This is a genomic window from Streptomyces chilikensis, from assembly GCF_001642695.1.
GTDB lineage: Bacteria > Actinomycetota > Actinomycetes > Streptomycetales > Streptomycetaceae > Streptomyces > Streptomyces chilikensis.
Genome location: NZ_LWCC02000005.1, coordinates 198,793 through 253,713 on the forward strand (window position 1 = coordinate 198,793; position 54,921 = coordinate 253,713).

At 73.3% G+C, this 54,921-nt stretch carries 54 protein-coding genes, 2 pseudogenes and 1 riboswitch (1 of these 57 only partly in view); of the genes and pseudogenes, 23 read left to right on the forward strand and 33 right to left on the reverse strand.

Annotation, left to right across the window (positions count from 1 at the left end):
• Positions 1–35 precede the first annotated feature (35 nt).
• Positions 36–2,147: a glycogen debranching protein GlgX gene (gene glgX / locus A2U95_RS01045; RefSeq protein WP_166020366.1), complete on the reverse strand. Its 2,112-nt coding sequence runs from the start codon at positions 2,145–2,147 to the stop codon at positions 36–38.
• A gap of 32 nt (positions 2,148–2,179) precedes the next feature.
• A complete protein-coding gene (locus tag A2U95_RS01050) occupies positions 2,180–2,704 on the reverse strand; it encodes a pep a2 (RefSeq protein WP_166020367.1) in 525 nt (174 codons plus the stop codon).
• Between the two features lie 251 nt (positions 2,705–2,955).
• Here A2U95_RS01050 and A2U95_RS01055 point away from each other — a divergent pair, with 251 nt between their 5' ends.
• From A2U95_RS01055 to A2U95_RS01065, 3 genes and pseudogenes are all read left to right on the forward strand, one after another.
• Positions 2,956–3,276 (forward strand): DUF5133 domain-containing protein, encoded by a 321-nt coding sequence (locus A2U95_RS01055; RefSeq protein ID WP_166020368.1) that lies wholly within the window; start codon positions 2,956–2,958, stop codon positions 3,274–3,276.
• 60 nt (positions 3,277–3,336) lie between these two features.
• Positions 3,337–5,343 (forward strand): alpha-1,4-glucan--maltose-1-phosphate maltosyltransferase, encoded by a 2,007-nt coding sequence (locus A2U95_RS01060; protein ID WP_166020369.1) that lies wholly within the window; start codon positions 3,337–3,339, stop codon positions 5,341–5,343.
• A pseudogene (locus tag A2U95_RS01065) lies at positions 5,340–6,089 on the forward strand (alpha-amylase family glycosyl hydrolase); the annotation flags it as partial. The gene A2U95_RS01060 and the pseudogene A2U95_RS01065, both read left to right, overlap by 4 nt.
• 102 nt (positions 6,090–6,191) lie before the next feature.
• Here A2U95_RS01065 and A2U95_RS01070 read toward each other — a convergent pair.
• Positions 6,192–6,323, reverse strand: a pseudogene (locus tag A2U95_RS01070) (DUF5133 domain-containing protein); the annotation flags it as partial.
• Positions 6,324–6,328: 5 nt separating this feature from the next.
• The gene (locus A2U95_RS01075) at positions 6,329–7,183 is read right to left on the reverse strand and encodes a SigB/SigF/SigG family RNA polymerase sigma factor (RefSeq protein ID WP_166020370.1); all 855 of its coding nucleotides are present in this window, start codon (positions 7,181–7,183) and stop codon (positions 6,329–6,331) included.
• A 466-nt stretch (positions 7,184–7,649) separates the two neighbouring features.
• On the opposite strand from A2U95_RS01075, the gene A2U95_RS01080 reads away from it, so the two are divergent.
• Both A2U95_RS01080 and A2U95_RS01085 read left to right on the forward strand, forming a co-directional pair.
• Positions 7,650–8,534 (forward strand): RNA polymerase sigma factor SigF, encoded by an 885-nt coding sequence (locus A2U95_RS01080; RefSeq protein WP_166024641.1) that lies wholly within the window; start codon positions 7,650–7,652, stop codon positions 8,532–8,534.
• Positions 8,535–8,776: 242 nt separating this feature from the next.
• Positions 8,777–9,991, forward strand: a complete 1,215-nt coding sequence (locus A2U95_RS01085) for an MFS transporter (RefSeq protein ID WP_166020371.1) — start codon at positions 8,777–8,779, stop codon at positions 9,989–9,991.
• Between the two features lie 38 nt (positions 9,992–10,029).
• Here the strand turns inward: A2U95_RS01085 and A2U95_RS01090 are convergent, their stop codons facing one another.
• Positions 10,030–10,476, reverse strand: coding sequence for a cyclic nucleotide-binding domain-containing protein (locus A2U95_RS01090; RefSeq protein ID WP_166020372.1), 447 nt, complete (start codon positions 10,474–10,476; stop codon positions 10,030–10,032).
• Positions 10,477–10,792: 316 nt separating this feature from the next.
• Here A2U95_RS01090 and A2U95_RS01095 point away from each other — a divergent pair, with 316 nt between their 5' ends.
• Positions 10,793–11,224, forward strand: coding sequence for a hypothetical protein (locus A2U95_RS01095; RefSeq protein ID WP_166020373.1), 432 nt, complete (start codon positions 10,793–10,795; stop codon positions 11,222–11,224).
• Positions 11,225–11,297: 73 nt separating this feature from the next.
• On the opposite strand, the gene A2U95_RS01100 is transcribed toward A2U95_RS01095, so the two are convergent.
• From A2U95_RS01100 to A2U95_RS01125, 6 genes are all read right to left on the reverse strand, one after another.
• Entirely contained in the window at positions 11,298–13,577 is a 2,280-nt protein-coding gene (locus tag A2U95_RS01100; protein WP_166020374.1) for an FUSC family protein, read from the reverse strand.
• Positions 13,574–14,950, reverse strand: coding sequence for an NAD(P)/FAD-dependent oxidoreductase (locus A2U95_RS01105; protein ID WP_166020375.1), 1,377 nt, complete (start codon positions 14,948–14,950; stop codon positions 13,574–13,576). Before A2U95_RS01105 ends, A2U95_RS01100 begins: the two co-directional genes overlap by 4 nt.
• Positions 14,951–15,103: 153 nt before the next feature.
• Positions 15,104–15,532, reverse strand: coding sequence for a DUF6098 family protein (locus A2U95_RS01110; RefSeq protein WP_166024643.1), 429 nt, complete (start codon positions 15,530–15,532; stop codon positions 15,104–15,106).
• A 93-nt stretch (positions 15,533–15,625) separates the two neighbouring features.
• Positions 15,626–17,299 carry an FAD-binding dehydrogenase gene (locus A2U95_RS01115; RefSeq protein WP_166020376.1) on the reverse strand — a complete coding sequence of 558 codons (1,674 nt, stop codon included), beginning with the start codon at positions 17,297–17,299 and terminating at the stop codon, positions 15,626–15,628.
• A gap of 126 nt (positions 17,300–17,425) precedes the next feature.
• Entirely contained in the window at positions 17,426–18,310 is an 885-nt protein-coding gene (locus tag A2U95_RS01120) for a universal stress protein (RefSeq protein ID WP_166020377.1), read from the reverse strand.
• A 226-nt stretch (positions 18,311–18,536) separates the two neighbouring features.
• A complete protein-coding gene (locus tag A2U95_RS01125) occupies positions 18,537–19,910 on the reverse strand; it encodes an alkaline phosphatase PhoX (RefSeq protein WP_166020378.1) in 1,374 nt (457 codons plus the stop codon).
• 276 nt (positions 19,911–20,186) lie between these two features.
• Positions 20,187–20,250: riboswitch (guanidine-III (ykkC-III) riboswitch) on the forward strand.
• 32 nt (positions 20,251–20,282) lie between these two features.
• Between A2U95_RS01125 and A2U95_RS01130 the strand changes: the two genes are divergently transcribed.
• Positions 20,283–20,600: a DMT family transporter gene (locus A2U95_RS01130; protein ID WP_166020379.1), complete on the forward strand. Its 318-nt coding sequence runs from the start codon at positions 20,283–20,285 to the stop codon at positions 20,598–20,600.
• Positions 20,601–20,631: 31 nt separating this feature from the next.
• Here A2U95_RS01130 and A2U95_RS01135 read toward each other — a convergent pair whose 3' ends face one another.
• Positions 20,632–21,366 (reverse strand): ABC transporter permease, encoded by a 735-nt coding sequence (locus A2U95_RS01135; protein ID WP_166020380.1) that lies wholly within the window; start codon positions 21,364–21,366, stop codon positions 20,632–20,634.
• Between the two features lie 2 nt (positions 21,367–21,368).
• Positions 21,369–22,310, reverse strand: coding sequence for an ATP-binding cassette domain-containing protein (locus A2U95_RS01140; protein WP_166020381.1), 942 nt, complete (start codon positions 22,308–22,310; stop codon positions 21,369–21,371).
• Positions 22,311–22,416: 106 nt separating this feature from the next.
• On the opposite strand from A2U95_RS01140, the gene A2U95_RS01145 reads away from it, so the two are divergent.
• On the forward strand, positions 22,417–23,643 hold the full coding sequence (locus A2U95_RS01145) for a sensor histidine kinase (RefSeq protein ID WP_206282790.1): 1,227 nt from the start codon (positions 22,417–22,419) through the stop codon (positions 23,641–23,643).
• 121 nt (positions 23,644–23,764) lie between these two features.
• Positions 23,765–24,427 carry a response regulator gene (locus A2U95_RS01150; protein ID WP_166020382.1) on the forward strand — a complete coding sequence of 221 codons (663 nt, stop codon included), beginning with the start codon at positions 23,765–23,767 and terminating at the stop codon, positions 24,425–24,427.
• Positions 24,428–24,450: 23 nt separating this feature from the next.
• On the opposite strand, the gene A2U95_RS01155 is transcribed toward A2U95_RS01150, so the two are convergent.
• Entirely contained in the window at positions 24,451–24,654 is a 204-nt protein-coding gene (locus A2U95_RS01155) for a type II toxin-antitoxin system VapB family antitoxin (protein ID WP_166020383.1), read from the reverse strand.
• Between the two features lie 49 nt (positions 24,655–24,703).
• Positions 24,704–25,411, reverse strand: a complete 708-nt coding sequence (locus A2U95_RS01160) for a carbon-nitrogen hydrolase family protein (protein ID WP_166020384.1) — start codon at positions 25,409–25,411, stop codon at positions 24,704–24,706.
• Positions 25,412–25,517: 106 nt separating this feature from the next.
• Here A2U95_RS01160 and A2U95_RS01165 point away from each other — a divergent pair, with 106 nt between their 5' ends.
• Positions 25,518–26,267: a hypothetical protein gene (locus A2U95_RS01165; protein ID WP_166020385.1), complete on the forward strand. Its 750-nt coding sequence runs from the start codon at positions 25,518–25,520 to the stop codon at positions 26,265–26,267.
• 100 nt (positions 26,268–26,367) lie between these two features.
• Here the strand turns inward: A2U95_RS01165 and A2U95_RS01170 are convergent, their stop codons facing one another.
• The 6 genes from A2U95_RS01170 to A2U95_RS01195 form a co-directional block, all read right to left on the reverse strand.
• Positions 26,368–27,054, reverse strand: a complete 687-nt coding sequence (locus A2U95_RS01170; protein ID WP_166020386.1) for a ribonuclease FAU-1 family protein — start codon at positions 27,052–27,054, stop codon at positions 26,368–26,370.
• A 179-nt stretch (positions 27,055–27,233) separates the two neighbouring features.
• Positions 27,234–28,031, reverse strand: coding sequence for a class I SAM-dependent methyltransferase (locus A2U95_RS01175; protein WP_166020387.1), 798 nt, complete (start codon positions 28,029–28,031; stop codon positions 27,234–27,236).
• A 226-nt stretch (positions 28,032–28,257) separates the two neighbouring features.
• Entirely contained in the window at positions 28,258–29,232 is a 975-nt protein-coding gene (pip, locus tag A2U95_RS01180; RefSeq protein WP_166020388.1) for a prolyl aminopeptidase, read from the reverse strand.
• Positions 29,225–29,908, reverse strand: coding sequence for a DUF998 domain-containing protein (locus tag A2U95_RS01185; RefSeq protein ID WP_166020389.1), 684 nt, complete (start codon positions 29,906–29,908; stop codon positions 29,225–29,227). Before A2U95_RS01185 ends, pip begins: the two co-directional genes overlap by 8 nt.
• Positions 29,909–30,088: 180 nt before the next feature.
• The gene (locus A2U95_RS01190; protein ID WP_166020390.1) at positions 30,089–30,505 is read right to left on the reverse strand and encodes a VOC family protein; all 417 of its coding nucleotides are present in this window, start codon (positions 30,503–30,505) and stop codon (positions 30,089–30,091) included.
• Between the two features lie 10 nt (positions 30,506–30,515).
• Complete coding sequence (locus tag A2U95_RS01195; protein ID WP_420856940.1) at positions 30,516–30,935, reverse strand: helix-turn-helix domain-containing protein; 420 nt, start codon at positions 30,933–30,935, stop codon at positions 30,516–30,518.
• A 271-nt stretch (positions 30,936–31,206) separates the two neighbouring features.
• On the opposite strand from A2U95_RS01195, the gene A2U95_RS01200 reads away from it, so the two are divergent.
• On the forward strand, positions 31,207–32,178 hold the full coding sequence (locus A2U95_RS01200) for an LLM class F420-dependent oxidoreductase (RefSeq protein WP_166020391.1): 972 nt from the start codon (positions 31,207–31,209) through the stop codon (positions 32,176–32,178).
• A gap of 95 nt (positions 32,179–32,273) precedes the next feature.
• Positions 32,274–32,717: an SsgA family sporulation/cell division regulator gene (locus A2U95_RS01205; RefSeq protein ID WP_166020392.1), complete on the forward strand. Its 444-nt coding sequence runs from the start codon at positions 32,274–32,276 to the stop codon at positions 32,715–32,717.
• 148 nt (positions 32,718–32,865) lie between these two features.
• On the opposite strand, the gene A2U95_RS01210 is transcribed toward A2U95_RS01205, so the two are convergent.
• A complete protein-coding gene (locus tag A2U95_RS01210; RefSeq protein ID WP_420856941.1) occupies positions 32,866–33,393 on the reverse strand; it encodes a DUF6328 family protein in 528 nt (175 codons plus the stop codon).
• Positions 33,394–33,576: 183 nt separating this feature from the next.
• Between A2U95_RS01210 and A2U95_RS01215 the strand changes: the two genes are divergently transcribed.
• A complete protein-coding gene (locus A2U95_RS01215; protein WP_166020393.1) occupies positions 33,577–33,924 on the forward strand; it encodes a hypothetical protein in 348 nt (115 codons plus the stop codon).
• Positions 33,925–34,000: 76 nt separating this feature from the next.
• On the opposite strand, the gene A2U95_RS01220 is transcribed toward A2U95_RS01215, so the two are convergent.
• Positions 34,001–34,984: an aldo/keto reductase gene (locus tag A2U95_RS01220; protein ID WP_166020394.1), complete on the reverse strand. Its 984-nt coding sequence runs from the start codon at positions 34,982–34,984 to the stop codon at positions 34,001–34,003.
• Positions 34,985–35,131: 147 nt separating this feature from the next.
• Here A2U95_RS01220 and A2U95_RS01225 point away from each other — a divergent pair, with 147 nt between their 5' ends.
• Complete coding sequence (locus tag A2U95_RS01225) at positions 35,132–35,584, forward strand: SRPBCC family protein (protein WP_166020395.1); 453 nt, start codon at positions 35,132–35,134, stop codon at positions 35,582–35,584.
• Between the two features lie 26 nt (positions 35,585–35,610).
• On the opposite strand, the gene A2U95_RS01230 is transcribed toward A2U95_RS01225, so the two are convergent.
• The 3 genes from A2U95_RS01230 to A2U95_RS01240 all read right to left on the reverse strand — a co-directional run bounded on the left by A2U95_RS01230 (position 35,611) and on the right by A2U95_RS01240 (position 37,751).
• Positions 35,611–36,330, reverse strand: a complete 720-nt coding sequence (locus A2U95_RS01230) for a ribonuclease H family protein (protein WP_166020396.1) — start codon at positions 36,328–36,330, stop codon at positions 35,611–35,613.
• 63 nt (positions 36,331–36,393) lie between these two features.
• Positions 36,394–37,191 carry a VOC family protein gene (locus tag A2U95_RS01235; RefSeq protein ID WP_166020397.1) on the reverse strand — a complete coding sequence of 266 codons (798 nt, stop codon included), beginning with the start codon at positions 37,189–37,191 and terminating at the stop codon, positions 36,394–36,396.
• Positions 37,192–37,253: 62 nt separating this feature from the next.
• The gene (locus tag A2U95_RS01240; protein ID WP_166020398.1) at positions 37,254–37,751 is read right to left on the reverse strand and encodes a VOC family protein; all 498 of its coding nucleotides are present in this window, start codon (positions 37,749–37,751) and stop codon (positions 37,254–37,256) included.
• A 196-nt stretch (positions 37,752–37,947) separates the two neighbouring features.
• Here A2U95_RS01240 and A2U95_RS01245 point away from each other — a divergent pair, with 196 nt between their 5' ends.
• Together A2U95_RS01245 and A2U95_RS01250 are read left to right on the forward strand one after the other, a co-directional pair.
• Positions 37,948–38,583, forward strand: a complete 636-nt coding sequence (locus tag A2U95_RS01245; RefSeq protein ID WP_166020399.1) for an ATP-dependent Clp protease proteolytic subunit — start codon at positions 37,948–37,950, stop codon at positions 38,581–38,583.
• 2 nt (positions 38,584–38,585) lie between these two features.
• The gene (locus A2U95_RS01250; protein WP_166020400.1) at positions 38,586–39,179 is read left to right on the forward strand and encodes a ClpP family protease; all 594 of its coding nucleotides are present in this window, start codon (positions 38,586–38,588) and stop codon (positions 39,177–39,179) included.
• Positions 39,180–39,298: 119 nt separating this feature from the next.
• Here the strand turns inward: A2U95_RS01250 and A2U95_RS01255 are convergent, their stop codons facing one another.
• From A2U95_RS01255 to mgrA, 3 genes are all read right to left on the reverse strand, one after another.
• Positions 39,299–39,658 (reverse strand): helix-turn-helix domain-containing protein, encoded by a 360-nt coding sequence (locus tag A2U95_RS01255; RefSeq protein ID WP_166020401.1) that lies wholly within the window; start codon positions 39,656–39,658, stop codon positions 39,299–39,301.
• Between the two features lie 125 nt (positions 39,659–39,783).
• Positions 39,784–40,236, reverse strand: a complete 453-nt coding sequence (locus A2U95_RS01260) for an ATP-binding protein (protein WP_166020402.1) — start codon at positions 40,234–40,236, stop codon at positions 39,784–39,786.
• Positions 40,237–40,411: 175 nt separating this feature from the next.
• Positions 40,412–41,410, reverse strand: a complete 999-nt coding sequence (mgrA, locus tag A2U95_RS01265; RefSeq protein ID WP_166020403.1) for an L-glyceraldehyde 3-phosphate reductase — start codon at positions 41,408–41,410, stop codon at positions 40,412–40,414.
• A gap of 112 nt (positions 41,411–41,522) precedes the next feature.
• Between mgrA and A2U95_RS01270 the strand changes: the two genes are divergently transcribed.
• From A2U95_RS01270 to A2U95_RS01290, 5 genes are all read left to right on the forward strand, one after another.
• A complete protein-coding gene (locus A2U95_RS01270) occupies positions 41,523–42,035 on the forward strand; it encodes a mycothiol transferase (RefSeq protein WP_166020404.1) in 513 nt (170 codons plus the stop codon).
• Positions 42,036–42,177: 142 nt separating this feature from the next.
• Positions 42,178–42,633 carry an SPW repeat protein gene (locus A2U95_RS01275; protein WP_166020405.1) on the forward strand — a complete coding sequence of 152 codons (456 nt, stop codon included), beginning with the start codon at positions 42,178–42,180 and terminating at the stop codon, positions 42,631–42,633.
• A gap of 263 nt (positions 42,634–42,896) precedes the next feature.
• Positions 42,897–43,160, forward strand: coding sequence for a GlsB/YeaQ/YmgE family stress response membrane protein (locus A2U95_RS01280; protein ID WP_166020406.1), 264 nt, complete (start codon positions 42,897–42,899; stop codon positions 43,158–43,160).
• Positions 43,161–43,356: 196 nt separating this feature from the next.
• On the forward strand, positions 43,357–44,979 hold the full coding sequence (locus tag A2U95_RS01285) for an alpha/beta hydrolase (RefSeq protein WP_166020407.1): 1,623 nt from the start codon (positions 43,357–43,359) through the stop codon (positions 44,977–44,979).
• A gap of 226 nt (positions 44,980–45,205) precedes the next feature.
• The gene (locus A2U95_RS01290) at positions 45,206–46,603 is read left to right on the forward strand and encodes a PP2C family protein-serine/threonine phosphatase (protein ID WP_166020408.1); all 1,398 of its coding nucleotides are present in this window, start codon (positions 45,206–45,208) and stop codon (positions 46,601–46,603) included.
• A gap of 219 nt (positions 46,604–46,822) precedes the next feature.
• Here A2U95_RS01290 and A2U95_RS01295 read toward each other — a convergent pair whose 3' ends face one another.
• Positions 46,823–48,307 carry a DNA-binding protein NsdB gene (locus A2U95_RS01295; RefSeq protein ID WP_166020409.1) on the reverse strand — a complete coding sequence of 495 codons (1,485 nt, stop codon included), beginning with the start codon at positions 48,305–48,307 and terminating at the stop codon, positions 46,823–46,825.
• A 232-nt stretch (positions 48,308–48,539) separates the two neighbouring features.
• On the opposite strand from A2U95_RS01295, the gene A2U95_RS01300 reads away from it, so the two are divergent.
• Together A2U95_RS01300 and A2U95_RS01305 are read left to right on the forward strand one after the other, a co-directional pair.
• Complete coding sequence (locus A2U95_RS01300; protein WP_166020410.1) at positions 48,540–49,667, forward strand: aminoglycoside phosphotransferase family protein; 1,128 nt, start codon at positions 48,540–48,542, stop codon at positions 49,665–49,667.
• 172 nt (positions 49,668–49,839) lie between these two features.
• The gene (locus A2U95_RS01305) at positions 49,840–51,831 is read left to right on the forward strand and encodes an N-acetylmuramoyl-L-alanine amidase (RefSeq protein ID WP_166020411.1); all 1,992 of its coding nucleotides are present in this window, start codon (positions 49,840–49,842) and stop codon (positions 51,829–51,831) included.
• An 85-nt stretch (positions 51,832–51,916) separates the two neighbouring features.
• Here A2U95_RS01305 and A2U95_RS01310 read toward each other — a convergent pair whose 3' ends face one another.
• From A2U95_RS01310 to A2U95_RS01320, 3 genes are all read right to left on the reverse strand, one after another.
• Entirely contained in the window at positions 51,917–52,414 is a 498-nt protein-coding gene (locus tag A2U95_RS01310) for a hypothetical protein (RefSeq protein WP_166020412.1), read from the reverse strand.
• Positions 52,415–52,459: 45 nt separating this feature from the next.
• Positions 52,460–53,392 carry a universal stress protein gene (locus tag A2U95_RS01315; protein ID WP_166020413.1) on the reverse strand — a complete coding sequence of 311 codons (933 nt, stop codon included), beginning with the start codon at positions 53,390–53,392 and terminating at the stop codon, positions 52,460–52,462.
• A gap of 181 nt (positions 53,393–53,573) precedes the next feature.
• The coding region annotated (locus A2U95_RS01320) for an acyl-CoA synthetase (protein ID WP_166020414.1) crosses the window boundary (this coding region is incomplete at its 5' end): on the reverse strand, positions 53,574–54,921 show 1,348 of its 1,503 nt. 155 nt of the annotated region lie beyond the right edge of the window.

The following is a 54,921-nucleotide window of genomic DNA, read 5'->3' on the forward strand; positions in this document are numbered from 1 at the left end:
CCGCTCCTCCGCGGTCCGCCGTCCGCCGTCGTCCGTCAGCCCGTCGGTGAGGGCCGCGACAGCACCACCAGGCTGCGCGACTCGACGATCAGTTCGGTGCCGGCCTTGTGCTCGGCCTCGTCCGGCATCCCCTGCGGGTCCGCCGTGTCGACCAGCGCCGTCCACCGCTCGCCGTAGGCGGCCGGGGGCAGCCGGAAGACCGTCGGCTCCCAGTGGCTGTTGAGGAGCAGCAGGAAGGAGTCGTCCACCACCCGCTGCCCGTAGGAGTCGCGTTCGGCGATGGCGTCGCCGTTGAGGAAGACGCCGAGCGCGTGGGCGCCGGAACGGTGCCAGTCCTCGTCGGCCATCTCGGTGGCGTCCGGCAGCAGCCACACCAGGTCGGGGAGCGGCTGCCCCTCGTGGACCGGGGTCTCACCGCGGAAGAAGCGGCGGCGCCGCAGCACGGGGTGTTCGCGGCGCAGCGTGATCAGGCGGCTGGTGTAGTCGATCAGCTCGCGCTGCTCCGCGCCGAGACCGCGCCAGTCGATCCAGGAGACCTCGTTGTCCTGGCAGTAGGCGTTGTTGTTGCCCCGCTGGGTGCGGCCCAGCTCGTCGCCGTGACAGATCATCGGGATGCCCTGGGAGAGCATCAGGGTGGCCAGGAGGTTGCGCTGCTGCCGGGCGCGGAGTTCGAGCACGCCCTCGTCACGGGTCTCGCCCTCGACTCCGCAGTTCCAGGACCGGTTGTGGTTCTCGCCGTCGCGGTTGTCCTCGCCGTTGGCCGCGTTGTGCTTGTCGTTGTACGACACGAGGTCGCGCAGCGTGAAGCCGTCGTGGGCGGTGACGAAGTTGATGCTGGCGCGCGGCCGGCGGCGGTCGCGCTCGTAGAGATCGGAGGAACCGGTCAGCCGGGAGGCGAACTCGGCCAGGCTGTCGTCCTCGGCCCGCCAGAAGTCCCGCACCGCGTCGCGGTAGAGGCCGTTCCACTCCGACCACAGCGGCGGGAAGTTGCCCACCTGGTAGCCGCCGTCGCCGAGGTCCCAGGGCTCGGCGATCAGTTTGACGCGGCTGATGACCGGGTCCTGCTGGATGAGGTCGAAGAACGCCGACAGGCGGTCCACCTCGTGGAACTGCCGGGCCAGGGTCGCCGCCAGGTCGAAGCGGAAGCCGTCGACGTGCATCTCGGTCACCCAGTACCGCAGCGAGTCCATGATGAGCTGCAGCACGTAGGGGTGGCGCATCAGCAGGCTGTTGCCGGTGCCGGTGGTGTCGTAGTAGTGCGCCCAGTCGCCGTCGACCAGGCGGTAGTAGGAGGAGTTGTCGATGCCGCGGAAGGAGAGGGTGGGGCCCTTCTCGTTGCCTTCCGCCGTGTGGTTGTAGACCACGTCGAGGATGACCTCGAGCCCGGCCTCGTGGAGCGCCTTCACCATCGCCTTGAACTCGTTCACCTGTTCCCCGCGGGTGCCGCGGGCGGCGTACTCGTTGTGCGGGGCGAAGAAGCCGATGGTGTTGTAGCCCCAGTAGTTGGTGAGCCCCCTGCCCTGCAGGACGCCGTCATGGACGAACTGGTGCACCGGCATCAGTTCGATCGCCGTCACCCCCAGGGAGGTGAGGTGTTCGATCACCGCGGGGTGGGCGAGACCGGCGTAGGTGCCGCGCAGGCGGGCCGGCACCTTGGGGTGGGTGCGGGTGAGGCCGCGGACGTGGGCCTCGTAGATCACGGAGTCCGCGTACGGCCGTCCGGGTGAACGGTCGTCGCCCCAGTCGAAGTAGGGATCGGTGACCACGCCGAGCATGGTGTGACCGGCGCTGTCGGACGAGGACCGGCCGCGCGGGGCCCGCTCGTAGAGCGAGGGGTGGTTGTCGGGCATGCCGTCGACGGCCCGCGCGTAGGGGTCCAGCAGCAGCTTCCGCGGATTGCAGCGGTGTCCCAGCGAGGGGTCCCAGGGGCCGTGGACCCGGTACCCGTAGCGCTGGCCGGGGCCCACGCCCGGCAGGTAGCAGTGCCAGACGAAGCCGTCGACCTCGTGGAGCGTCACCGTGCGGTGCGAGCCGTCGTCGTCGGCCAGGACGAGGTCCACGCGCTCGGCGACCTCGCTGAAGAGCGCGAAGTTGGTCCCCTGGCCGTCGTAGGTCGCGCCCAGCGGACTGGGGCGCCCGCTCCACACGGACGCCCCAGCGCTCCCGGTCCTTCGCCCCGTCACCGCGTCACCACGCTCTCGTACGCGGCGGCGGCCACGTCGGGCGGCGCGAACCCCACCAGGGCCGGGACCGGCTCCTTCTCGCGCGGCAGGTCGAGCGCCTCGGTGACCAGCGGATCGGGGCCGACCGGCACCAGTGGGACCCGTTCCCCGGAGCGGGCGCGCCGGGTGAACCAGATGATCCGGCCGGCGCCCGTGTCGCAGCAGCCCCAGCCGTCGCTGTGCGCGGCGATGTGGGTCAGGCAGGGCCGCAGTTCGAGGTCGGGCCGGAGGTTGCGGTCGTTCTGGCCGACCGCGGTGATCAGGTGCTGACCGTTCCACCACATCTCGATGGAGGTCTTCTTGTCGACGGCGTGCTCGTCGATGGCGCGCAGCAGCACCTCGGCGCCGCGGCGTACGGGATCGACGAGGTTGTCCAGGCTCCAGAACCGGAGATGGGCGGCCAGGATCCGGCCGACCTGGTCGACCCTTTGCGGACCGACCTCCACGTCGAGGTGGTAGTAGCAGGGCACTGCTGTCTTCATCGTCGTTTGCTCCTCACCGGCGAAGCTCCCCGCCTCCTCGTGCCACTTGGCGGACACGAGCCCCGAACACGAAGCGTGAGCGTTGTTCGCTTCTGAGTCACCTTCAGGGTGAGAGTCTTACGCCGTTCGTGCAACCCGGGACGACTCCTGCGGTCGTTGAACCACCAACAAGACGCTGCGTGGTCCCATGTGCACCATGGGTGACAAGCTTGCCCGGCAACCGTCCGAAGCACCGAGAGGGGGCCCGCCCCATGCTGCTCCCCGCCAAGGCCGAAGTGGCCCGGCACCTGAGCCGGTACCGGGCCTGGGAACGGGTGATGCTCGCGTCCCCCGCCGACCCGGCCGTGCGCGACCGCTTCGAGGACTCGGGCTACAGCCTGTGCGCCCTGATGGGCAAGCGCTGTGCGCGCGAGGCGGCCGACGCCGCCGACCGGTACCTGCGCTCCGATCTCGTCTCCTACCTGCGGGAGGAACGGCGCGAGGCGCCGCCTGTGCACCGCGGGCGGCGGTCCTCCGGCCGGTCGGGCCGGCGCGGCCCGCCGGGCGGGCGCCGCTCGCCCGCGGGCCGGTAGGCACCACCGGTCACCGCCCCGATTCCCTCCCGGCATTCCGATCACGTCGAAGGCAGAACCATGAAGCGACCCCAGGCCATCGGCCGCATTCCCGTCCGCGACGTCCGTCCGGCGGTCGAGTGCGGCAGACGTCCGGCGAAGGCAGTGGCCGGCGAGACCTTCGAGGTCACGGCGACGGTATTCCGTGAGGGCCATGACGCGGTCGGGGCCAACGTGGTGCTGCGCGACCCCGACGGGCGGCCGGGCCCGTGGACGCCGATGCGGGAGCTGGCCCCGGGAACCGACCGGTGGGGCGCCCTGGTGACGCCGGACCGGACGGGCCTGTGGACCTACGCCGTGGAGGCCTGGAGCGATCCGGTCGCCACCTGGCGGCGGAACGCCCGCATCAAGGTCCCGGCCCGCATCGACGTGGGACTGGTGCTGGAGGAGGGCGCGGAACTGTTCGCGCGCGCCGCGCGCCGGGTGCCCAAGGGACCGGCGCGGGACGCGGTCCGCGCGGCGGCCCGGGCGCTGGGCGACGACCGGCTGCCGGTGGACGAGCGGTTCGCGGCCGCCTTCGACCCCGCGGCCGAGCAGGCGCTGGACCGTCATCCGCTGCGTGAGCTGGTGTCGGCCTCACGGCCGCTGCCGCTGCTGGTGGAGCGCGAGCGGGCCCTGTACGGCGCCTGGTACGAGTTCTTCCCGCGCTCCGAGGGCGCGGTCGTGCGCGAGGACGGCCCGCCGGTCAGCGGGACCTTCGCGACGGCCGCCGAACGCCTCCCGGCGATCGCCGCCATGGGATTCGACGTCGTCTACCTCCCGCCCGTTCATCCGATCGGGCGAACTCATCGCAAGGGCCCGAACAACACGCTGACGGCGGGCGAGTGGGACGTCGGCGTGCCGTGGGCGATCGGTTCGCCCGAGGGCGGCCACGACGCGGTCCACCCCGACCTCGGGACGATCGAGGACTTCGACGCGTTCGTGGCGAAGGCCTCGGAGCACGGCCTGGAGATCGCGCTGGACTTCGCCCTGCAGTGCTCGCCGGACCACCCGTGGGTGGAGAAGCACCCGGAGTGGTTCCACCACCGGCCCGACGGGTCGATCGCGTACGCGGAGAACCCGCCGAAGAAGTACCAGGACATCTACCCGATCGCCTTCGACCAGGACATGCCGGGCCTGGTCGAGGAGACGGTCCGCGTCCTCAGGTTCTGGATGGCCCACGGCGTGCGCATCTTCCGCGTGGACAACCCGCACACCAAGCCCGTGGTGTTCTGGGAGAAGGTGATCGGCGAGATCAACGCGGCCGACCCGGACGTGATCTTCCTGGCGGAGGCCTTCACCCGCCCCGCGATGATGGAGGCGCTCGCCCAGATCGGCTTCCAGCAGTCGTACACCTATTTCACCTGGCGCAACACCAAGCAGGAACTTACCGATTACCTGAGCGAGTTGTCCGGCGGGTCGGCGGCCTTCCTGCGGCCCAACCTGTTCGTGAACACCCCGGACATCCTGCACGGCTACCTCCAGCACGGCGGCCGTCCCGCCTTCGAGGTCCGCGCGGTGCTGGCGGCCACCCTCTCCCCCGCCTGGGGCGTCTACGCCGGTTACGAACTGTGCGAGAACACGCCCGTGCGCGAGGGCAGCGAGGAGTACCTGGACTCGGAGAAGTACCAGCTCCGCCCCCGCGACTGGGAGGCCGCCGAGCGCGAGGGCCGCACCATCGCCCCGCTGATCTCCGAGCTCAACCGCATCCGGCGCCGGCATCCCGCGCTGCACCGGCTGCGGAACCTCCATTTCCATCCGACCGACAACGACGCCGTCATCGCCTACAGCAAACGCGAGGGCGACGACACGGTCCTGGTGGTCGCCAACCTCGACCCCCACCGCACGCAGGAGGCGACGGTCCGTCCGGACCTGCCGCGACTCGGGCTGGAGTGGCACGACAGCGTGTCCGTGCGGGACGAACTGACGGGTGAGACGTTCCGGTGGGGCGGCGCCAACTACGTCCGCCTGGAGCCCGGCGTCCGGCCGGCCCACGTCTTCCACGTAGAGGGTTTCCGCTCCCAGGCCGGAGGGACCGCAGCGCCATGACCGTCAACGACCCCGTACCGGACACGTTCGAGGACACCCCCGCCCGCGACCGGGACCCGGACTGGTTCAAACGCGCCGTCTTCTACGAGGTGCTGGTCCGGTCCTTCCAGGACTCCAACGGCGACGGCGTCGGCGATCTCAAGGGCCTGACCGCCAAGCTGGACTACCTCCAGTGGCTCGGCGTGGACTGCCTCTGGATTCCGCCGTTCTTCAAGTCGCCGCTGAGGGACGGCGGCTACGACGTGTCGGACTACACCTCCGTGCTGCCGGAGTTCGGCGACCTCGCCGACTTCGTGGAGTTCGTCGACGCCGCCCACCAGCGGGGCATGCGCGTGATCATCGACTTCGTCATGAACCACACCAGCGACCAGCACCCGTGGTTCCAGGAGTCACGCAAGGACCCCGACGGCCCCTACGGCGACTACTACGTCTGGGCCGACGACGACGCCGGGTACGCCGACGCGCGCATCATCTTCGTCGACACCGAGACCTCCAACTGGACCTACGACCCGGTCCGCGGCCAGTACTACTGGCACCGGTTCTTCTCCCACCAGCCGGACCTCAACTACGAGAACCCCGCGGTCCAGGAGGAGATCCTGGCGGCCCTGCGCTTCTGGCTGGACCTCGGCGTGGACGGCTACCGCCTGGACGCCGTCCCCTACCTCTACGCGGAGGAGGGGACCAACTGCGAGAACCTGCCGGCCACCCACCAGTTCCTCAAGCGGGTCCGCAAGGAGATCGACGCGGGCCGGGGGCAGCGCGGCGCCCGCGGCCGGACCCGGGCCGCCGCCGGCGAGCATCCGGCGCGCGGCGGCCAGCGCCGCGCGGACGTCCCGGGTGCCGGTGGAGACACAGAGGGTGTAGGCCAGATCCTCGGACCGCCTGCCGGTGCGCGGACCGCCCCGCTCGGCCTCCTCGGCGAGCAGCGCGTGGTACTCGTCGACGAGCTTGCGCAGGGTCGCGGGGTGCGGCGTCAGCATGGGACCTACTCCTTCACGAAGGCGGTTCGCATGCCCTGGCCGAGGGCTTCCTCCCGTACCCGCGCACAGCTGCGGCTGATCAGCCGCGAGACGTGCATCTGGGAGATGCCCAGCCGGTCAGCGATCCGGTTCTGTGTCATGTCTTCGAAGAACCGCATGTAGAGGATGGCCCGCTCGCGCTCCGGCAGCCGGCGCAGTCCTTCCTTCGCCGCCTCCCGGTCGACCACCACGTCGTACGCGGAGTCGGAGGATCCGAGCGTGTCGGCGAGGCTGTAGCCGTCGTCGTCGGAGGAGAGTTCGGCGTCCAGCGAGAGGGTGCTGAAGCTCTCCAGCGCCTCCATGCCGGTGGCGACCTCGTCCTCGGTGAGCCCCGCGTACTCGGCGATCCGGGCCGTGCTCGGTTCCGGGCTGCCGGGGCTCTGGGTGAGCTCGCGCCGCGCCACGCGCACCTTGTTGCGGAGTTCCTGCACCCGGCGCGGTACCCGCAGGGCCCACATCCGGTCGCGGAAGTGCCGCTTGATCTCGCCGGTGATGGTGGGGACGGCGTAGCTCTCGAACGCGCCGCGGGAAGGGTCGAACCGGTCGATGGCCTTGACCAGCCCGAGAGCCGCGACCTGCCTCAGGTCCTCGACGGATTCCCCGCGGTCGCGGAAGCGGCTGGCGATGCGGTGGGCCATCGGCAGCCACGCCTCGGTCAGCTCCTCCCGCACGGCGTCCCGCTCCGGCCCGTCCTGGAGGGCGGCGAGCCGGGCGAAGGCGGCCGCGGTGTCGGGCGCGTCGTCGTGCGCCCTGCGACCGGAGGCCCGTTGTGCGGTGTTGTGCGAAGTTTCGGAGCGACTTGTCGACATATCGATGACCATGCGATTGAGCTCCTGAGCAGTGGGGGGTCAGGGAACTGCCGCGGAAACGCTGCCCACGGTCGCCGGGAGGTTTCGGGTGCCGGGCGGTGGCGCCGCCGGGCGGCGCGTTTCTCCGGTCCGAAGCACGAAACCCCACCTGCCCCAGGGGTCGGACGGCAAACGCCTCGATCTCCAATATTGTGACTGCCGTCACCCCACCGCGCACGCGGGCGGCTCCCGCGCGGCGTCGGCGCCGCGCCGACTTGCGGTCATTTCGAGCGAAAGCGCTGGTCAGGCCTTGATGAGATCCGCTTCACAGAAAAGTTTTCCTTCGGGTGGAGTAGGAAGCGAAGCTCGGGGCAGGCGAGCGTTGTCACCGTGCATCGGGGTGGCACGCAGCTACGAGGACGAATACGGCGTGTACGAGAATCTCTTCGATGATCTGTACGACGTGTTCGAAGACTGCAGACGATCAGAGAGGAACAGCATGGCAGCCGTGACCGCGGGAGAGACAACGACCACGGCGCAGTGGGAGGTCCGGACCGGGGAGACGACCGCGGGGCTCCCGTACATCGAGGACCCGTCGGCCGTGGCCCCCCGGGACGCCAGGGAACTGTCGCGCGAGTTCCTGAACCGGCTCGCCGTGCTGGAGGAGGGCACGCCGGAGTACCAGTACGCCAGGAACACGCTCATCGAGATGAACCTGTCGCTCGTCCGGTACGCCGCGTCCCGCTTCCGCGGCCGCGACGACTCGATGGAGGACATCGTCCAGGTCGGCACCATCGGCCTGATCAAGGCGATCGACCGCTTCGAGCTGACCCGTGAGGTCGAGTTCACCTCCTTCGCGGTGCCGTACATCGTGGGCGAGATCAAGCGCTTCTTCCGCGACACCAGCTGGGCCGTCCACGTCCCGCGCCGTCTGCAGGAGGCGCGCGTGGAGCTGGCCCGGGCGACCGAGGAACTGCGCAGCCGGCTGGGCCGCACCCCGACCACGCGGGAGCTCTCCGAGCTGATGTCGCTCCCGGAGTCCGAGGTCGTGGAGGCCCAGAAGGCGTCCAACTGCTACACCTCCTCCTCCCTGGACGCCGCGCTCACCCGCGACGGCGGCAACGACGGCGAGGCGGTGCTGGCCGACTTCATCGGCACCGAGGACGCCTCGCTCGAGCTGGTGGAGGACTTCCACTCGCTCGCCCCGCTCATCGCCGAGCTGGACGAGCGCGACCGCCAGATCATCCACATGCGTTTCGTCGAGGAGCGCACCCAGGCGCAGATCGGCGAGGAGCTCGGCATCTCGCAGATGCACGTCTCCCGGCTGCTGAGCCGCATCATCAAGAAGCTCCGCAAGGGCCTGCTCGACCCCTCGGTGGCCTGAGCCCCCACCGCTCGGCTCTCCCCCCCTGCCTCATGCGCGGACCGGCGTACCCACCGGTCCGCGCATGAGGCAGTATTGCGTCGCACCAATAGTTGTACGCACCATCGAGAGAGCGCGCGGTAGTACGTGGACACGAGCAGTCGAAGCGGCGTCGAGGATCACGGCGACGCCGGCAACACCTCCGCGGACGACGCCTCCGCGGCCGGGGGGCCGCCCCGCCGCGCGGCTGGCGCCGGTTCGCCATGGACACCCGCCCGCTGCGACGGCCGGCCTACCGGAGGCTGTGGTCCTCCACGATCGTGACCGCGGTGGGCAGCCAGCTCACCGCGGTGGCGGTCCCCAAGCAGATCTACGACATCACCGGCTCGTCCGCCTGGGTCGGCTACGCCAGCCTGGCCGGACTGGTGCCGATGGTGGTCTTCGCGCTGTGGGGCGGCGCGGTGGCCGACAGCGTCGACCGGCGCAAGCTGCTGCTGGTCACCAACACCGGCATCGCGGTCACCTCCGTGCTGTTCTGGGTCCAGGCGGCGGCCGGGCTGGACTCCGTCGCGGTGCTGATGGTGCTGCTCGCGCTGCAGCAGGCCTTCTTCGGGCTGAACTCGCCCGCGCGGACCGCTTCGGTCGCCCGGCTGGTGCCCGAGGAGGAGTTGCCGGCCGCCAACGCGCTGGGGTCCACCGTCATGCAGACCGGTCTGGTGGCCGGGCCGCTGCTCGCGGGGGCGCTGATACCCGTCGTCGGCCTGCCCGAGCTGTACCTGATCGACGCGCTGGCGCTGTGCGCGACGGTGTGGGCGGTGTGGCGGCTCCCGGCGCTGCCGCCGCTGGACGGCGGGCGGGCCCCGCGGCGGGCCGGCGTGCGGGAGATCGTGGACGGCTTCCGGTACATCGGCATGCAGCAGGTGCTGCTGCTCTCCTTCGTCGCGGACATCATCGCCATGGTCTTCGGCATGCCGCGGGCGCTCTTCCCGCAGATGGCGGAGGAGACCTTCGGGTCCTACGGCCCGGAGTTCGCGCTGGGGCTGCTGTTCGCGGCGATCCCGGTGGGGGCGGTGATCGGCGGGCTCCTCTCCGGCACGTTCTCCCGGGCGCGGCGCCACGGGTGGATGGTGATCGGCTCGGTCGTGGGCTGGGGCCTCGCCCTGGTCGGGTTCGGGCTCACCTCCAACCTCTGGGTGGCCGTGGCCTGCCTGGCGGCGGGCGGGGTGGCCGACATGGTGTCCATGGTGTTCCGCGGGGCCATCCTGCTGTCGGCCGCGACGGACGAGATGCGGGGACGGATGCAGGGGGTCTTCACGGTGGTCGTGGCCGGCGGCCCCCGGCTCGCGGACGTCCTCCACGGCACGGCCGCCGCCGGAGCGGGAACCCGGTGGGCCGTCGTGGGGGGCGGGGCGCTGGTGGTGCTCCTGACGCTGGGGCTGGCCGTGGTCTCGCCGGCGTTGCGCCGCTACCGCGTCTGACGGAGCCGCGCCGCCCGGGGCCGCCGGGAGCCCCCGGGTCAGTGGCGGGCGTGCTGGAAGGACTCGAGGAGCTGGCCCCGGGTGGATTCGAGGCGGAAGGCGAGGATCTCGGCGACGATCCGCATCAGGGAGAGTCCGAGTCCCGCGTCCTCCTCGGACAGCTCCAGGACCGGTGCCGCCTCGAACTCGTAGGCGCGGACCGGGCTGAAGGCGACCGCTCCGAAGTCCCATTCGTGGGGCGGGAACAACCAGGACCAGCCCAGCAGGTCCCCCGCCCCGAGACTCGCCACCGTCACCCGTCGCAACTGCGTGACCTGCTGGTACAGGTCGACACGTCCCGAACGCACCACCCAGAAGCGGTCGGCCACCCCGCCCTGGTCGAAGATCGGGGCGTCCTCCGGGAACGAGACCTCGCGCGCCAGGGCCATCAGCCGTTCCCTGCGTTCCGGAGTCAGCGCGGTCAGCAATTTGATCGGCTTGGTCATCACGGCGCTCCTGCCGGCCGGGCGGACAACGGACACCCCTCCCCCACCCCTCCATTGTCAGCGGGTCCCCCGGAGGAGAGCACTTCGAACGGGTGAAGGATCGGCAAAGCCGGTGGGGGCCGGGAGGAACCGGGCAAGGGCGGCGCCGGGCCCGCGGGACACGAAGAAGACCCCGACCGGACGGGGGAGACCGGTCGGGGCCGCACAGGGTACGACGATCACACGTCGTATGCATGAAGCTTAAACCATCCTCACCCCTTGGGACGAACCGGTCCCCACGATGTGATCGGCGTCCCACTCGGGGAACCCGGGGCCGATGAGCGAACCGCACCTGCCGGACGGCGAACCGGTCGAGCTCTACCTCGACCTGCTGCGTCTCCGTCTGAACCCCGAGGAGTACGACCTCCTGCTCCGCCTGGTCCGGCCCGCCCTGCGGGCGCTCGGCGAGGACGTCGACCTGGCCGATCTCGGCCCGGACGGCGACCGCCCCGACGAGGGTCCGGTGCCGCAGGAGATCCGCGACGAGGCCGCCCTGGTGATCGCGGCAGCGGTCACCGGCCGTCTCGACAACGTCCTGATAGAACTCGACTACGAGGACACGGGCCCCATCCGGGTGGTCACCGACGCGGCCAGCGCCGCCGATCCGGACCGCCGCCGCGAGATCGCGGACTCCCTGCTGCGCCGTCGCCGGGAGGACGAGGAACTGCGCGGCATCGCCGAGGTGAGCGACCTGCCCACCGACTTCTGACCGGCCCCGCCCGCCGGTTCCCGGCCGGCGGGCACCACCGCACCGGGCCCCGGCCGCAGGCCGGGGCCCGCTCTCACGCCGCCCGGCGGCCCTGCCGGGTCCGGGGCCGCAGCGGAACCTCCAGCGGGCGCGCGAGACCGGTGACGGCGTCGTCCAGCCGCCCCAGGTGCCGCAGCACCCGGTCGGTGACGCGCCCGTAGCGGGGCGAGGCGTAGGAGCCGGGCTCGAGCAGCGAGGCGATGCTGGCGCCGGTCTCCAGTTCGCCGGCGTCCTTGCGCTCCTCCACGTGCGCGGCGACGGTCCCGATGTTGCGCACGATCCGCTCCCCCGCACCGGCCAGCCTCGGGTCCGCGGCGATCGCCGTCTGGCTGGGCAGCAGTTCGGCCGTCGCGGCCAGCGACCGGGCGTGGTAGGCGCAGGTCTCCAGCTGGGCGACCACGTACCGCGCGGTGTTCCGCCGGCTGCGCAGCGGGGTGATCGGGTGGGTGAGCGGCTGGGTGGAGGACCGCAGGTCGCCCAGCGCCTCGTCGAGCTCGCGGGCCTGGTCCAGCAGGTCGGCCGAGGGGCCGCCGCTGAGCTGCCGGACCGCGGAGCGGGTGACGTCGGCCAGCCGTTCCAGCACCGTCACCAGGAGTTCGTCGGTGCGGTGCGCGGTGCGCACCGGCAGGATCAGCACCGCGGCGGCCAGTCCGCAGGCGGCCCCCAGCGCCGTCTCCCCCATGCGCAGCAGCAGGACGTCGAAGCTGTAGGTGTTGAGCAGCGTGTAGAGCAGTCCGAGCATCGCCGTGACGAAGAACGACATCAGCGTGTAGGACAGCCGGGCCAGGTAGTGCGTGAGGAAGACCAGGACCAGGACCAGGGCGAAGGCGAGTTCCACCCGCTGTCCCACCAGCCCGGCCAGCACGATGCCCGCCACCACGCCCAGCATGGTGCCCAGCAGACGGCGGTACGCCTTGACCAGGATCTCGCCGGTCGAGCTGGTGTTGACGAAGACGATCCAGCAGGCGAGGACGGCCCAGTACCAGCGTTCCCGGGAGAGCAGTTCGCCGCCCGCGATGGCGAGGACCGAGCCGACGGTGACCTGGGCGGCGGTCCGGGTGGTGGGGCGTTCGAGGCCGCGGCGTTCCTCCTCCTGCTCGTCCTCCTCGGTCTCGGCGCCCGCGATGGCGGCGTCCTCGGCCTCGATCTCCTCACGGGAGCGGGCGGTCTCCGGGCTGTCGTCGGTCTCGTCCGCGGGGCTCCCGCCCAGCGCGATCCGCAGTCCCATCACGGCGCGGGCGGCCTCGCCGACGCCCCGGAAGACGTCGCGGACCGCGGCGGAGGCCTGGGCGGGGAGCCTGTCGTCGTCGCGGTAGCCCAGGAGGCGGTTGCGCACCTGGGCGAGACCGGTGCCGCGGTCCTCGTCGGCGGAGCGCAGCACCAGGGTGCGCAGGGCGAGCAGGTCGCGGTGGAGGGCCTCCACGGCGCGGTCCCGGACGGGCTGGAGGCCGCTCTCAGGCAGCACGGCGCCCGGCAGGTGCAGGGTGAGGGTGTCGGCGCGCTCGGCGCTGCGCGCGGTGAGGATGAGCAGCCCGAGGCGTTCGGCGGCGATCTCGGCGTCGGCGATGCGCCGTTGCACCAGGGAGGCGGCCCGGTCGTCCGGGGTCCCCTCGGTGAGCCGGCCCTGGATCATCATGGCCGTCTCGTGGAGCCGTGCGGTACGGCCGCGCACCTGGTCCAGGGCTTTGTCGATCTGGTCGGGCCCGGCGTCCAGGAGGTCGACCTGGGCGCTCACCAGCTGGGCGAAGCGGGCCCGGAACGCGGCGCGGAGCCGTCCGAGGACCTGTTCCGGGCCGGCCTGCACCACGCCGAAGCGGATCAGCGCGCTGCAGGCGAAGCCGGCGCCGACCGGCCAGTAGAGGCCGGGCAGGCCTTCCGTGCCGACGCCCAGGAACTGGGAGAGGAAGTACGACTGGAAGGCGATCATGCCGAGGGCGAAGCCGCGGTCGCCGAAGCGGCGGCAGTAGACCGCGCCGAAGATGAGCGCCACGAAGACGGCCACCCCGACGAAGGTCCCGCTGAGCAGGGTGCCCAGGGTCAGCGAGAGCCAGGCCACGGGCAGCCCGGCCGTGAGCGACAGCGCCTGCCCGCGCCACCCCTTCTCCCGCACCGCGAAGGTGGCCACCATGGTGGCCATCGCCCCGGCGACCAGTTGCTCGACCCGGGCCCCGAACACGCCCACCACGCCCAGGGTGAGGGCGAGGGAGCTCACGGTGCGCAGGCCGGCCGTGAGCCGCAGCAGGCCCGGGTCGGACGCGGCGACCCGGTCGCGGAAGGCCGCCCGGCCCGCTCGCGCCCGCGCCGCCGCCGTCACGCCTCGCGCAGCTTGTGCCGCTCGACGCGCTCCCGGATCTGCTCCGGCGTCAGGTAGGCGTCGGTGTACTCGAAGTCCTTCAGGGTGGCGGGCTTGCGCGCCTGGAAGCCGGTGCGGACGAAGTCGTCGCCGGCCACCGCGTTGAGCGCCCAGTTGGTCGCCACCCGGGCCTTGGCCACGCCGGTGCGCAGCGCCATCCAGTGGTAGCCGCGGGCCACCGCGAGGGCGGGCACGCCCTTCAGCTCGACGCCCAGCGGCTTGGAGACCGCGTCGAGGCCGCCGAGGTCGACGACCAGGCCGAGGTCCTTGTGGACGTAGGGGCGCAGCGGCTGCTTGCGGATCCTGGCGATGACGTTGTCGGCGACGACCTTGCCCTGCCGCATGGCGTGCTGCGCGGTGGGCGGGCAGACCGCTCCCTCCTCGCCCTTGGCGAGGTCCGGCACGGCGGCGGCGTCGCCCAGGGCGAAGACGTCCGGGCATCCGGGGGCCTTCATCTCCGCGTCGACGACCATCCGTCCCCGGGAGGTCTCGCAGCCGAGGGTGGCCATCAGCGGGCTGGCGGCGACGCCGGCGGTCCAGATCAGGGTGTGGCTGGGGACCACGCGCCCGTCGGTGAAGGTGACCTCGGTGGGCGACACCTTGGCGACCGAGACGCCGAGGGAGACCTCGATGCCGCGCCTGCGCAGGATGCCCAGGGCGGTCTCGCCGAGCTTGCCGCCCAGCTCGGGCATCAGCCTCGGGGCGATGTCGATCAGGTGCCACTTGATCAGGCCGGGGTCCAGCCGCGGGTAGCGCTTGACCGCGTTGTGGGTGAGCCGCTGCAGGCAGGCGGCGGTCTCGGTGCCGGCGTATCCGCCGCCGACCACGACGAACTGGAGCCGGGCGGCGCGCTCGGCGGGGTCCTGGCTGGCGTCGGCGAGGTCGAGCTGCTGGATGACGTGGTCCCGGACGTAGGCCGCCTCGGCGAGCGTCTTCATGCCCCGGGCGTGGTCGGTCAGGCCGGGGATGTCGAAGGTGCGGGTGACGCTGCCGGGCGTCAGCACCAGGATGTCGTAGGGCTCGTCGATCAGCTCGTCGGTGACGGTGCGGATGACGCAGACCTTCGCCTTGCTGTCCACGCCGATGGCGCCGCCGGGGATGATCCGGGTGCGGTAGCGGCTGCTGCGCCGCAGCGAGACCGCGATGGACTGCGGGGTCAGCACTCCGGAGGCGACCTGGGGAAGCAGCGGCAGGTAGAGCTGGTAGGAGAAGGGTGCCACCAGGGTCACGTCCGCCTCGTCGGGCCCGAGCTTCCTCTCGAGGCGGCGGACGCACTCCACTCCCGCGAAGCCCGCGCCCACCACCAGGATCCTGGGTCGTGTCACGATGGCCACCTTTCTGCGGCTTCAGGGTCGGCTGAACGGCCCTGTTCGTACGTCACGGCTTCGTCGGAACGACACGGTCCGAATGCCCCCGAAGGGTCCTTTGATCCCACCGCGATCCGAGGTCTTTCGCCACTCGGGCCGGTTCCGGGGGTGCCGCGGGGATCACCGGCCGCGTTTCAGCGGTCCCCACTCCTCGCGGTGGCGTGCCACCTCGGCGCGGGACGCCTCGATCACCTCGTCGCCCACCCAGCACAGCGGTTCGACGTCCACGACCAGGGGCTCGTTGTCCGGGCCGCGGCCGGCCTCGGCGCCCTTGAGGACCCAGGGGCGGACCTGCGGGCCCTTCTCCCGGGGGAGGTGCTCGTAGTCGTAGACCCGCCGCGCCGCCCAGAGCACGAGGGGGCGGTCGTCCCACCACTTCTCCACGTCCAGCGGGTTGGCGGAGAGTCCGGGCATGAGGATGCCCGTCAGGTCGTCCTTGCTGGAGGACCTGGCCAGGTCGACGTCCGGTCCCTTCGACCAGCGAAGGTACAGCCCGTCCTGTTGCCCGAGGAGCTCCGCGAGCTCGTCGAGCGTGTGCAGGACGGGCATGCCGTCCTGGTGGGCGGATTCCACGCGCGATCACCTCCCGGTAGAACTCCGGGGTACCCGGTGACCGGGTGCGGAATCCACCCTTCCGGCAGGTCAGGCCACGGCGCGGGCGGCCGCGCGGCCCGCGGCGCGGCCGGAGAAGAGGCAGCCGCCGAGGAAGGTCCCCTCCAGCGCGTTGTAACCGTGGACGCCGCCTCCGCCGAAGCCGGCGACCTCGCCGGCCGCGTAGAGGCCTTCGACCGGGGCGCCGCCGGGGCCGAGCGCGCGGGAGTCCAGGTCGGTCTGGATGCCGCCGAGCGTCTTGCGGGTGAGGACGTGCAGCTTGACGCCGATCAGCGGTCCGGCCCCGGGGTCCAGGACCCGGTGCGGGGTCGCCACCCGGCCGAGCCGGTCGCCGAGGTAGCGGCGGGCGTTGTGGATGCCCTGGATCTGGGCGTCCTTGCTGTACGGGTTGGCCAGCTGCCGGTCGCGCTCCTCGATCTGCCGGCGGACCTCGGCGGCGTCGAGCAGCGGCTCGTCGGTGAGGGCGTTCATCTTCCCGACCAGTTCCTCGACGGTGCCGGCGACCACGAAGTCGGCTCCGTGCCGCTTGAACGCCTCGACCGGCGCCGGGGCGCCCTTGCCGAGGAGGCGCTCGCGGAGGAAGGCCTTGCGGTCCTTGGCGGTGATGTCGGGGTTCTGCTCGGAGCCGGAGAGCGCGAACTCCTTCTCGATCATCCGCTGGGTGAGGACGAACCAGGAGTGGTCGTGCCCGGCGAGGTCCCCGGTGGTGCGCAGGTGGCGCAGGGTGCCCAGGGTGTCGTGGCCCGGGAGGCACGGGGCGGGGAGGCGGCGGCCGAGCGCGTCCAGCCAGACCGGCGACGGGCCGGGCAGGATGCGGATGCCGTGGCCCTCCCACACCGGGTCCCAGTTGCGCACCCCCTCGGTGTAGTGCCACATGCGGTCGCGGTTGACCAGCCGGGCCCCGGCGGCCTCGCTGATCCCCAGCATCCTGCCGTCCACGTAGGCGGGAACGCCGGTGACCATGTTCGACGGCGCGGTGCCGAGCCGCTCGGGCCAGTACCGGCGGACGATGTCGTGGTCGGCGCCGATGCCTCCGCTGGTCACCACGACGGCCTGGGCGGTGAGCTCGAACCCGCCGGCCGCGTCACGGTTGGAGGGGACGCCGCGCGGGGAGTCGTCGTCGGCCAGCAGCGTGCCGCGCACACCGCGCACGGCGCCCTGCTCCACGACCAGCTCGTCGACCCGGTGCCGGTGGCGGAAGGACAGCAGTCCGTCCTGGAACGCCTGCTGGGCGTACTTCACGAAGGGCGCGACCACGCCGGTGCCGGTGCCCCAGGCGACGTGGAAGCGGGGCACCGAGTTCCCGTGCCCGCCCGCCCGCAGGTCGCCGCGCTCGGCCCAGCCCACGGTGGGCAGGAAGGTGATGCCGTGGCCGTCGAGCCAGGAGCGCTTCTCCCCCGCCGCCCACTCGACGTAGGCGCGGGCCCAGCGGACGGCCCAGGAGTCCTCGTCGTCGGTGCGGTCGAAGGCGGCGCTGCCCTGCCAGTCGCTCCACGCGAGTTCGAAGGAGTCCTTGACGCGCAGCCGCCGCTGCTCCGGGGAGTCGACCAGGAACAGACCGCCGAAGGACCAGAACGCCTGACCGCCGAGGTTCGCCGGGTTCTCCTGGTCCAGCAGCAGGACCCGCCGCCCCCGCCGGGTGAGTTCGTGGGCGGCGACCAGGCCCGCCAGGCCGGCTCCGACGACGATGACGTCCGCGTCCATGGCGGTGTCCCCTCTGATCAGCTCTCGCTCGTTCGGCCACTGCGTGCCGGCCGGCGGAGCCGGCCGCGCGCCCGCACGCGGTGCGGGCGCGCGGCAATCTAACCCGTGACCTGCGCCGCGGGGAACCTATGCGGTGGGCGCCGGCGGGACGACGGCCACCGGGCTGGCGGCGTGGTGGATCACCGCGTCGGCCACCGAGCCGAGCCGGCTGCCGATCGCGGCGCGGTGGGCGCGGCGGCCGACCACCATCAGGCGGGCCCCGCCGGACAGCGACAGCAGCACCTCACCGGCGCTGCCCATCTCCACGTGCTCGGTCACCCGGACGCCGGGGAACCGCTCCCGCCACGGCGCCAGCGCGGCGGCCAGCGCCTTGCGCTCGAACGGCACGGGGCCGCCCGCCTCGTCCAGCAGCTGGAGCGAGCCGGGGCTGTACGTGAAGACCGGCGGCAGCGACCAGGCGCGCACCGCGCGCAGCGGGGCGCCGGCGGCGGCGGCCGTCTCGAAGGCGAAGCGCAGCGTCTCGGCGCTGTCCTCCGGATCGCCCTGCTGTCCGACGACGACCTCGCCGGCCGCCTCGCTCCCGCCCTTGACGTCGGCACGGATCAGGACCACCGGGAGGTCCGCCTCGGCGATCGCCTGCCGGCCGACGGAACCGAGCAGGAAGCCGAGCAGGATGCCCCGTCCCCGGGAGCCGAGGACCAGCATCCCGGCGCCGTCCGCGGTCTCCAGGAGTCCCTCCGCCGCCTCGCCCCGGCGGACGTGGGTGCTCACGTCCAGACCCGGGTGGCGCTCGGCCAGGCCGCGGACCGAGTCCTCCACGCCCTGCCGGACCCAGCGCTCCTGCTCCTCCGAGGTGCCGCTGCGGTCCTCGGCGCCGCTCACCCGGCGCGGTTCCCACACGTGAGCCACCCGCAGCCCGGTCCCGCGCCGGCCGGCCTCGACGGCCGCCCACTCCAGCGCCGCCAGGCTCTCGGGGGTTCCGTCCACTCCCACGGCGATCGGACGGGTCATCAGCTGCCTCCCTGCTCACGGCCGGCGGCCGCGGTCGTGTCGTCACTCGTTCGCTCGGGACCAGTCTGGACCACGCCGGTGCGAAGATCACGGCGCACCCCGTGCCCCCGTACGCCCGGCGCCCGGGGACGTCCCCGTGGGCGGGGTCCACCGTGATCGCCGGGCGTACCACCGGGCGGCTCCCGCGCCTCGCGGGGCCCCGGGCCGCTCCCTCCCCCGCGGTGCGCTACCTCCGCCAGGGGCCCGTGACCGCGAAGGTGGTGCCCGGGTCGTAGCAGTTGACGTACATGGTCCCGCCGTCCGGCGAGAAGGCGACCCCGGCGAACTCGCCCCACTCCGGCGCCTCTTCGGTACCGATGTTCTGGGCGTTGCGGGCCATGGCGTAGACCTCGCCGCGCCGGGTCACGCCGTAGACGTGCTGGGCCCCGCTGCCGTCCTCGCAGACCATCAGCGAGCCTCCGGGCGCCAGGCAGATGTTGTCCGGGGACTCGCCCGGCAGCCGGACGTCCGAGCCGGGCCCGAAGACGATCACCAGGGTGAGGCGGCGGGCCCCCGGGTCGTAGCGCCAGACCTGGCCGTGGTGGTCGGCGCCGGATCCCTCACGGGTGCGGGCGTAGGAGGAGACGAAGTAGACCGAGCGCCCGCCCCAGTAGCAGCCCTCGAGCTTCTGCCCGCGGGTGACGCCGCCCCTGCCGTAGTCCTGGAGGCGGGTCGGGGTCCGCGCGGCCAGCGGGTCGGGGACGTCCACCCACCGCACGCCGCCGAAGCTCGCGCCGGGTTCGTCGACGACGGAGAGGTCGGGCAGGTCCGGCACCCGCATCGCCTGGAGCCGTCCGCCCGCGCGGAGCGAACCGAGGCGGCCCTCGGGCCGGTCGGGCAGGAAGCGGTAGAACAGGCCGAACGGGGCGACGAAGGCGTCCTCGGTCTCGTAGACGACGCCGTGGACGGGGTCGACGGCGACCGCCTCGTGCTGGAAGCGGCCCATCGCGGTGAGGGGCACCGCGCCGCTGCGCCGGGGATCGGCGGGGTCGACCTCGAAGACGAAGCCGTGGTCCTTCGCGTACCCGGCGACCCCGGCCTTGTCCTCGGTCTCCTCGCAGGTCAGCCAGGTCCCCCAAGGAGTGGGCCCGCCGCTGCAGTTGACCGCGGTGCCGGCGACGGCCACGCGTTCGTCCACGACCGCGCCGTCGGGACCGTCCAGGGTGATCGTGGTGCAGCCGCCCTTGGAGGCGGGGTCGTAGGTGAGCCCTTCGACGGTGGGCACGCCGAGTGCGGCGGTCGCGCGGTTCTCGTGGTTGCGGACGAGGTGGACGCGGCCCCTCCTGCCGGGCAGCGCGGTCATGCCGTCGCAGTGGGAGGGCACCGGTCCCTCGCCGGACCGCAGGGCCTCGCCCTCGCGGGAGAGCACCCGGTGGCGGAAACCCTCCGGCAGGTCGAGCAGGCCGTCGGGGTCGGGTATCAGCGGGCCGTATCCCGCCTCGGTGAGCGGCAGCGCGGAGGCGGCGGACGCGGAGAACAGCTCCGCGACGGCCCCGGAGACCACGATGCCCGCTCCGAGGGCACCGGAGCGGGCGAGCATCTGACGTCGTGTGGCGGACATGTGCGACCTTCCTGCTGGCGGACAGGAGCGTGATCAGCCGTGTGTACCACGTCACCTCGGGGCTCCGGAACCACGCCTGCACCACCCGGCCGGACCGTCCCGCGCCCTGCCGTCCGGCGGGAGCGGACGCGTGCGGTCCCCGGCCGGGCCGTTCCCGCCCGCCGGGGCTCCCGGACCCGCCGCACCCCGCTCGCCGGTCCGCCCTCCGCGAAGGGTGGTCCGGCCCGGTGCCGCGACGGGGCACGGCACCGGGCGCGACGGTCGTGTTAGCCTCGGCCGTGGTCGCCCCGCGCGGCCCCGGACGAGCGCGTCGTACCCGGTGAGGACAAGACGGCGTACCGACTGCCGTCTCCTCCGAAGGGTCCCACCGCCATGTCGGCCTGGCTCGTACTGATCGTGTCCGGACTGCTGGAAACCGTCTGGGCCGTCGCCCTGAACGCGTCGCGGGGCTTCTCCCGCCCGGTCCCTTCCCTGGTCTTCGCCGCCGCCCTCCTGCTCAGCATGGGCGGGCTGGCCCACGCCATGCGCTCGATACCGATCGGCACCGGTTACGCGGTCTGGGTCGGCATCGGCGCCGTCGGCACCGCCCTCTACGGGATGCTCTTCCTGCACGAGCCCGCCACCGCCGCCCGTCTGATCTGCCTGGCGCTGATCGTGGGCGGGGTGGTCGGGCTGAAGTTCCTGCACTGACGCCCGGCGGCGCGGCGTCCGGCCCGGCCGGTCAGGCGTCGCGCCGCCGCACGGCCCACCATCCGGCTCCCAGCGCGACGGCCGCCCACGCCGCGGTGACGGCGAGGCTCGCCCAGGGACCGAGCCGCCCGGTCGCCGCCTCGCGGAAGAAGTGGTTGCCGGCCTGGTCCGGCAGCCAGACGCCGATCCCCCCGGCGGCGTCGCCGATCACGAACGAGCCGACCAGGACGAAGGGGATCAGCAGGCTGAGCGTGCCGACCGCGCTCCGCAGCAGGAAGGTGAGGCCGGCCGCGAGGAGCGTCATCAGCACCAGGTAGAGCGCGCCTCCGACGAGGGAGCGCAGCACGCCGGGATGATCCAGCCCGATGGCGTGCTCGCCGACGAGCGACTGGCCGACGAGGAAGGTCGCGAGGGTCGTCGGCAGGGCCACCAGCAGGGCGGTGAGCGTGATCACCGCGGCCTTCGACCAGTAGAGGAGGCCACGGCGGGGCACCGCCGCCAGGGAGACGCGCAGGGCGCCCTCGCGGTACTCCGGGGACACCGCGGTGGCGCCGTAGGCGATGGCCGCCGCCTGCGCGAAGTTGAGCGGGTAGAAGGCCCCCTTCACCAGGTCCCCTCCGTCCTCCGCCTCGGCCTCGCCGACGGTGGCGAAGACCAGGGCGGTGACGGCGACGGTGACGACGAGGACCGCCAGCAGCGATCCCCAACTCGCCCGCACCGAACGGATCTTGATCCATTCCGAGTGGATCACGGGTGCGACGGACATGGTCAGACCTCCCGGGTGCCGGTCGTGGTGCGCGGGGACGCCGCGGCGAACTGGGCGGCCCCGGAGGTGAGGGCCAGGTACGCGTCCTCCAACGACACGCGCACGTCGTTGAGTTCGAGGACGGGGATGCCCTCGCGGGCGGCCACGGCGCCGACCTCCTCGGCCGTGGCTCCCTCGACGACCCACCGCGCGCCTCCGGTCTCCCGGACCTCGTGGCCCTCGGCGGCCATGCTCGCCCGCAGACGCGCCGGGTCGCTGGTGCGCACCTGGACGCGCGGGGCGGAGCTGCGGTCGATGAAGGCGGTCGTGCCGATGTCGGCGAGCAGCCGCCCGCGGCCCAGCACCACCAGGTGGTCGGCGACCGCGGAGGTCTCGTTCATCAGGTGGCTGGACATCAGCACGGTGCGGCCCTCGGCGGCGAGCCGGCGCAGCAGCTGCCGCATCCAGACGAAGCCCTCGGGGTCGAGGCCGTTGGCCGGCTCGTCCAGCATCAGCACCGGCGGGTCGCCGAGCAGCGCGGCGGCGATGCCGAGGCGCTGGCGCATGCCGAGGGAGAAGGTCCTGACCCGGCGCCCGGCCACCGGGGCGATGCCGGTCTCCTCCAGCACCTCGTCGACCCGGCCCGTCGGTATCCGGTTGCTCGCCGCGAGGAGGCGGAGGTGGTCGCGGGCGGTGCGGGAGGGATGGGCGGAGTGGGCGTCCAGCAGGGCGCCGACGGTGCGCAGGGGGGTGTCCAGGGTGGTGTAGTCGCGTCCGCCGACGGTGGCGGCGCCGGAGGTCGGGCGGTCGAGTCCGAGGACCAGCCGCATGGTGGTGGACTTGCCGGCTCCGTTGGGGCCGAGGAAGCCGGTGACCCGGCCGGGCTCGACGGTGCAGGTGAGGTCGTCCACCGCCCGGGTGCCGCCGTACTCCTTGGTCAGCGCGGTGAGTTCGATCGTCGTCATGTCCCCAGCCTGCCGGGGCGGGGCGGCCGTGCCCTCCCCGCCCGGAGGGGTTCTCCTCCCCCGTGCGGGGGAGGGCCGCCCGGGCTCCGTCTGACAGCATGACCGGGTGCCTCGCCTCCTCCAGCCGCTGATCCGCGCGGTCACCTACACCCGGTGGCTGCACCTGGTGGTCGCGGTGATCCTGCCGCTCATCATGGCCATGGTCTTCCCGGGGCTGGTGGACCCCTCCCCGGCCGACTGGGCCCTGATCGCCCTGCAGCCCGTGCCGCTGCTGGTCCTGCTCGCCGCCCTGGTGCCGTCGGTCCGCACGGCCGAGGGACTGCAGGCCCGGCTGATGCTCTTCCCCGGCCCGCACGCCAGGGGCGGGAGGGGGAGGCCCGACGACGACCACGGCATCTCGGCCGCCCCCTCCGCCTCGTGGCACGACCGGCTGCGCACCGGCGTCTGGCTGGTGCTGCGGCTGGAGGCCGGGTTCGCCGTCGCGATGGTGAGCAACGCGGCGGGCGGCCTCTGCCTGGCCCTGCTCGGCGCGGCGTTCGGCGACACGGAACTCACCACCGCCTACCGCGTCCCCGGCACCGGCTGGTGGTACGGGACCCTGGTGGTGGTGGTCCTGGCGGTGCTGCTCGCCTTCGTCACGGTCGCCGGAGCCCTGACGGCGCGGGCCGCCAGGGCGCTGCTGGGGCCGTCCGCGCGGGAGCGGCTGGCTCTGCTGGAGGAGCGGACCGAGCGGCTGCTGGAGCGCAACCGCATCGCCCGGGAGCTGCACGACTCCATCGGGCACGCGCTCACCCTCGCGGTGGTGCAGGCGGGCGCGGCGCGGGCGGCGGGCGACCCCCGCTTCACCGAGCAGGCGCTGGGCGCCATCGAGGAGACCGGGCGGGCGGCGCTGGAGGACCTGGAACGGGTGCTGGTGGTGCTGCGCGACCCCGCGCGGCCGGCGGGTTCCCGGCGCGACCTGCGGGAGGCGGACCGGTTGCTGGAATCGGCCCGGTCCTCCGGCGCCCGGGTCGACGCCGAGGTGTCCGGACCGCTGGAGAAGGTGCCCGCTCCGGTGTCCCGGGAGGGGTACCGGATGCTCCAGGAGGCACTCACCAACGCGGTGCGCCACGCCGGTTCGCTGCCGGTGGGCGTGCGGATCGCCGTCGAGGGGGCCCGGCTGCGGATCGAGGTCCGCAACCCGCTCCCCGAGGAGGGGAGCACGTCCGGGCTGCGGGGCGGGGGCACCGGCGTCCGCGGGATCCGCGAGCGGGCCGCCCTGCTGGGCGGCGAGGCCTGCGCCGGGCCCGAGGGCGGGGTCTGGAGGCTGCGCGTGGACCTGCCGCTCGGCTGAACCGCCGCTTTCCCGGGCCCCGTCGCCCGGCCGAACCGCCGCTCCCCCGGCTCCGCCGCTCCCCGGGCCTCGTCCTCCGTGCGCCCCGTCCCCGCCGGCACCGTTGGACTAGGCTGTGCCGATGCCCCTCACCGTTCTCCTGGTCGACGACGAACCGCTGGTGCGCGTCGGGCTGCGCGCCGTCCTGGAGGCGCAGCCGGACCTCGAGGTGGCCGGGGAGGCCGCCGACGGGGCCGCCGTGATCCCGCTGGTGCGCCGGCTGCGTCCGGACGTGGTGATGATGGACGTGCGGATGCCGCTGATGGACGGCATCGAGGCCACCCGGGCGGTGCTGCGCACCGTGGACGACCCGCCGAAGATCCTGGTGGTCACCACCTTCGAGAACGACGAGTACGTGTACGGCGCGCTGCGGGCCGGCGCCGACGGGTTCCTGCTCAAGCGCGCCCGGCCCGCCGAGATCGTGCACGCGGTGCGGCTGGTGGCCGAGGGCGACTCCCTGCTGTTCCCCGCCGCGGTGCGGCATCTGGCCGCCTCCTACGGCGAGACGCGCGGCAACGCCGAGGCCCGGGCGCGGCTGGGGCGCGCGGAGCTGACCGACCGGGAGGCGGAGGTGCTGCGGCTGATGGCCCGCGGCCTGTCCAACGCGGAGATCGCCGAGCGGCTGGTCGTGGGCGCCGAGACGGTGAAGTCCCACGTCAGCTCGGTGCTCGCCAAGTTGGCGGTGCGGGACCGCACCCAGGCGGTGATCGCCGCCTACGAGTCGGGGTTCGTCTCGCCCGGCTGAGGCGGGAGCGGCCCCGCCGGCGGTCAGGCGCCCTGCGGGTCCTGCGGCGCGGCGTCGGTCTCCCGCAGCCGTTCGTCCGTGAGTTCCGTGCGCGCCTCGGTGCGGTGGCCGCGGGCGATGTAGTCGCGGACCACCAGTTCGACCGCGTCCTGGGGCGAGTTGGTCCCGGAGAGGACCATCACCTCCACGACGAGCTCGGCGTCCAGGCTGATGCCGACCTTGGCCACGGTTCCTCCTCGCCCCCGCCCGCCGGACGGCCGGGCGCTGCGGCCGACTCTAGCCGTTGTCCGGCGCGGGCAGGACCGCCCGGGCGAAGTCTCCGGGGAGCTCGCTCGCCTCGGCGAGGAGGGCGCCGTCGGCCGCCCAGATGCCCGAGCGTCCCGAGGTGCGGTCGAAACCGCCTCCGGTGGGGCCGGCGAAGGCGGCGGTGGCGACCCAGACGCCGTGGTCGGCGGCGACCCTGCGGGCCCGCTCGCCGTGCAACCCGGCCTCGGTGTCGGCGTGCACCACGCCGGCCACGTAGCCGTCCATGCCGAGGGCGGCCGTGGCGGCCGCGTGCTCGGGCAGACCGGTGTCCCGGCAGACGGCCAGGCCCAGACGCACCCCGTCCACCTCGACCACGGCCGGCTCGCCGGGCCGGAAGCGGTCCGCCTCGGTGCCGTGCAGGTGCGTCTTCCCGTAGACCACGCGGGCGCCGTCGCCGTCGACGGCGAGCACACCGATGTGCGGTCCGGGGACCGGCGCGCCGACCAGGGCCAGCGATCCGGTGTCGGCGCAGGCGGCGACGATCGGGGCCAGCCGTTCGTCGTCGGGGGCGACCGGGTCCGCGTCCAGTTCGTAGCCGGTGAGGGAGAGTTCGGGGAACACCACGACCCTGGCGTCCGCGGCCCGGACCGCCTCGGCGTGGGCGACGGCGTTGCCCGCCACGTCGTGGGCCGCGCAGCGGGGCTGCGCCACGGCGATGCTCAGGGGATGACCGGTCATGGGTGTCCTTCCGGAAGCGTCGGCCTGATCATCCCATGGCCTGACGGACGGGCCGACGCGCCCGGGGAAACGGGAGGGAACGGACATGCCGACATAGAGTCCGGCCATGGGTCACTGGCTGTACCGGAACGTCGTCGAGCCCGGAAAACTCCCCCTGCTCCTCGCCCTCACGGCGTTCGTCGTCACCTTCGCGGTCACCCGCCTGGTGACCCGGATGATCCGCGCCGGGCGGGGGCCGTTCCGCGACGTCGAGACCGGTGGCGTGCACGTCCACCACGTGGTGCCGGGGGTGGTGCTCACCGTGGCGGGCGGCTTCGGCGCGGTGGCGAGCGGCAACCACGGCTTCGGCGCGTGGGCGGCGGCGGTGGTCTTCGGCGTGGGCGCGGGGCTGGTGCTGGACGAGTTCGCGCTGATCCTCCACCTCGCCGACGTCTACTGGTCGGAGGCGGGCCGCCGGAGCGTCGAGGTGGTGGTGATCACCGCCGCGCTGGCGGGGCTGCTGCTCGCGGGGTTCCTGCCGTTCGGGGTGGACGGCCTCGACCAGGACGACCAGGAGGGCCGCGGCGCGGTGGCGGTCACCGTGGTCCTCCACTTCCTCCTCGCCCTGGTGACCCTGGCCAAGGGGAAGGCCCGGCTGACGGTGTTCGGGCTGGTGGTCCCCCTCGTCGCCCTGGTCGGCGCGGTGCGCCTCGCCCGCCCCGGCTCCCCGTGGGACCGCCGGCTCTACCGGAGCCGTCCGCGCACCCGCGCCCGCGCCGAGCGGCGGGCGCGCCGGCACGACCGGCGGTGGGCCGGCCGGACGCGCAGGGCACAGGACTGGATCGGCGGCCGCCCCGACGACGGGGAGGCCGGCTGACACCGGGCGGACGGGGTGTCCCGGCGGGCGGCCGGCGGGAGCGGGCGGCGCGACGCGGCACCCGGCAGTGCCCGGCCGGCCTCCGGGCCGTCCGGGCGCGTCACGGCTGCCCTCCGGTGACCGGGTGCGCGGCGGCCGTGCCGGACCGGCCGTCGCGCGGCAGGACCGGGGTGGGCCAGGAGGGGTTCCACCGCCAGGCCGCCCAGGTGGCCGCGTCGGCGAACGGGCCGGAGCGTTCCTCGATCATCGCGAGGGCCCGGTCGCGGGCGGTGTCCACGGCCCGGTGCTCGAGGTCGGTGACGATGCCGAGGCGCCGCACGTGCGCGTACTCGTCCTCGTCCTTCCACTGCCAGCTGGTCAGGTCGGGGGCGACGACCAGGTCGACGGTGAGGTCGAGGGTGTCGAATCCGCCCTCGGTACGGGTGGTGGGGTGCTCGAAGTTGACGTACCAGTTCCGCAGTCCGCCCTCGGTGTAGAAGGCGTTGACGCTGAACCACTCCGCCGGGGGTTTCCACAGCAGCACCTCGGTCTCCTGCCAGACCGCGGCCGTCAGCTCCCACCTGCCGGTGGCCATCGCGTCGAACGCCTCCGTGCGCACCGTGCGGTCACCGACGGCGCGGGCCTCGACGTACAGGGTGGGCCACCGGGTCCCGGCTCCCGGCGGACAGGCCACGAGCAGGGCCTCGCCGGTGTCGGCGACGACGCGCAGCGCGTGTTCGCTCCAGACGCGGCCGGAGCGGTGCACGTCACGGCGCACGACCGTCTCCCCCGGGGCGAAGTGACGCATCCGTTCCTCCTTCGGCAGAGCCGGACGTCCCGCTGTCGGCGGCACGCCGGGCGGCGGTCCCCTTCCCCCGCGTGACCGACCGCGTCGACGCACCGCACGGTTCCGCGGGTGGCGCGAGCACCGCGCCGGGCCACCGCCCGCTCCGTCGACCCGCGCCCGCGGGGACCTTCAGGATGCCCTCACGACGCCGTGAACGCCGCATCCCGTTCCCGCCGTTCCGGACGGCGGAAGAGCCCGGCCCAGAGAAACGGTTCGCCGAACGTCCCGGAGGCGGGGTCCGGCCGGCGCATCCGGCGGAGCTCCACCTCGGTCAGGTTGGAGAAGATCCACCGGAGGTCGTCGTCCCCGTACGCCACTCCCCCGTGCAGGCGGGCGTCGCGGTAGAGGTCGAGGTCGGGGAGTTCGGTGCCGGAGCCCTCCGCCCCGGTGGCGAAGCAGCTGAGGCCGAAGGACCCGCCGGGGGCGAGGAACCGGTCGAGGAAGGCCAGGTAACCGACGCGGCGGTGCGGCGGCAGGTGGTGGAAGCAGCCCGAGTCGTAGATCAGGTCGTACGGCCCGTCGAGGTCCCGCTCGGTGAGGGTGAACGCGTCGGCCCGGTGGAACGTCACCTCGACGCCCGCCTGTCCGGTGCGTTCACGCGCCCGGGCAAGCGCCTTCGGGGAGAGGTCCACCGCGTCGACGGCGAATCCGTGCCGCGCCAGGTGCAGGGTGTTGCGGCCCGGCCCGCACCCCAGGTCGAGCGCGCGGCCGCGGGTTCCCGGGGTGACGAGTCCGCGGTCGAGCCAGGACACCAGGCTCTCGTCGGGCCGGGCGGCGAAGAAGGGGACGCCGCGCGAGCGGTCGGCGTAGAAGCGGTCCCACCAGTCGGCGCCGCCGTCCGTCCACCGGTCGGCCTCGGGGGCGAAGAGCCCGTCCATCAGCCGGAGGACGTCGTCGGCCGTACGAATGCCGCGCATGCTCCGCGGGGTGCGATCCATGGCTGAACCCTAGAAGGCGCAAGGGAGTTGGCCCAGGTCGCGGCGGTCGCGCGGAGTCCCTGGGAGGGCTGCCGGCGGGCTGCGCGGAGTCCGTGGGAGGGACGCCCGGACGGTGGCGCGCCGTGCGGGGAGCCGCGCCCGCAGGGGTCTTCCCCGCCCCTTCCCGCGGGCGGCGGGGGGCACTTGTCGAACTCCTTTCGCCGGGGCCGGGGCCGGCGCGGCGGCGTCAGCGCCCGGCGAACCGGTCCAGCGCCGCCATCACGTGCCGGCGCGTGGCCCCCCCGCCGAGGTGCCCCTCCCGCTCCACGGTGATCAGCTCGGCGTCCGGCCACCGGCGGCACAGCTGCCACGCGGTGTCCAGCGGCGCGCTCAGGTCGATCCCGCCGTGCACCAGGACGCCGGGAATGCCGGTCAGCCGGTGGGCGTCGCGGATGAGCTGCCCCTCCTCCAGCCAGGCGCCGTGGGCGAAGTAGTGCGAGCAGATGCGCACCATCGCCAGCACCGCCTCCGACGGCCGTCCGCTGTACGGCTTGGCCGTCCTTCCGCCCTCGGCGGAGAGCACGGCGTCCTCCCACGCGCACCAGTCGGCGGCGGCCCGCGACCGCACCCCGGGATCGGGGTCGGCCATCAGCCGCGCGTACGCCCCGACGACGTCACCGTCCGGCGGGGTGCCCGGCACTCCGGCGAGGAAGCGTTCCCAGTCCTGCGGGAAGAAGCGGCCCACCCCCCGGTAGAGCCAGTCGATCTCGGAGCGCCGGGTGGTGGTGACCCCGGCGACGACGATCTCGGAGACCCGTGCGGGGTGCCGCTCGGCGTAGGCCAGGATCAGTGTGGAGCCCCAGGAGCCGCCGTACAGCAGCCAGCGGTCGATGCCGAGCGCCTCCCGCAGCGACTCCATGTCGGCGATCAGGTGCTCGGTGGTGTTGTGCTCCATGGGGACCGACGGGTCGCTCGCGTGCGGAACGCTGCGGCCGCAGTTGCGCTGGTCGAACAGGACGATCCGGTACCGCTCGGGGTCGAAGACCCGCCGGGCCGCCGGCGAACGGCCCGAGCCCGGTCCGCCGTGCACCACCAGGGCGGGCTTGCCCTCGGGGTTGCCGCAGGCCTCCCAGTACACCTGGTTGCCGTCGCCCACGTCGAGCAGTCCGCTCGCGTACGGCTCGAGGGGCGGGTACGGCTCGGACGGTTCCCGTTCAGGCACAGCGTTCCCTCTCCTCCGGCCGGCGCACCGGCGTGAACCGCGCGCCCCCGTCGGCCCGTCCGGACAGGCCGGCCAGTCCGAGTGCGAAGGCCCACAGCAGGAGCGGGTAGGCGGCGACGCGCTCCATTCCCCCCATGCCCAGGCCGAGGGGCTGACGGTACAGCAGCAGGCCGCAGGCGGTGGCCGCCACCGTACCCGATGCCGCGGCGGCCCACCGCCACGGCCGGGCGACCCGGTCCGCCAGACCGGCCGCCGCGAGGAGCAGACCGATGTTTCCGACGCCCATCGCCAGCGCCGCGCCCAGCACGTGCAGGTGCGCGTCGACGTCGGCGGGGGCGAGGCCGGCCAGGGCGAATCCGGTGGCCGCCGCGCCGAGCGCCGCCCTGGCCGCGGCGCCGGCCGGTCCGCGTCGCCAGAGGGTGCCGGTCAGCACCGCCCCGGCCAGGAACAGCACGCCCAGGACGACGAACGAGCCGTTCATCAGGGTGTGTTCGGGTGAGCAGACGTAGCGCGGTTGCGGCCCGCCCTGCGGGCCGCAGGTGACGTTGCCCAGGTCGCTGATGTTGTGCTCCGCCCAGCTGTACGGACGGCTCCACGCGGACTCGGCGATCCCGTGGACCACGAAGAACTGCGCGACCGCCACCACCCACGCGGCATGTCCCAGCCGGTCCCTCACCTGTGCCTCCTCGCACGACGATCGTGCGGCCAGTCGACCAGGGGACAAGGGTTCGGGCACGCCGGATGACCCCGTGCCGGTACGGAGGTCACCCGTCCGTACCGCGCCGCCGGACGCCCCGCCGGCGTGGCGACGGGCACCGGGACGCACGAAGCGGCCGTGCCGGAGCGGCCTTCCTCGTCAGCCCTTCCGCTGCTGGAAGCGGATCATGTTGCCGGCGGGGTCGCGGAAGGCGCAGTCGCGCACGCCGTAGTGCTGGTCGGCCGGCTCCTGCAGGACCTCGCCGGCGCCGCTGGAGCGGATGCGCTCGAAGGTGCCGTCGACGTCCTCGGTGGCGAAGACGACCGCGCGGAGCAGGCCCTTGGCCAGCAGTTCCGTCATGGCGCGCCGGTCGGCGGGCGAGGCGTTCGGGTCGGCGAGCGGCGGCTCCAGCACGACGGAGACGTCCGGCTGGGACGGGGCGCCCAGGGTCACCCAGCGCATGTTCTCGAACCCGACGTCGTCGCGCACCTCCAGGCCGAGGGCGTCGCGGTAGAAGGTGAGCGCCTTGTCGTGGTCGTCGACGGCGATGAAGCACTGCGAGAGCGTGATGTCCATGCGTTCCACGCTAGGCTCGCGGCGCGGTGCGCGCTTCTCCGTTCCTGACCGGTCGGGTGTAGAGCTTGGCGACGCAGGGCGGGACGGCGGCGCCCGCCGAGTGGTCGCGTGCCCGGTAGGCGCTCGGGGTCTCGCCGACCAGTTCGGTGAAGCGGGAGCTGAACGACCCGAGGGAGGTGCACCCGACCGCGAAGCAGACCTCGGTGACCGACAGGTCGCCCCGGCGCAGCAGCGCCTTGGCCCGCTCGACGCGGCGCGTCATCAGGTAGCTGTACGGCGTCTCCCCGAAGGCCGCGCGGAAGCTGCGCGAGAAGTGGCCCGGTGACATCAGGGCGACGGCGGCCAGCGCCGGTACGTCGAGCGGCTCCGCGTAGTCGCGGTCCATCGTGTCGCGCGCCCGGCGCAGCCGGACCAGGTCCTCGAGCATCACCCGTCCAGCCTCCCACAACGCACCGGGCCGGTCCCGGCGTCCACGGGTTCCCGGGGTGACGGTCCCGGGGCGGGATCCGCGCGGTGGCCGGCCCGTCCCGTCTCCGCGGCCGTCGCCGCGTGACGGCGCGTCACCGCGCGTCCCGCGGTCCGGTGCCCGGCGGCATCCACCCCCCGGGCGTTACGGGCCGGCCCGCCGACGCCTCGCCGGCGCTGCGCCCACCCGGCGGCATCCACGGTTTCCTGTCCCTTTTGCCGGGAACGCGGCAGACATGGTGCAAATCGGATACACGATGATGACCGAGCAGGCCGGGCCGCGGGAACTGGTGGGGCACGTGGTGCGGGCCGAGGAGGCCGGTTTCGACTTCTCGGTGACCTCGGACCACTACTTCCCGTGGCTGCGCGAGCAGGGGCACGCCCCGTACGCGTGGGCGGTGCTGGGCGCGGCGGCGCAGGCGACCTCACGGATCCCGCTGATGACGTACGTGACCTGCCCGACCTTCCGCTACCACCCGGCGGTGGTGGCGCAGAAGGCGGCGACCCTGCAACTGCTCTCGCAGGGCCGCTTCCGGCTGGGGCTGGGTTCCGGCGAGAACCTCAACGAGCACGTGACCGGCGAGGGCTGGCCGGCGGTGGACGTGCGGCACGAGCGGTTCGAGGAAGCCGTGGAGATCATCCGGGCGCTCCTGGACGGCGGGCACCTGACCTACCACGGGGAGCACTACCAGGTGGACTCCGCCAAGCTGTGGGACCTGCCCGACCGGCCGCCGCAGATCGGGATCGCGGTCTCCGGCGAGCAGTCCTGCGCGCTGGCCGGGCACTACGCCGACCTGGTGATCGCCACCGAACCGAAGAAGGACCTGCTGGACCTGTTCGACCAGCACGGCGGCGAGGGCAAGCCGCGCGTCGGACAGCTCCCGGTCTGCTTCGACCCCGACCGGGAGACCGCGGTCCGGCGGGCGCACGAGCAGTTCCGGTGGTTCGGCATGGGCTGGAAGGTCAACGCCGAGCTCCCGCATCCGGACTCGTTCGCCGCCGCCACGCAGTTCGTGAGGCCGGACGACGTCGCCTCCTCGATCCCCTGCGGCGACGACCCGGAGGCCTTCGTCGAGGCGGTGCGGCCCTACGCGGAGGCCGGGTTCACCGAGGTCGCCCTGGTGCAGATCGGCGGGGAGTCCCAGCACGGGTTCCTGGAGTGGTCCGAGCGCACCCTGCTGCCCGAGTTGCGCAACGCCTTCGGGTGACCTCGCCGACGCCCGGAAGTCGGTGGTCATGGGCGCGGGGAGTGGGGGTAACAGGGTGTGCACCGTACATCTCGTCCACTCCCCCGGAGGTCTCGATGAAGTCGAGCGCGTTCGTGCACAGGGCCGTTGTGATGCAGCTCCAGTCCGGCGGGAGCGACAGCGACGCCAACCGCTTCGCGGTGCTCGCCCACCTGAGCTACGACATCGAGGACCCGTTCGCGGTCACCGCGACGTTCAGCCATGACGGCCGGGTGCTGGCCCGCTGGCGGCTGGCCCGCGAGATGCTCGCCGAGGGCCTGCGCCGGCCGGTCGGCGAGGGGGACGTGCGGTTCTCGCCGCGCTACGCCCGCGGCTGGCACGAGCTGCGCATGGACTTCTACGGGGAGCACCGGGGCGACGGCGAGCGGCACCACGCCGTCGTTCACGCCTGGGCGCCGGCCGTGGAGCGGTTCCTGGAGGAGAGCTACCGGGTGGTGGCTCCCGGCGACGAGCACGTCGAGGTGGACGGCTTCCTCTCGGAGCTGCTGGCCAACGGCTGAGGCCCCCGCGGCGCCGGCGAGGGCTTCGGCCGGGACGAGCGGCGCCCCCAGGAGGCGACGGAGACACCGGAGACACCGGACGAGCAGACGAAAGGCCCGGACCCGCTGAGCGGGCCGGGCCTTCGCCGTGCGACGCGGGGGCCGGCGGCTACTTCGAGGTGTAGCGGTAGCGGGTCCACAGGGGCAGCACGAACCAGCACAGGATGTACCAGGACAGCACCCCCGCGACCAGGTACGGCACGAAGCCGTCGTGGGTGGCGACACGGAGGATGAGCAGCAGCGCGCTGGTCATGGTCGCCAGCAGGAGCACCAGCCCCGTGAAGGTCACCCGGGCCGCCCACTGGACGGCCTGCGGCTTGACCTGGCGGCCGGAGACGATGCGGTGCAGCGCGACGGGGGCGATCAGGGCTCCGGTCGTCATCGCGCCGAGCACCACGGTGACCAGGTAGATGGTGCGGTCGGTCTGGCCGAGTTCCTCGTAGCCGGGCTGGAAGACGACGGTGAGCAGGAACCCGAAGAGGATCTGGACGCCGGTCTGGGCGACCCTCACCTCCTGGATCAGCTCGCCCCACTTCCGGTCCGCCGCCTCCTCCTCGGTCTCGTTGCGGCCTCTCCTGGGCCGCCGGCCTATGCCGTCCTCCAGGCCGTCCTCGTCGCCGGGTCGGTTACCGGTCACCCTTCCTCCTGTTCACCGGGGGCACTGTCCGAGTGCCCCTTCTGCCCGTGATTCCCCAGGCCAAGCGGCCGGGATCGACCGGGATCGACCGGGACACGGTCCTGCGGTTTCGGGTGCCGGTCGGGCGGTTACCCGTCAGGCTGCAATCAGGCAGGCGATCTGGGCCGAGGGAGTCCGTTGACCATGACCGGGACACAGCTCACCATCACCCTCAGCGGTGGACACTGCTCCGACGCCCAGGCGGTGCTCCGCACCCTGGAGCCGATCTTCGGTCCTCCGGACTCCCAGCCCAAGGACGAGCACGCCACGGTGCACACCGCCGTCTTCGGCGGTACGGAGGGTTCCGCCCCCACCCCCGAGGACACCTCGGGGCGGACCGGGGTCGCCGACCCCGTGACCGTGACACTGCAGGGCACGCCCGAGGCGGTCCACAAGGCGGGTGAAGCGCTGACCGCGGCCTTCACCGTGCGCGACCGGGGGACCGTCTCCGGGGACCAGGAGCAGGAGCGGGAGATCCTCATCGAGGCCTGACGCTCCCACCGCCACGACACGAGGGGCGGGGCCGTTCGCACCGGAACGGCCCCGCCCTTCGTCGTACCGCCGGCGGCTACCAGCGGTTCTCGACCTGCTCCTTGATCCGGCGCTCGTAGAGGTCGCGGACCGACGCCAGAGTCTCCTCGGAGAGCGGCGGCAGACCGGCCGCGGCGGCGTTGGTGCGGGCCTGCTCGGGATTGCGGGCGCCGGGGATCACGGTGGTGACGCCGGGCTGCTGCATGATCCAGCGCAGCGCGGCCTGGGCCGGGGTGAAGCCCACGGGAACCAGCCCGGAGAACTCGGCGGCGGCCTCCACACCGGTCTCGTAGTCCACCCCGGAGAAGGTCTCGCCCTGGTCGAAGGCCTCGCCGTGCCGGTTGAAGGTCCGATGGTCGTTGGCCGCGAAGACGGTGTCCTTGGTGTACTTGCCGGACAGCAGCCCGGAGGCCAGCGGGACGCGGGCGATGATGCCGACGCCGGCCTCGGCGGCGGCCGGAAGCACCTCGAGGAGGGGCTTCATCCGGAAGGGGTTGAGGATGATCTGCACGCTGGCCACGTTCGGCCGGGCGATCGCGGTGAGGGCCTCGGCGCAGGTCTCCACGCTGACGCCGTAGGCGGCCGTGCGGCCCTCCTCGACCAGGGTGTCGAGGGCGTCGAAGACCTCGTCGCTCGAGTAGACCGCCGTGGGCGGGCAGTGCAGCTGGACCAGGTCCAGCCGCTCCACGCCGAGGTTGCGGCGGGAACGGTCGTTCCACGCCCGGAAGTTCTCCAGGACGTAGTTCTCCGGGATCTGGTCGACGCGACGGCCCATCTTGGTGGCGACCGTGATGTCCAGGTCCGGCCGGCCGCGCAGGAAGGCGGCGATGGTCTGCTCGCTGCGTCCGTCCCCGTAGACGTCCGCGGTGTCGAAGAAGGTGGTGCCGGACTCCGCGGCCGCCTCGAGGACGGCCAGCGCGTCCTTCTCGTCGACGTCGCCCCAGTCGGCGCCAAGCTGCCAGGTGCCGAGTCCGATGACCGAAAGGCTCTGACCCGACCTGCCGATTACTCGCTGTTCCATACCGGCCAGTCTTTCACGCCGTGTCACGTCCTCCGCCCCCGGGCGCCGGTACGGAGAGCTGTCCTCCGCTTCTTCGCGGAACGCGGTTTGCTCCGGAGGCGGGCGGCAAGACGCAAGTCACGCAAGCTACACGAAGGAGGACATCACGTGTCCGTGATCGAGGAATCCATCGAGGTCCGAGTTCCTGTGCACACCGCGTACAACCAGTGGACGCAGTTCGAGACCTTCCCCGAGTTCATGAGCGGGGTCGAGCGGATCGAGCAGCGCACCGACACCCTCACGCACTGGGTGACCAAGGTGGACGGCGTCAAGCGGGAGTTCGACGCCGAGATCACCGAGCAGATCCCTGACGAGTGCGTCAGCTGGACCACCGTCGACGGGGAGACCAAGCAGGAGGGCCGGGTGACCTTCCAGCCGGTCGCCCCGGGCACCACCAAGGTGAACCTGCGCATGCGGCTGCAGCCCGAGGGCGCGGCCGAGAAGATCGGCGACAAGCTGGGCTTCGTGGAGCGCAACGCCAAGGCCGACCTGCAGCGCTTCAAGAAGTTCATCGAGGAGCGCGGCACCGAGACCGGCGAGTGGCGCGGCACCGTCCTGTGACGGCACCGCGCCGGTGAGGGCCGGCCTCAGCCGGCCGCGCGGCACTCCGGGTGACCCCATCCCTGGTCGTTCCTGGCGATGGACCCGCCCGCGGGATAGCCGCCACCGCAGACTCCGCACCTGCCGGGGAACTTGGCCTTGACGGTCCGGGCCGACGCCCCGGCGGAGGCGGCCCGCCCGCCCGTACGCGCACCGCGCGTACGGGCGGGCGTCTTCTTGGCCGCGGGCGTCGGCGAGGGCGGGGGCTCGGGCGAACCGAGGGCGCTGCCCGCGGGTTCCTGGGCGGTCGCGGCCTGGCTGGCGGCCCGGTCCGCGAAGTCGTTGAGCGGGTCGCCGTCCACCTGGTGGGCGGCGACGTAGCGGAACTCCACGGTGCGGCCGGCCAGCAGCTCGTCGATCCGGACGACCAGTTCGCGGTTGGCGACCGGCTTGCCGGCGGCCGTCCTCCAGCCGTTGCGCTTCCAGCCGGGCAGCCAGGTGGTGACGGCCTTCATGGCGTACTGGGAGTCCATCCGGACCTCCAGCGGCACCGCGGGGTCGGTGGCGGCCAGCAGCCGCTCCAGGGCCGTCAGCTCGGCGATGTTGTTGGTGGCGGTGCCGAGGGGGCCGGCCTCCCAGCGGGTGGGCGTCTCCGGGGCGGATCCGCTCTCGGCCAGGACCCACGCCCAGGCGGCGGGACCGGGGTTTCCCTTGCAGGCGCCGTCGCAGGCGGCGACCAGTCGTTCAGCACGCATGGACACGATCATCCCACGCGGGCCCCGCGGTCCCCTTCCCGAGGGGAACGGGACCGCGAGGGGGCGGCGGAGGCGTCAGCCGACCTCGTCCATCGGCGGCATCTCCCCCTCCGCCCTGTCCGGGTCGAGGAGCGAGAAGGGCGCGCCGTGCGGGTCCATGAGGGAGGCGAACCGGCCGAAGGGGCTGGTCACCGGCCCGTGCTGGACCTCGGCGCCCAGCTTCCGGGCCCTGGCGACGGCCTCGTCGCAGTCGGGGACGGCGAAGTAGACGTTGATGTGCGGCGGGACCTCCGGCGGGAAGTCCTCCGTCATCCTCATCCTGCCCAGCAGCGGGGCGCCGTTCAGCTCGTACACCCGGAAGTCGACCTTGTCGTCGGGCATGTTCTTCTGGGTGTAGGAGAAGACCGAGGAGAAGAACGCGTCCGACTTCTCGGCGTCGCGGGTGTTGATCTCGGCCCAGCAGAAGGCGCCGGGCGTGCCGACGGCGTCGAAGCCGGTGTGCTTTCCGGGCTGCCAGAGGCCGAAGACCACCCCGCCCGGGTCGCGGGCGATGCACATGGTGCCGAAGTCCGCGACCTGCATCGGCTCCATGACGATCTCTCCCCCGCTCTCCCGGATCCGCGCGGCGGTGGCCGCGGCGTCGGGGGTGGCGAGGTAGAGGCACCAGGCGGACTGCTCCTCGGCACCGGGCATCGGCGGGACCACGGCGGCGACCGCCTTGCCGTCCGCGTAGGCCTCCGTGTAGTTGCCGAACTCGGTGCTGGACTCTCCGAAGGTCCAGCCGAGCACCTCTCCGTAGAACTTCTTGGCCCCTTCGAGGTCGGCGAACATCGCGTCCGCCCAGATCGGGGTTCCCTCGGGTCGTGCGGCCATGGTGCGGCCTCCGTTCTTGATCGCTCGGTTCTCGGGCTGTTCGGGTGGGGACCGCGGACCCGTCAGGCGGCGTCGCGGGCGGCGCGCAGCCCGGCGACGTCGAGCCGCCGCATCGTGAGCATCGCGGCCATGGCCCGGGCGGCCTTCTCGCGATCGGGATCGCGCAGGATCTCCAGGGCCTCCTTGGGGATCACCTGCCACGACAGCCCGTACTTGTCCTTGAGCCAGCCGCACTGGCTCTCCTGGCCGCCGTCGCCGATCAGCGTGTTCCAGTAGTGGTCGGCCTCCTCCTGGCTGTCACACATGATCTGGAACGAGATCGCCTCGTCGAAGTGGAAGAGCGGCCCGCCGTCGAGGGCGGAGAACCGCTGGCCGTTGACGGTGAACCGGACCTCGGCGAACGACCCGGACTCGTCCGGGACGATCTTCTCCGGGCCGTTCTCGGAGAACCGGTCGACACGCTCGATGCGGGAGTCCGGGAAGACCGAGACGTAGTAGTTGGCCGCTTCCTCCGCCTGGTTGTCGAACCAGAGGCAGGTGGTGAATCCGTTGCTGTCCATCGGTTCCTCCCGATAGTCCGTCGTTCCTCACTGTCGACCGGCGGGACGGTGAAAACTCATCGGAGCCGGACGGGCGAAGGGGTCCTCTGCCCTCGGCGAATCTGCCGCAGGCAGAGAAATGCCCTGGTGGGGGGCGGTCCGGGGCACATTCGAGGCAGCACATCCCTTCCGGCACGAGTCTTCAGGAGGACCTCGGATGCTTCCACCGCGGTACGCCCCCCGGGCGCAGGACGGCGACACCCCCTGCACGAGCTTCGACGACCACCTGGCGTCGGCGCTCCTGGCGCAGCGGATCGTGGTGCTCGGCACCCAGGTGGACGAGGTGTCCGCCAACCGGGTCTGCGCCCAGCTGCTGGTGCTCTCCGCGGAGGACCCGCGGACCGACATCGGCCTCTACATCAACAGCCCGGGCGGCTCGGTGACCGCGGGTCTCGCCGTCTACGACACCATGCGGGCCATCCCGAACGACGTCTCGACGCTGGTGATGGGGTTCGCGGCCAGCATGGGCCAGTTCCTGCTGACCGTGGGCGCGCCGGGCAAGCGGTACGCGCTGCCCAACGCGCGGATCATGATGCACCAGCCTTCGGCCGGCATCGGCGGCACGGCGGCGGACGTGGAGATCCAGGCGGAGAACCTCCAGTTCACCAGGAGGCAGATCGAGCGGATCCTCTCCGAGCACACCGGGCAGAGCCAGGAGACCATCGCCCGGGACTCCGACCGGGACCGCTGGTTCACCGCCGGCCAGGCCCTGGAGTACGGGATGGTCGACCGCCTGGTGGATTCCTTCGACGAGGTGCGTCCCAGCGCCTCCCGACGCCGGACGGGGCTGTGACCATGGGGAGCTACACGGTTCCGTACGTGACCGAGCGGACCGCGCGGGGCGAGCGGTCCTCCGACGTGTTCAGCCGTCTGCTGTCGGAGCGGATCGTCTTCCTGGGCACCGAGATCGACGACGGGGTGGCGAACGTGGTCATCGCCCAGCTGCTCCACCTGGAGTCCGACGCGCCCGACCACGAGATCGCGCTGTACCTCAACTCCCCCGGCGGCTCCGTCACGTCGCTGATGGCCATCTACGACACCATGCGCTTCGTGCGCGCGCCGATCGCCACCTTCTGCGTCGGCCAGGCGGCGTCGACGGCGGCGGTGCTGCTGGCCGGCGGCGATCCGGGGCGGCGGTTCGTGCTGGAGCACTCACGGGTGCTGCTGGGCCAGCCGGCCAGCGCGGGCAGTCAGGGCACGGTGGCCGACCTGGCGCTGCGGGCCCGGGAGATCGGCAGGATCCGGGCCCAGGTGGAGGAGGTGCTGGCCCGGCACACGGGCCACGACACGGCGACGCTGCGCGCGGACATGGACCGGGACAAGGTGTTCACCGCCGCGGAGGCGGTGGCCTACGGCCTGGCGGACGAGGTGCTGACCGAACGTCTGTGACGCCCCGGTCCGGCACCGCGGGGCGCCGGACCGGGGCCGCCGTCCCGCGGTGCCGGGCCGGGGTGCCTGCCCGTGCCGCAGGACCGGATGCGGATGCCTGCCCGTGCCGCCGGCCGGGGTCAGGCCGCCAGGCAGAGGCCCCCGCGGCGCGGCACGGCGGCGGACACGGCGGCCGGGACGGCGGCCGAGCGGGTCGTGAGGTCGCTGTGGACGCGGATCAGCAGGTCCTCGAGGCCGAGGCCCAGGGCCCGGGCGGCGGCCGCGAGGACCTCCGAGGAGGCCTCCTTGCGGCCGCGCTCCAGCTCCGACAGGTAGGGCATGGAGATCCGCGCCGCCTCGGCGACCTCCTTCAGGGTGCGCCCCTGGGCGAGCCGCTCGCGGCGCAGCACGTCGCCCACGAGGTCGCGCCACAGCGGCTCCCTGGCACGGGCCGGGCGGCGGAGGGGAACGGGGGTCCGGGAGGATGCGTGGTCGCTCACCCTTCTCACCCTAGGCGGCTCCCGGGCCCCGGCAAGACGGCCGGTCGGGGTTCCGCTCAGAGGTGAATCGCCTTACCCGGCACGAGGGTTCGGCCTCGGCCGCGGTGTCCGCGGCCGAGGCCCGCTCAGCCGCCGAGGCGCAGGGTGGCGCGTATCCGCTTGCCGACCGGGACGCGCTCCACCACGACCTCGTCGGCGACCGCGTGGACGATCTCCAAGCCGTGCCGGCCGATCCGCTCGGGGTCCCGGGGGAAGATCTGCGGCAGGGCGACGCTGCTGTCGTAGACCGTGACGGTCACGGAGTTGTCCGAGCCCTCGAGCTCGAGGATGTACGGGCCGTGACTGTGCCGGTCCGCGTTGGTGACCAGCTCGCTGACCACCAGGAGCAGCTCACCGCCGTACCGTTCGTCGGCGGTGGCGCACCATTCGTTCCTCAGCTGCTCCAGGAACTGCCCCGCGAACTCCCGCGCCTCGGCGATGCACCCCGGCTCACCGGTGAAGTGCGTCGCACGCCGCAGAGGCTCTACGGGGACGTCGAAACCCGTTGTCGCCACCGCCCCGTCCAGGTGTTCGATCATGCGTGTCTCTCTCGGCTGCCGGCCCGGCCGGATACTGATGCGCCTCTCCTGGTACCCGGGTCCGGCCCCGGCACTCCCCCCATTTTGACTGCTCCGCGTCACCCTGTTCACCACGCGTGGGCCCCGCGGGAGGGGGACGGCACCCGCGGGGCCCGTGCGCCGGGCCCTCCGTCCGTCAGCCGGCGGCGCGGACGATCGCGTCGATGCGGGCCAGCTCGTCGTCGGTGAAGTCCAGGCCGGCGATGGCGGCGACCGAGTCCTCGACCTGCTGCGGGCTGCTGGCGCCGACCAGTGCGGAGGTGACGCGGCCGCCCCTCAGCACCCAGGCCAGGGCCATCTGGGCCAGCGACTGGCCGCGCGCGGCGGCGATCTCGTTCAGCGCGCGCAGGTGCCCGACGAGTTCCGAGGTCACCTTGTCGGCGGTCAGGAAGGGGCTGTCGCTCGCGGCGCGGGAGCCCTCCGGAATGCCGTCGAGGTAGCGGGAGGTGAGGAGGCCCTGCTCGAGCGGCGAGTAGACGATGGAGCCGACCTGGAGCTCGTCCAGCGCGTCGAGCAGGCCGGTCTCCTCGGGGCGGCGGTCGAGCATCGAGTAGCGGGGCTGGTGGATCAGCAGCGGCGTGCCGAGGTCGGCGAGGATGCGGGCCGCCTCGCGGGTCTGCTCCGGCGAGTAGTTGGAGACGCCCACGTAGAGCGCCTTGCCCTGCTGCACGGCGGAGTGCAGCGCGCCCATGGTCTCCTCGAGCGGGGTGTCCGGGTCGGGGCGGTGCGAGTAGAAGATGTCGACGTACTCGAGCCCCATCCGGGACAGGCTCCGGTCCAGCGAGGAGAGGAGGTACTTGCGGGAGCCCCACTCACCGTAGGGGCCGTCCCACATCAGGTAGCCGGCCTTGGTGGAGATCACCATCTCGTCGCGGTAGGGCCGCAGATCGGCCTTGAGGGCCTCGCCGAAGGCGGATTCGGCGGCGCCCGGAGGCGGGCCGTAGTTGTTGGCGAGGTCGAAGTGGGTGATCCCGAGGTCGAAGGCGCGCCGCAGGATGGCCCGCTGGGTTTCGACGGGACGGTCGGGACCGAAGTTGTGCCACAGGCCGAGCGACAGCGCGGGAAGCTTCAGGCCGCTGCGTCCGGTGCGCCGGTAGGGCATCCGCTCGTAGCGGCCGGGATGGGCGGTGTACAACGCGACTCCTGGGGTTTCGGCGTGTTCGACGGTGCGCGATCACTCTTCCTCACCGACCCTCTCCCGGTCCAACCGCCGAGCGGGGCGACGGGATGCGGCGGAGGCTGGACCCATGGACGCAAAGGACATTCTGGTCGACGGGTACGGACGGATCCGCGAGGAGGTGCACGCGGCGGTCCGCGGGCTGGACGCGGAACGGCTCGCCGCGCGCCCCGCCCCGGGGGCGAACCCGGTGGCCTGGCTGGTGTGGCACCTGACGCGGGTGCAGGACGACCACGTCGCGGACGCCGCGGGCCGGGAGCAGGTCTGGACGGCACAGGACTGGCACGGCCGCTTCGGGCTGGACCTGCCGGCCCATGACACCGGTTTCGGGCACGACGCGGCGAGGGTGGCGGCGGTGCGGGTGGACTCGCCGGACCTGCTGACCGGGTACTACGACGCGGTGCACGAGCAGACGCTCCGCTTCCTGCGCGCGCTGACCGCCGCCGAGCTGGAACGGATCGTCGACGAGCGGTGGGATCCGCCGGTGACGCTGGGCGTCCGGCTGGTCAGCGTGCTCTCCGACGACCTCCAGCACGTGGGACAGGCGGCCTACGTCAGAGGGCTGCTCGAGCGCGCCGGATGAGTTCCGGCGGACCACTGCGTGACCTGCATTACACATAACGGGTGAATCGGGGCAGAATGGAACAGGTGCGGGCCAACCGCCCCGCATTCGATTCCTTCCGCCGCACTCGCGGTCAGGCCTGAGATCTCGAAGGAGACGAGTCATGGCCAATGTCTCGCACCCGCGTGGTGACATGGCGAGTCACCCCGACGTGCTCGAAATGAGGGAGCAGTACGCCCGCTCCCAGCAGGGTCCGAATCTGGGGATGCTCGCCGCGCCGCTGGCCCTGGTCGGCGTGTACTGTGCCGCCTCGCCGTGGATCCTGCACTTCACCGGAAACCAGCCCCCGATGGTGGCGCACAACGTGATCGTCGGCGCGGCGATAGCGGCCCTGGCGATCTGCGCGGCGGCGAATCCGACGCGGATGAGTTCGCTCGGCCTGGGCGCCGCCGCCCTCGGCGCCTGGATGATCATCGCTCCCTGGGTGGTGGGCACCAACCCCGACGCCGGCGTGATCATCAGCAGCATCTGCATCGGCGCCCTGGCGATCTGCCTCGGAGCGGCATGCGCGGCCCTGGGCATGAGGAAGGCGAAGGCGCGTAAGTCGTCGAGGTTCTGACGGCTCCCTGCGGCCCTCCGCGACGGCGGGGCCGGACCGGGTCACCCCGGTCCGGCCCCGCCTCGTCCGTGCCACCGCCGGCCGGGGCCGCGGCGGGCGCGGCGGGTGCGGAGACGGTCCCGGGGCCGTGGGCCGCCGGTCCGCTCCGCGCGTCAGGTGAGGGAAAAGCACGTGACAGGCACGCGACCGAGGGCCCGGAAGCGTGCGACTCCCGCCCGGGGGCAGAAGGATCGCACGACAAATGCGAAGGGACGGGCGGGAAGATGGAGATCTCGGGCATCATCAGCGCGATTGTCATCGGCATCGTGATCGGCGTGCTGGGACGCCTCGTCGTTCCCGGACGCCAGCACATCGGAGTGCTGTGGACGATCGTGGTCGGCATCGCGGCGGCGCTGATCGGTTCGGCGCTCGCCGGTGCGTTCGGGGTCTCGGACACCAACGGGCCCGACTGGCTGGAGTGGCTGATCCAGGTCGTGCTGGCCGCGCTGGGCGTGGCCGCGCTGGACCGCAGCCGGGCGACCCGCTGACGCGCCCGGCACGCGGGCCCGCGCGGGCGACGCGCACGGCGGGACGACGGCGGCGAAGGGCGGGGAGGGCGGTTCCTCCCCGCCCTTCGCCGTGCCCGTGCCCGTGCGGCGGGTCCCCCGGGCGGCCCGCGCGGACGGGCGCGGCGGGCGGCTCACGCCTAACGTGGACCGCGGCCGTCCACCCCCGGAGGCTCGCATGCAGGGACCGTGCTCCATACGCGTCGCGGCCGGCACGGCCGCACTGGCCGCGCTCTGCGCGGCGCTGCCCGCCGCCCCGTCGGCGGCGGGCAGCGGGGCGGGGGATCCGCCGCCCCGCCTGAAGCAGTACTACGACCAGCGCGTGACCTGGCACCCCTGCGACTCCGAGGCCGCACCGCGTGACCTCCAGTGCGGCGCGGTCACCGTTCCCCTGGACTACGCGCGCCCGGACCGCGGCTCCCTCCGGCTGGCACTGGCCCGTCTGCGGTCCACCGGCGACCGGCCCCGCGGCTCACTCGTCCTCAACTTCGGCGGTCCCGGCGGTGAGGGCGTCGGCCGGCTGGCCATGGCCGGCAAGGACTTCATGCCTCTCGCCAAGGGCTACGACGTGGTCGCCTTCGACCCCCGCGGTGTCGGCCGGTCCTCCCCGGTGACCTGCGGCGAGGCCGCGTACTCGGGCTCCCCCGGGCAGGGCCGGGACGACGGGCGGCGGGACGCCCGGGAGGAGGGCGCCTCCCCCGGCCAGGTGGCCGACGGCGACCCCCACCCCTACCTGCGCAGACTGCGGGAGATCGCCGAGGCCTGCGCCGCCAGCTCCGGCCCGGTGCTGGAGCACATGGGCACCGTGGACGCGGCCCGCGACATGGACGTCATCCGCCACGCCCTCGGCGACCGGCGCCTGAACTACCTCGGCTTCTCCTACGGAACCCGCCTCGGCGCCGTCTACGCCGCGCGGTTCCCGCACCGGGTGGGCCGGTTCGTCCTGGACGGCGTGGACACCCTCACCGACTCCCCCGTCGAGCAGGCCCGGGCCGGCGCGGCGGGCCAGCAGGCCGCGCTGGAACGGTTCCTGACCTGGTGCGTACGGGACATCGCCTGCCCCTTCGGCCGCGACGCCCGCACGGCGCCCCGGCAGGTGGAGCGGCTGGTCGGCATGCTGGACGCCCGCCCGGCGCCCTCGGCGGCGGGCCGCGGTTTCACCGGCCAGGACCTGGTGGCCGCCCTCGGCCAGGCGCTGTACAGCCGGGCGCTGTGGCCGCAGCTGGAGCGGGGGGTGGCCGACCTGGTGGAGTACGGCGATCCGCGCGGCCTGCAGGGGTTCACCCAGGGCGCCTTCTCCCCGCCGGTGTTCCACCGCGAACGGCCGCGGAGGTCCCGGCAGCACGTGCCGCTGGACAACGCCCCGGCCGCGCTGCTCGCCGTCAACTGCGCCGATGCGCCCGAACGTCCGTCCGCGCGGCGCATCGCGGCGGAACTGGGCGCGATGCGCGCCTCCTACGAGAAGGCGTCCCCGGTCTTCGGCCGGTACCGGCTGGCCGAGGCACTGATGTGTTACGGGCGGCCCAGGGGGACCGACTTCGTGCGCGAGAGGGTCCACGACCTCAGGTCGCCCCGGATGCTCCTGGTCGGCACCCGGGGCGACCCCGCCACGCCGTACCGCTGGACGGTGGAGACGGCCCGGCGGCTGGGCCCCGCGGCGGTGGTCCTGGACAACAAGGGCGAGGGACACACGGGCTACGGATCATCACGCTGCGTACAACGGGCCGTGGAGGCGTTCCTGCTTCTGGGGGAACTGAAGAGCGGCTCCTGCCCCGCGGAGGAGCCCGGACCGGACGTCTGACCACCCGGTGGACGCCCCCGCGTCCGCCTCCAACTCCCTTGCGGAGAAGTAACTTTGGCCCCTGCTTCACCGGGACCCTGACCCCGGAAGACTCTGACATATGCCAGAAGCACCACCGAATCGAGTGTTGCCGAATCCCTTACAGGGGGTGGCGAGCTGTGCCAGAGTCGTATCCGGTTCACCGGCCGGTCACGGCCGTACCGTCTCCTCGACACCGGAGTCCGTCATGCCGTCCCCTCTGTCCGCGGATCGCCCCGCCGGCCTCTCGCCCTCCGGCGACAGCCCGGTGGAGGTCCTCATCGCGCGGACGCGGCAGCTCAGGACGGACATGGACGCGGTACGCCGCGGCGCGTGGAGCGACGGCACGGATCCCGAGGACCGGTGGCAGCGCGCTCTCTACGACCTCGCGCTGCATCACCTGGAGGACCTCGACGAACACCTGGCGCAGCTCCGCGAGGGCCCTCCGCCCGCGGCAGGCTCCCCCGAGGCGCTGCCCGCCCCGCCGGCCGCGCCCGGCACCGGACCGGCTCCGACTCCGGCCCCGGGCCGGATCGGCAGCGCGGAGTGGGAACTGCTGACCGACGAGGTCCGCTGGTCCGCCGAGTTCTACGAGATCCTTGGCATGGATCCCGCCGCCCACGCCCTCACCCTCGACGAGCTGCCCTCCCTGGTCCTCGACCAGGACCGGCCCCGGCTCACCGCCATGGTGACCGGCTGCCTGGTCGACGGCCGGCCGATCGACGGGGAGTTCCGGATCACGCGTCCGGACGACGGCAGGGTGCGGACCGTGCACATGAAGGGCGAGCCCGTGCTCGACGCCGACGGCAACACCGCCTCCATGTGGGCGGTGCTGCGTGACGTCAGCGAACTGCGCCGGTACCGGCGGGCGGTGAGCGAGACCCGTGACTCGCTCCGTCACCGCCGGACGGCCCGGTCCGGGCAGGGGCTCGTGGTCGAGCCGCAGGAAGCCGTGCTCCCCCCGTGGCACGGCTCCCTGCGGCTCCCGCGACAGGGCGGGCCCGGGTCGCTGGAGCTGGCGGCGGGTCGGCTGCCGTCCTCCGCGCCCGGTGAGCCCACCGGCAGTGACTGGTACGACGCCTGCGAACTCCCGGACGGGGAGACGCTGATCGGTTTCGGCACCCTGACCGGCGAACCGTCCGCGGTGGCCTCGGGTACGGCGATGCTGATCGGCGCCCTGCGCGGCATGGCGATGGCGGGCGCCGCCCCCGGGCAGTCGGCGGTGTGGCTGGACGATCTGCTGCGGCGCGGCGCCCGGCCGGTCTGCGGACCGGCCCTGTGCTGCCGGTACGCGGCCGGGACCAGGACCTTGAGGTGGGCCGGCTGTCCCGCCCCGGTGCTCTTCCGGGGCGGGACGGGCCGGACGCTCCGCTCCCCCGGCGGGCAGGCCGAGGCGGAGCAGCGGCTGGAGGCGGGCGACCTCCTGGTCCTCCGCACCGCGGGCCTGGCCGGCGGCGCGGACGGCGAGCGCCGGCTGACCGGACTGGCCGAGAGCCTCCGGGACGAACCGTCCGCGCAGGGCGCGGTACGGATACTGGCGGACGCGTTCGGCGGCGACCGGCACGACGGCACCGGCTGCTTCCTCGTGGCCCGCGTGCACGGCTGACCCTCGGTGCACGGCTGACCCGCGCGCACCGCTGATCCGGGCGCACGGCTGCGCGACCCGGCCGGCCGTCGCCCGACGGTGGCGCCTCCCGGCTCCTGGAGCGGTGACTCATCGCCCCGCCGTCAGGGCGGCCGACACCACCACCCCGCACGCCGGCCACGCGCCGTCACCACGCACGGGGACGCGGGATCCGGCCGGAACGGCGGAGCCCCGCCCCGTTCACACCGCCGCGCCGCTCCCCGGCCGCTTGGGCTTGGGCAGGGCGAGCTGGATCTCCTCACGCAGTTCCTCGATCTTCGGGTAACTCGCGTACTGGCCGGTCAGCCGGTACATCTGGCGGAGCCGGTCCCAGGTGCGGTGCGAGGAGTTGCTGCCCATCGAGACCAGCGCCAGGCGGGCGTAGCGGTCCGCCTGCTCGGGATCGTCGGCGATGAAGCACGCCGACGCCAGGGAGAGCCAGTCGAAGATCTTGGACCGCTCCCGGCCGTTCTCCCTGAGGTCGAGCGCCCGCTTGGCGTGGCTCTGCGCCAGGGCCGCCGCCGAGGGATCGTGCTCGGCGAGGGTGCGGTAGGCGAGCGCCTCCATCCCGTGCAGGTCGGCCTCGTCGAACATCTGCATCCAGCTGGGCGGGGCGACGTCTCCCTTGTCGGAGACGAAGAGGTCCTCCGCCCGGCCCAGCGTGCGGCGCATGGCCTGGCTCTTGCCCATGGACGCCTGCGCCCAGGCCTCGATGGTGTGGAGCATCGCCCTGGTACGGGGCAGGACCTCCTCCCCGGCACCGGACTTGGCGAGTTTCATCAGGTCCAGGGCGTCGTCGGGACGGCCCAGGTGGACCATCTGCCGTGCGGCCCGGGAGAGCGCCTCGCCGGCCCGGGGCCGGTCCCCGCCCTCACGCGCCGCGTGCGCCGCGATGACGAAGTACTTCTGGGCCGTGGGCTCCAGGCCGACGTCGTGCGACATCCACCCGGCCAGCACGGCCAGGTTGGCGGCGACGCCCCACAGGCGCCGCTGCAGGTGGTCGGGGTGGTGATAGGCGAGCATGCCGCCCACCTCGTTCAACTGCCCCACCACCGCCTTGCGCTGGAGGCCTCCGCCCCGGGAGGCGTCCCAGGCCCGGAACACCTCCACGGAGCGCTCCAGTTCCTCGACCTCCTCGGAGCCCACCGGGGCCGCCTCGTAGCGGTCGAACCCGGCCGGGTCCGCGTGCGGAAATTCGTCGGTCCGTGGGCCGTCGGCCGCGAGGGCCGGGTCCGCGTTCAGCCACTGGTGCATGGCGCTGTGCAGCGCCGATCCTGCGGTGAGCGCGACGCCCGCGCCCACCAAGCCGCGTCGGTTGAGCATGAGGTCCATTCCCGTGAATTCGGTGAGGACCGCAGCCGTCCGCTCGGGCGCCCACGGCAGACCGTCGGGATTCTCCTCGCCGCGCTGCCGTTTCCCCGTTCGCCCTTGCCGGACCAGTCCGAGATCCTCGATGGTCACGACACGGCCGAGACGCTCGGTGAACAGATCGGCCAGCACCCTCGGCACCGGATCGCGGGGGATCTCCCCCATGTCGATCCAACGCCGCACCCGGGAGGTGTCGGTCGCCAGCTGCGGGTGGCCCATGGCCGCCGCCTGCCGGTTGACCAGCCTCGCGAGTTCGCCCTTGGTCCAGCCGGCCAGGCCGAACAGGTCCGCCAGGCGGGTGTTGGGTTGTCCGCTCACGTCAAGCCCCCAGGTTCTCGGCTGACTTGACACTAACGCGGGCCAAAGTGCCGGGCGACTATTCGCCAGGGTTCGCCAGGGGTCGCCAGTTGTCAGCCACGCCCCCGCGTGATGTGGAGTAGAAGTGCGCCATCCCGCCCCGGTCCCGCACGGGGGCTCTCCCCAGGGTGCCCTCCGGGGCCGGGGCGGATGGCGCGGTAACTCTTCCGGCACACGAAGGGATCCGTCTCCCATGTACGCAGTGTCGTCCTCCGTGTCCGCCCCGCTCCGGCCGCAACCCCGCCCGGGCGCCGGCCCCTTCCTCGATCCGACCCGTCAGGGGGTCCAGCCCGCGGGCCCCCGGCTGCGGCGGACACCTCACCAGGGGGGCGGGACACTCAGCGGACGGCTGGACCTGTCCGGCCCGCAGGGCGCGCAGCTGCGGACGGCCATCGCCTCCGTGCACCGGATCTGTCCCGAGTTCGCGCCCGTGCAGGTGCTGCGGCGCACCGGCCGGTCCGTGCTGCTGGTCGGGACGACGGGACGGACCACCGCGGTCGCCAAGGTTTTACTGGACGACTCACCGGCCTGGGCCGAGCGGATCCGGCACGAAATAGCTGCGTACCGGTCCTTCGTCCGGCACCGGCCCCCCGTACGGGCGCCGAGGCTGATCGCGGCGGACCCGGACAACTGCACGCTGGTCATCGAGCGCGTGCCGGGACGGGCGGCGGCGCTTCACCGGCACCCCGTGGAGCCTCCGCCGCGCGCCGACCTCCGGGCGGCGCTGGGCGCGATCTGCCGGCTCAACGCCTGGCGGCCTCCGGCGGGCACCTTCTCCGCCCCGCTGGACTACGCGGCGCGGATCAACCGGTACCACGCGCTGGGGCTGCTCACCGACCGGGACCTGGGGGACCTGCAGAAGCTGTTGCACGGCATCGCGCACTCGTCGGGCAGGCAGGGGACGGGGCAGTTCTGTCACGGTGACGCGCTGCTCTCCAACATCCTCGTCTCGCCGACCGGTCCGGTGCTGGTGGACTGGGAGCACGCGGGCTGGTACCTGCCGGGGTACGACCTGGCGACGCTGTGGTCGGTGCTGGGGGACGCACCGGACGTGCGGCGTCAGATCAGCCAGCTGGCCCAGTCGCAGGGGCCGGCCGCCCGGGACGCCTTCCTGGTCAACCTGATGCTGATCCTGACCCGGGAGATCCGCACCTACGAGATGGCGGTGCAGCGGACGATGCAGGACGTCGCGCCGGCTCCGGTGGCCGCGCCGGCCGGGGCGATCCCGACGGGAGAGGAGCAGCGGTTGCTGCTGCGGCGGTTGCACGACGACGCGCAGATGGCGCGTCGGGCGGTGCGGGCGGCGGTCGGCACGCGCTGAGCCCGCCCGTCGCCCCCTCGCCTCAGGGCCCGGTGTTCCCGGGCCCTGAGGCGTTTCCGGACGGCCCAACTTGCTTGCATGCACGCGTCATTGACGGGGTGACGGGATACCGGTATCCCTGACGCACGCCACGCCGGTCCCACAGGCGCACAGCCGTCCCCGGGAGGATGCATTGCGAGGATCCGCCACCGTCCCCACTCCCCCGCCCGGGGGCCGTCGCCCCTTGCGCGGACGCGCGGCGGGAGCCGTCGCCGCGGCCGCGCTGGTGCTGCCCCTGCTGGGCGCCGCGCCCGGCGGCCCGGCGGGCGAGGGCCCGCTGGGCGCGGCGTTCGCCCGGGCCGCCGCCGAGTACGACGTGCCGCGGAGCGTGCTGCTGGGCGTGTCGTACCTGGAGTCCCGCTGGGACGCGCACGCCGGTCGTCCCAGCGTCGCCGGTGGTTACGGCCCCATGCACCTGACCGATCTGTCCCTCGCCCTGGCCGAGGCTCCGCACCACAGCCACGGCGAGGAGGATCCGCGGGGCGACGAGGCCCGGCCGTCGGGGGTCCCGGAGGCGGAAACGCCGGAGGTTCCCGAGGCGTCCGGGCTTCCGGAGCACCTGCGCACCCTGGCGGCCGCGTCCGCGCTCACCGGCCTGCCCGCGGAAGAGCTGCGCACCGATCCGGCGGCCAACGTGGAGGGCGGCGCGGCCCTGCTGGCGCGGACCCAGCGGGAACTGGGGCTGCCGCCGAGCGAGGATCCGGCCGACTGGTACGCGGCGGTCGCGCTCTACTCCGGTGCGGACGACGACGCCACGGCCGCCATGTTCGCCCAGGACGTGTTCTCGGTGATCTCGGCCGGCCAGGAGCGGGTGACGGACACCGGCGAGCGGATCGTGCTGGCGGCGGACCCGCGGGCCCGGGCGGACCCGGCGCAGCTGGAACGGGCGGGGCTGAAGCGGCTGGACCAGGACGGCACCGAGTGCCCGCCGACGGTGGCCTGCGAGTGGATCCCGTCGCCGTACCAGCACCTGGGCGGCGACGACCCGGGCAACTACGGGAAGTACGACCTGGCGAACCGGCCCGCGGACCAGTCGGTCGACTACATCGTGGTGCACTCCACCGAGGCGACCTGGGACACCACCCTGCTGCTGGCGCAGCGCGCCACCTACGCGGCGTCGTGGCACTACTCGATCCGCTCCTCGGACGGTCACGTCGCCCAGCACATCAAGGCGCGGGACGTCGGCTGGCACGCGGGCAACTGGTACGTGAACGCGCACGCGATCGGCGTCGAGCAGGAGGCGTTCCTCGCGCAGCCGGACGCCTGGTTCACGGAGTCGCTGTACCGCTCGTCCGCCCGCCTGGTGAAGTACCTGGCGAAGCGGCACGGCGTGCCGCTGGACCGGCAGCACATCCTCAGCCACGACGCGGTCCCCGGGGTGACTCCCGCCGGCATTCCCGGCATGCACACCGATCCCGGCCCGTACTGGGACTGGGCGCACTACTTCCAGCTGATGGGCGCGCCGTTCCACCCGAACGCGAACCCGCACGGCGACGTGGTCACGGTCCGCCCGGACTACGCGTCCAACCGGCCGGTCTTCACCGGCTGCGAGCGTGCCGGGGTGGCCTGCGCCCCGCACGGTTCCAGTGAGGTGCGGCTGTACTCGGCGCCCTCCGAGGACGCCCCCCTGGTGCGGGACATCGGCCTGTACCCGCGGGACGAGGGACGGACCACGATCGGCGTGAACGACGTCGGCGCCCGCGCCTCGACCGGTCAGCAGTACGTGGTGGCGGACCGGGCCGGCGACTGGACGGCGATCTGGTACCTGGGGCAGAAGGCGTGGTTCCTCGACCCGGCGGAGCGGCCGGCCGCGGTGGCGACGAAGGGCCTGGTGGTGACGCCGAAGGCCGGACGGGAGTCCGTGCCGGTGTACGGACGGGCGTATCCGGAGGCGTCGGCCTACCCGCCGGGGATCCCCGTGCAGGCACTGGCCCCGCTCCCCTACCGCTTCGAGGCCGGGCAGCGGTACGTGGCGGGTGACCGGTTCCGGTCGGAGTACTTCCGGAACACGACGTTCGGCGGCAGGGGCACCGTGGTGCGCGGCCAGGACGAGTACTACCAGATCCAGCTCGGGCACCGGGTGGCCTTCGTGAGGGCCACCGACGTGGACGTCGTCGCCCCCTGACCCGCGGGGGCACGCGAAGGGGCCGGACCACCTCGGTGGTCCGGCCCCTTCGCGCGTCGGCCGGGCGCGTGCCGACCGGGCGGGCTCAGCCCTGGCGGAAGAGCTCGGCGGGCAGCGGCTTGAGGAGCGCGTAGAGGTCCTCGGTGATCGGGCGGTCCCAGGAGGCGATGGTGACCAGGACGTTGTCGCTGCGGTCGAACTGGACGCAGGAGATCCGGCTCTCGGAGAGCTTGAGGCGGCGGACCACCAGCAGGTTGTCGCCCTGGAGCACGGGCACGTCCTCCGCGCCGACGACGGTCACCTCCTCGTCGTTCTCCAGCGCCAGCAGCAGCTGGGCGACCTCGAACGGCACCTCGCCCTCGGGGACGTCGCGGGCGGGCGAACCCTCGGGAAGGTTCCCGATGATCATCGCGGGGCCGCGGTTGCCGAACAGGTCGTAGCGGAGGAAGACGCCCTGGCAGCTGCCGTCGGGGGCCGGGAGCAGGCCGGCGCCGAGGTTGCCGGGCCAGTCGCCCGGGTCCATGGCCAGTACGTCGAAGTCGGGCCCGGCGGGCGTGGCGCTGCGGCGGCGGAGGAACGACATGCCGCCATGGTACGTGGCCCGCCGGGCTTCACGGCGTGCGGGAGTTCACTCCTCGCCGGGCCGTGCGCCGTCGGGGTCGCCCGCGTCCCCGTGCGGGTGCGGGGCCACCACGGCCACCGGGGCGGCGGCGTGCAGCAGCACCGCCTGGGTGACCGAGCCGACCATCCGGGTCGGTACCAGCAGCCGCCGCTGGTGGCGGCCGACGACGACCAGCTCGGCGTCCCGGGAGTGGGCGACGAGCCGGCCCGCCGCGTCGCCGCCCTCCACCGCGATGTCCACGAGGACCCGGGGGTGGCGTTCGCGGAAGGGGGCGAGCCTCTCCTCGGCGAGCGCCCGGGTCTCGGCGGCGACGCCGGCCTCCTCGATCACCGGCAGGGCGAACTCTCCGGGCACCGCCCAGATCTGCGGGGGCCACGGGTAGGCGGCGACGGCCTGGACCCGCACCCGGCGCAGCTCGGCCTCGGCGAAGGCGAACTCGACGGGGGCGTCGCCGACGTGGTCGACGCCCAGGCCGACGACCACGCGCGGGCCGGCGGAGGCGTCGGCGAGGTCGTCCGGGACCCGGCGGTCGGTCCGGGGGACGACCACGACGGGGCAGTGGGCGTCGCGGGCGGCGGCGATGCCGGTGGACCCGAGCAGCAGGCTGGCGAAGCCTCCGCGGCCGCGGGAGCCGAGCACCAGGAGCGAGCCCTCGGTGCTCACCTCCGCCAGCACGGTTCCGGGGGCGCCCACCCTGCTCAGGTACTCGACGTCCGGCCGGACGCCCCCGCCCGCGTCGATCCGGGCGCGCACCTGGTCGAGGACGGGGTCGTCGGCGGTGTCCACGGCGACGAACTCGGGCGGCGTCCACGCCGGGTACTGGCGTACGTGCACCACGCGCAGGGGTGCGCCCCGCATCAGCGCGGTGCGCACCGCCCAGTCCAGGGAGCGCAGGCTGTCTTCCGATCCGTCGACCGCCGCGATGACCGGCAGGGTCATGGGGTCCCTCACCTCCGGAGTTCGGCATTCCGCTCGTCCCCGCCCGGCCTCGCCCGGTGGGCGGGCCGGTGCGGGAGGCGGTGGCCGAGTGTCCGTAAATCAGGAGGGGAACCCTCGCACGGCCCCGTCGGGGCGCCGTCGCGGGGCCGCGGTACGGAGGCCGCGGTACGGGGGCCGCGGTTCACGCGCCGGTGGCGGCGCCGAACGTGTCGCGCAGTTCGCGCTTGAGGATCTTCCCGCTGGCGTTGCGCGGCAGCGCGTCGACGAAGACGACGCGCTTGGGGGCCTTGAATGAGGCCAGCCGCTCCTTGGCGTGGGCGACGAGTTCCTCCTCGGTGACCTCGCCCCGGCGCACCACGAAGGCGGTGACGGCCTCGATCCAGCGTTCGTCGGGCAGACCGACCACGGCCGTCTCGGCGACCTCGGGGTGGGTGTGGAGGGCGTCCTCGACCTGGCGGGAGGCGACCAGCACGCCACCGGAGTTGATCACGTCCTTCACCCGGTCGACGACGGTGTGGTACCCCTCGGCGTCACGGACGGCGAGGTCGCCGGAGTGGAACCAGCCGTCGCGGAAGGCCTCCCGCGTCTCCTCGGGCTTCTCCCAGTACCCCTCGCAGAGCTGCGGGGAGCGGTAGACGATCTCACCGGGGACGCCGTCGGGCACGTCCTTGCCGTTCTCGTCGACGACGCGGGCCTCGACGAAGAGGACCGGGCGTCCGCAGGAGTCCATCCGGCCGTCGTGCTCGTCGGGTCCGAGGACCATGGCGAGCGGGCCGATCTCGCTCTGGCCGAAGCAGTTGTGGAAGGCCAGTCCGGGCAGCCTTTCGCGCAGCCTCCGCAGCACGGGCACGGGCATGACGGAGGCGCCGTAGAAGGCCTTGCGCAGCGAACCGAGGTCGCGGGTGGCGAAGTCGGGGCGGTTGGCGAGGGCGATCCACACGGTGGGCGGCGCGAACACGCTGTCGACGCGGCCGGATTCGACGAGGTCGAGGAGGCGGTCTCCGTCGGGTGCGTCGAGGATGGTGTTCCGCGCGCCCACCGCGAGGTAGGGCAGCAGGAAGACGTGCATCTGCGCCGAGTGGTAGAGCGGCAGCGCGTGCACGGGCCGGTCCTCGGCGCTCAGGCCGAGCGCGGTGACGGCGCTCAGGTACGCGTGGACCAGGGCGCGGTGGGTCATCATGGCGCCCTTGGGAAGCGCGGTGGTGCCCGAGGTGTAGAGCAGCTGCGCGAGGTCCTCCGCGTCCGGCCCCGGACCGTCGAAGGGGGCGGCGGAGGCGAGGCGGGCGAGCAGGGAGTCCCCGGCGTCGCGCAGGGCGAGGGTGCGGGTGCCCTCCGGGAGCCGTCCGGCGATGGCGGGGTCCGCGAGGACCAGCGCGCTGCCGGACTGGCGGAGCAGGTAGGCCAGGTCGTCGCCGGTGAGGTTCTGGTTGACCGGCACGTGGACCAGCCCGGCGCGGGCGCAGGCGAGGTAGCCGATCAGGTAGGCGTCGGAGTTGTGGCCGTAGGAGGCCACCCGGTCGCCGGGCTCC

What these genes read in the sequence shown, in the direction of transcription:
- A2U95_RS01050 (WP_166020367.1), bottom strand. Translation starts at nt 2,704, where the DNA reads ATGAAGACAGCAGTGCCCTGCTACTACCACCTCGACGTGGAGGTCGGT.
- A2U95_RS01055 (WP_166020368.1), top strand. Translation starts at nt 2,956, where the DNA reads ATGCTGCTCCCCGCCAAGGCCGAAGTGGCCCGGCACCTGAGCCGGTAC.
- A2U95_RS01060 (WP_166020369.1), top strand. Translation starts at nt 3,337, where the DNA reads ATGAAGCGACCCCAGGCCATCGGCCGCATTCCCGTCCGCGACGTCCGT.
- A2U95_RS01075 (WP_166020370.1), bottom strand. Translation starts at nt 7,183, where the DNA reads ATGGTCATCGATATGTCGACAAGTCGCTCCGAAACTTCGCACAACACC.
- A2U95_RS01080 (WP_166024641.1), top strand. Translation starts at nt 7,650, where the DNA reads ATGGCAGCCGTGACCGCGGGAGAGACAACGACCACGGCGCAGTGGGAG.
- A2U95_RS01085 (WP_166020371.1), top strand. Translation starts at nt 8,777, where the DNA reads ATGGACACCCGCCCGCTGCGACGGCCGGCCTACCGGAGGCTGTGGTCC.
- A2U95_RS01090 (WP_166020372.1), bottom strand. Translation starts at nt 10,476, where the DNA reads ATGACCAAGCCGATCAAATTGCTGACCGCGCTGACTCCGGAACGCAGG.
- A2U95_RS01095 (WP_166020373.1), top strand. Translation starts at nt 10,793, where the DNA reads ATGAGCGAACCGCACCTGCCGGACGGCGAACCGGTCGAGCTCTACCTC.
- A2U95_RS01110 (WP_166024643.1), bottom strand. Translation starts at nt 15,532, where the DNA reads ATGCCCGTCCTGCACACGCTCGACGAGCTCGCGGAGCTCCTCGGGCAA.
- A2U95_RS01115 (WP_166020376.1), bottom strand. Translation starts at nt 17,299, where the DNA reads ATGGACGCGGACGTCATCGTCGTCGGAGCCGGCCTGGCGGGCCTGGTC.
- A2U95_RS01120 (WP_166020377.1), bottom strand. Translation starts at nt 18,310, where the DNA reads ATGACCCGTCCGATCGCCGTGGGAGTGGACGGAACCCCCGAGAGCCTG.
- A2U95_RS01125 (WP_166020378.1), bottom strand. Translation starts at nt 19,910, where the DNA reads ATGTCCGCCACACGACGTCAGATGCTCGCCCGCTCCGGTGCCCTCGGA.
- A2U95_RS01130 (WP_166020379.1), top strand. Translation starts at nt 20,283, where the DNA reads ATGTCGGCCTGGCTCGTACTGATCGTGTCCGGACTGCTGGAAACCGTC.
- A2U95_RS01135 (WP_166020380.1), bottom strand. Translation starts at nt 21,366, where the DNA reads ATGTCCGTCGCACCCGTGATCCACTCGGAATGGATCAAGATCCGTTCG.
- A2U95_RS01140 (WP_166020381.1), bottom strand. Translation starts at nt 22,310, where the DNA reads ATGACGACGATCGAACTCACCGCGCTGACCAAGGAGTACGGCGGCACC.
- A2U95_RS01150 (WP_166020382.1), top strand. Translation starts at nt 23,765, where the DNA reads ATGCCCCTCACCGTTCTCCTGGTCGACGACGAACCGCTGGTGCGCGTC.
- A2U95_RS01160 (WP_166020384.1), bottom strand. Translation starts at nt 25,411, where the DNA reads ATGACCGGTCATCCCCTGAGCATCGCCGTGGCGCAGCCCCGCTGCGCG.
- A2U95_RS01165 (WP_166020385.1), top strand. Translation starts at nt 25,518, where the DNA reads ATGGGTCACTGGCTGTACCGGAACGTCGTCGAGCCCGGAAAACTCCCC.
- A2U95_RS01170 (WP_166020386.1), bottom strand. Translation starts at nt 27,054, where the DNA reads ATGCGTCACTTCGCCCCGGGGGAGACGGTCGTGCGCCGTGACGTGCAC.
- A2U95_RS01175 (WP_166020387.1), bottom strand. Translation starts at nt 28,031, where the DNA reads ATGGATCGCACCCCGCGGAGCATGCGCGGCATTCGTACGGCCGACGAC.
- A2U95_RS01190 (WP_166020390.1), bottom strand. Translation starts at nt 30,505, where the DNA reads ATGGACATCACGCTCTCGCAGTGCTTCATCGCCGTCGACGACCACGAC.
- A2U95_RS01200 (WP_166020391.1), top strand. Translation starts at nt 31,207, where the DNA reads ATGGTGCAAATCGGATACACGATGATGACCGAGCAGGCCGGGCCGCGG.
- A2U95_RS01205 (WP_166020392.1), top strand. Translation starts at nt 32,274, where the DNA reads ATGAAGTCGAGCGCGTTCGTGCACAGGGCCGTTGTGATGCAGCTCCAG.
- A2U95_RS01215 (WP_166020393.1), top strand. Translation starts at nt 33,577, where the DNA reads ATGACCGGGACACAGCTCACCATCACCCTCAGCGGTGGACACTGCTCC.
- A2U95_RS01220 (WP_166020394.1), bottom strand. Translation starts at nt 34,984, where the DNA reads ATGGAACAGCGAGTAATCGGCAGGTCGGGTCAGAGCCTTTCGGTCATC.
- A2U95_RS01230 (WP_166020396.1), bottom strand. Translation starts at nt 36,330, where the DNA reads ATGATCGTGTCCATGCGTGCTGAACGACTGGTCGCCGCCTGCGACGGC.
- A2U95_RS01235 (WP_166020397.1), bottom strand. Translation starts at nt 37,191, where the DNA reads ATGGCCGCACGACCCGAGGGAACCCCGATCTGGGCGGACGCGATGTTC.
- A2U95_RS01240 (WP_166020398.1), bottom strand. Translation starts at nt 37,751, where the DNA reads ATGGACAGCAACGGATTCACCACCTGCCTCTGGTTCGACAACCAGGCG.
- A2U95_RS01245 (WP_166020399.1), top strand. Translation starts at nt 37,948, where the DNA reads ATGCTTCCACCGCGGTACGCCCCCCGGGCGCAGGACGGCGACACCCCC.
- A2U95_RS01250 (WP_166020400.1), top strand. Translation starts at nt 38,586, where the DNA reads ATGGGGAGCTACACGGTTCCGTACGTGACCGAGCGGACCGCGCGGGGC.
- A2U95_RS01260 (WP_166020402.1), bottom strand. Translation starts at nt 40,236, where the DNA reads ATGATCGAACACCTGGACGGGGCGGTGGCGACAACGGGTTTCGACGTC.
- A2U95_RS01270 (WP_166020404.1), top strand. Translation starts at nt 41,523, where the DNA reads ATGGACGCAAAGGACATTCTGGTCGACGGGTACGGACGGATCCGCGAG.
- A2U95_RS01275 (WP_166020405.1), top strand. Translation starts at nt 42,178, where the DNA reads ATGGCCAATGTCTCGCACCCGCGTGGTGACATGGCGAGTCACCCCGAC.
- A2U95_RS01280 (WP_166020406.1), top strand. Translation starts at nt 42,897, where the DNA reads ATGGAGATCTCGGGCATCATCAGCGCGATTGTCATCGGCATCGTGATC.
- A2U95_RS01285 (WP_166020407.1), top strand. Translation starts at nt 43,357, where the DNA reads ATGCAGGGACCGTGCTCCATACGCGTCGCGGCCGGCACGGCCGCACTG.
- A2U95_RS01290 (WP_166020408.1), top strand. Translation starts at nt 45,206, where the DNA reads ATGCCGTCCCCTCTGTCCGCGGATCGCCCCGCCGGCCTCTCGCCCTCC.
- A2U95_RS01300 (WP_166020410.1), top strand. Translation starts at nt 48,540, where the DNA reads ATGTACGCAGTGTCGTCCTCCGTGTCCGCCCCGCTCCGGCCGCAACCC.
- A2U95_RS01310 (WP_166020412.1), bottom strand. Translation starts at nt 52,414, where the DNA reads ATGTCGTTCCTCCGCCGCCGCAGCGCCACGCCCGCCGGGCCCGACTTC.
- A2U95_RS01315 (WP_166020413.1), bottom strand. Translation starts at nt 53,392, where the DNA reads ATGACCCTGCCGGTCATCGCGGCGGTCGACGGATCGGAAGACAGCCTG.